The sequence below is a fragment of the Paraburkholderia sp. BL25I1N1 genome (genome assembly GCF_003002025.1).
Lineage (GTDB): Bacteria > Pseudomonadota > Gammaproteobacteria > Burkholderiales > Burkholderiaceae > Paraburkholderia.
Genome location: NZ_PVZB01000008.1, coordinates 171,169 through 228,281 on the forward strand (window position 1 = coordinate 171,169; position 57,113 = coordinate 228,281).

A 57,113-nucleotide genomic window follows, 5' to 3' on the forward strand; every position below is an offset into this window, starting at 1 on the left:
CACGCTGTAGAACCATCCACCGTCGCGCGTGTCCTGAAAGGTATGCGTCAACGCTTCGAACAGTACCTGCGCATGGGCTGGGTCGCCTGCTTGCGAGAACACGAACAACTGCCGCGCGCAGGCCATGGCCCGATAGCGCTCGGTGGGCAGCGGCTGATGACCTTCGGCGCTGACGGCTTCGTAGGGCAGCTTCAGTGCGGTATTGAAACCCGGGCCGCGCCAGATCGGCAGCACCACGCCTGTGAAGTGATCGCGCAGATTGGCGGCGATTGCGAGGGTGGAAGCGGCGGGTGGGTTCATGCTCTGCATAGTCAAAATGGGGCGAACAGGGTATTTCGAAGCGAAGCGACGGCGGCCATATTTGTTGCTTCCGTGGCCTGAGTTTCAGCGCGGCGCGGGTGCCGGCGAACCTGCCAACGAGCTTGGATGCTACCTGTTTTGCAACCCGGCAGCCGCAAAATCAGGATGGCGACCAGTCGTGCGACCCGCCCGCGCGACCCGCCTTGCGACGTGCGGCTTAGCATAAAGCAAACGGCTCGCACTGGCACTGCGTCACCGGTGCGGAGACTACTTCAGATAATTACCGCTGAGGAGGGAGAACAATGCTCGGGAATCTGGAACTCATCGCCCGTCTGATGGTGGCCGCCGCGTGCTTGCGGCAACTGCATGGCGTCAAGCAGTTCCGGCAGGACGACGCGGCTTCCTGAAATCTGAAAATCCTCGCCGAATGGCTTCGGCGGGCGCGGGCGGCCATGCGACAATGCGCTCTCGAAAAATTCCAACGGCATTGACGAGCGGTGCTCGGCGCCCGCTTTCCGGCGACGACCGCTTTTTTCTCTATGGCAGATTCCGTAGCATCCACGCAGTCCCGGCCTCAGCGCGTCGCTTCGAAGAAGCGCCGCCAGGCCACCGTCCCGACCGAAACTGAAAACAAGCTGGCGCGCGCCGCGCGCTCGGCACAACGCCTCGCGCAATTGAGCGACGCCTCCCGCGACGACAGCACGCTCGACCTGTTCCCCGATGATCCCACCCGCGCCACGCTGGAAGCGATGAATATCGATATCCGGCAAGGCACGCTGCATGGTTTCGAATTACCTGATGTGGTGTTGGCAGCGGTCGGTGCGATCGATGGCGGCGACAACGCGTTGGTGGACGCGCGGGCCGCGCGCCGTGCGCCACGCGCTGCCAAGCCCGACGACCAACCGGTGCCGGTCAACGCGCTGTTGAGCGGGCTCGAAATCGAGCCTTTAGTGGTGGCGGCTTCTCCCGTCGGCGAACTGGCTTTGGGCGATGCGAAGCCGGCAGCGGACACGGCCGCGTCTGCAGAGGACAACTCGACGACACCGGCGCGCGATGCATCGGCGCCGCTTACCCCGGCGATGGCGGCAGCGACCGTGGCGCGCAGCGTGACCGCGCTGCGCCACGCGGCCGAGCCGGATGCGATGGCTGGTGTGACGGCGGTGTCGACCACTGGCGGTATCAAGTCGACGCAACGGTTCGCGGCGACTTTTGGAAAGGCGGCTTCGGCTTCTGGTGCGGCATCGGTTTCGCAAGAACAGGCCGCGGTTGCGACCAACGTGACAGGCGCAACGGACGAACCTGGGTCGGCACAACCGGACGCTGCTGCTGAAGGGTCCAAGCCGGGCGCGGTGCCGAACCCGCATAGGGCGCCGACGGAAGCTGCAATCGCTGCGCCGAACAGCACGGCGTCGGAGACGTCGATGAATTCCTCAACGTCCGCACAGGCTAACGCGGCGTTCGCCACGCCTTGGCGGGAAGCACGGCGTGCCGAAGCGGCCGCCGCTGCGCTGCGCGCCGCGCCGGAACTCGATCGCGCGCGGGCAACCGCATTTGCCGATACCGTCGACGCACTTTATGGCGTGATCGCCGATCAGCGTCACGCCGCGACCGATCATTCGCGGCGCATGAAATGGATGCTGTCGATCGTGGTCGGTGCGTTGCTGGTGACGGTCGCGATCGGCATCACGCAAACCGTGCTGCTGATGCGCCTCACGCGTGAAACGAGCGCCCAGCAGCAGCGCATCGAGCAGATGATGCAGAACCAGCAGGCAGCCATGGCCAGTTTGCTCGACACGCACCTGGCGATGGCGACCGCTGCCGCCACCAATGCCGCTTCCGATGTGGCTGCGGCAACGCTCACGGCGCCCCAGCAAGCCGCCGCCACGCCGACACATGCGAGGCGCGCAACGCGGGCGCAGCATGGACACAAGCAGAAAGCGGTTAGCCCGCACTGACACTCCGTAAGCGCCGCGCCGGCGACAAGCCGGTTGCGGTGGTCCACCTTCCTATCCTTGGGCGCTGTCCGTGCCCGGAACCCGGTTTTCAGCAACGGTCGCCGCGTGAAGTCGCAAGACAATTTGGCGCGGACGCTGCGAGGGCTGATCGTGTCCGTAGAAGGCGCGCACGCTGACAAGTCCGGCCAGTCAGCGCCTAGGCGCCATTGACGCGGCCGTAATCACCCCACGCAAGGCCGCGGCGAGTCGAACGTTGGTGCCCAGTAAAAGAGCCGGCGTCGAATCCGCCGCAGCACTCAGCCCCTTTCGACCCTGGAAATCAAAAACAGGGACGTTGTCATGATGCAACGCAACATGTGAAAAATACGCTGCGACAACGCACCACACCGAAAAATTGCTGCATTGCACTAGCTTTTGCCTAGGGAAAACCCTATACTTCTTCTTAAGGGAAAACCCTAGCAAATGCAGTAACTAACCGGGAGTCGCCATGAGCTTCATTTTTGCATTGTTCCAAAAGGTCAGCGACCTCTTTGCGTCGCCCCATCTGCCGCTGGATTCGGACTACTCGTACGAAGCGCGTAGCCGCGAAGCACAGCGCGTCCGTAAAGCACAAGGTACGTTGTTCGGCGTCAAGCTGAGCGACTAAAAGCAAAGCGGTACCGGCCCTAGCGCGGAGTAACCGCGTACGGGCGCGCACTTCGGGTGCGCATTGCATCACTGTTGAAGCCACAGTTCGCGAAACGCGTACCGTGGCTTTTTGTTTTTAAGACTCGCTTTCGTCCTTCAAGGCTTCTCCCGAATATTTCCCGGCCGAAATGAATGTAACGGCGCCTGAAAAGATGGCCGCCGGGTCCGCGTGGCCCAGGCATAGCGCATGGCTTTGTACGCAGGGCGGGACGGGCAAAATGCGCGTTGGCCATCGGTCCCTTTCTATGAAATGAGCGCTTACAAGTGCTCACGCCTTCATGCGGTTGGCGCCGCTAAAGTTGGTCTCAAGCGTACGGCGTCTGGTGCGAACCTGAAAATGCAGATTCAGGTCGATCTCGAGCACGGACGCTGGCTTGATACAAAACTTTGATGGGAGGTCACTATGAAAACCTTGAACAAGACATCGCGTTCAATCATCGCAACCTTGCTGGCAGGCGGCGCATTGCTCGCGGCCGGCAGTGCATTCGCTCAGGAACGCGTGGTTGTCGAAAACGGCCCGGGTCCGGCGGTCTACGGTCAGCCGCACATGATGCCGGTGGGCGTGTCGATCAATATCGGCTGGCACGGCGATCGTTATTACGACGGCCATCGCTATTGGGCGCACGACGACTGGATGCGTCACCACCCGCACGAGTACGATCCGCATCACCGCGACGACCATCGTCCGCCCCCGCGCTACTAATTCGCGCGTGACGGCGCCGCACGATGCGGCGTCGGCCTGAAGTGCACAAAGCCGGTCTTTCCTCGCGGAAGACCGGCTTTGTCACGTTCGGACTTACGAATCGGCTTGCTGCGCTATGCTTGAACGCTTTATCGACGGCAGCAGGAGAGCGGCTTGGACAACGCAGTGATCGGCGTAGTGGGTACGGGGTTGATGGGCGTCGGCATTGCGACGCAAAGCGCGTTGCATGGCCACAGGACGGTCGTTCACGACGTCGATCCGACACGGCTCGCGAGCGTCGCGCCGAAGGCGGAGGCGGTGCTCGACGAGTTGATCGACGCCGGCCGCATCGACCCGGCGGCCAAACAGGCGGCGCTGGCGCGCATCGAAACGCATGCCGAACTCGACGTGATGGCATCGGCGCAATTCGTGATCGAAGCGATTCCCGAAGTCCTCGAACTGAAGCATCGCCTGTATGCGGCGCTGACCCAGTTGCTGGCCGGCGACGCGATTCTCGCGAGCAACACCAGCGGTTTTCATCCCGATCAACTCGCCGCTCCGTTGCAGGCGAAAGACCGCTTTGTGATCGCGCACTTCTGGAATCCGCCGCACATGATTCCGCTTGTCGAAGTCGTGCCGGGCACGGCGACCGCGCCCGAAGTGACGCAGCAGACGGCTGCGTTGATGAGTGCGATCGGCATGGAGCCCGTTGTGCTGGCGAAGGCGATTCCGGGTTTCGTCGGCAACCGGTTGCAGTTCGCGGTGCTGCGCGAGGCGTTGAATATCGTGCGCTCGGGCGCGGCGACGCCGGACGTGATCGATCGCGTGATGAAGGCGTCGCTGGGTCGCCGCTGGGGAATCGTCGGACCGCTCGAAGGCGCGGACATGGGCGGCCTCGACACCTTCCTCGACATCGCTTCCCATCTGATGCCGGAACTGGCCAAGGACGAAGACGTGCTCGACCTGTTGCGTGAGCACGTCAAAGCAGGCCGTGTCGGCGTGCGCAGCGGCGCAGGTTTCCATGACTGGGACGATGCGCATCTGGAGCAGGTGAAGCAAGGGCGCAAGCGTGTGATTAGTCGAGGTTGATTGACGCGAAAGGGCGAGGCTTAAAAACGCGGCGTGAAGAGAGGCCTCGCACTCAAGGCCCGCCCAGCAGCCTGCGCCGCTCTGCGGTATAACTGCCGTCTCGCCCCATCCGCAAGGCCCCATTCTCCATGCCCCACTACTTCTACGATCCCGCCACCGGCCATGGCCTCCCGCACGATCCGTTCAAAGCCATCGTCGCGCCGCGTCTGATCGGCTGGATTTCTTCGCGCGACACCGCGGGCACCTTGAACCTCGCGCCCTATAGTTTCTTCGGCGCGTTCGCCAGCTTTCCGGCGATCATCGGTTTCTCCAGCGAAGGCCATAAAGACAGCGTCGCCAACATCGAAGCCACCGGCGAATTCGTCTGGAATCTGGCCACCAAACCGCTCGCCGAGCAGATGAACCGCTCGTCGGCGCCCGTTGCGCCCCACGTCGACGAATTCGAACTCGCGGGCCTCACGCCCGCGCCGGGCCGCAACGTGGCCGTGCCGCACGTCGCGGAATCGCCGGCTGCGCTCGAATGCAAACTGCTGCAAGTGGTGCGGCTGCATACGCTCGACGGTAAGCCGATGGACAACTATCTGTCGCTCGGGCAAGTGGTCGGCGTGCATATCAACGAGGCGTATCTGAAAGACGGCTTGTTCGACACCCACGCCGCGCAGCCGATCATGCGTGCCGGCTACCGCGCCGACTACGCGGAAATCGGCGACATGTTCCAGATGTTCCGCCCGACGGCATAGACAGCGCAGCGCTCAAAACCACGTCGCGCCACGCCAGATGGCGCGACATTCATGGGCATCGCCTCCGAAAACGCGCAAAAGCAAAATGCAGCGCCCGCACACTGGCGCGCTTGATGCTTGCAACCGACGCTCCAACGCGTCGTTTTCAACTGCCGGCTCACTCGCGAGGAGCGCGATCATGTCCACCGAATTCGCCACGCAATTCAGTCATGTCCGTCCGCAAGACACGTCCTATGAGGATCAGGGCTTACGCGACTTTTTTCTCTACCGTGATTTAGGCATCGCGCAGGCGACCGGCGGCAAGGTGCTCGCGCAACTCGTCAAGGCGAACCACGCACCAGAGCAAGGCACCGGCTGGCACCGTCATGAGGCCGATTTCCACATTGTGATCATGCTGAAGGGCTGGGCGCGCTTCATGTATGGCGACAAGGAGACGCTCGTCGCCGCCGGCGATTGCGTGCATCAGGCGCCTGGCATCGTCCACTATCTGTTCGACTACTCGGAAGATATGGAGTACATCGAAATCGTCTCGCCGGCCGATTTCAAATCCATCGAAGTCGAAGGGCCGTGCGACGTGCCGACCGTGACGCCGTGGAAGAGCGTTGCGGCTTAGCGAACGTAGAAGGCGGCTGCACGCTTGAATAGCGGGTACTACGCAAGCAAGCAAGCGGACAGCCGCCGCGCGCGTCCGAACAGCAACTCATTGCGCCGCCGGCGGCCGTCTGCGTGGAGTTCGTGACGCTTGCGGCTTGATGGCCGCCGTCGGACTCGCACTTGACGTGGTGCTAGTTCCGTTCGCGGCGTTCGTCGTCGTCGCATCCACTTCCACATCGACCACCGCCGTTGCCGCCGGCGCTGCTGGAGTGACTTCTGCAGCCGTCGCGGCCGGCACCGGCTGGATCGTACCTGCGCGCGAACTCACCAGCACGGCGCGCGGTTCGTTGTCGTAGATCACGGCGCGCACGCGCGGGTAAATGTGCCGCTCCCAGCGGTGTCCATTGAACACGCCGTAGTGCCCGACGCCGGTCTGCACGTGATGCGTCTTCAAATACGGCCGCAACTTGTCGCACATGTCCTGCGCGGCGAGCGTCTGACCGACGGCGCAGATATCGTCCCTCTCGCCTTCGACGGTGAGCAACGCGGTGCGGCGAATCTTCGAGGGTTCGACGAGGCGCCCTTTCACTTCGAGCGCGTGCAACGGCAGTGCATGCCGCTGAAAAACCGTATCGACGGTTTCCAGATAAAAGTCGGCTGTGAGATCCATCGTCGCGAAGTATTCTTCATAGAACGTGCGGATCGTGTCGGCCTTTGCCGGATCGCCTTTGGCGCGCTCGTAATACATCGTCTCGAACGAGTCGAGATGCCGGTTGAGGTTCATCGCCATAAACGCGGTCAACTGCATGAAGCCCGGATACACGCGCCGGTGCGCGCCCGCAAAACCGAATGGCACCGCGCTGATCAGCTTCTGCTCAAACCACTCCAGCGGCTTGCTTTTGGCGAGTTCGTTGACGCGCGTCGGGTTGATACGCGTATCGAGCGGACCGGCCATCAGCGTCATGCTCGCCGGTTGCGCGGGATGATCGTCGGCGGCCATGAGCGCGACCGCGGCGAGCGCGGCGACCGTCGGCTGGCAAACGGCGAGCAGATGCGCGCCGGGTCCGATCGTTTCGGTGAAGTCGATCACGTGCTGCACGAATTCGTCGAAACCGAAGCGGCCCTGGCTTAGCGGCACGTCGCGCGGGTTGTGCCAGTCGGTGATGTAGACGTCGTGTTCGGCCAGCATCGTGCGCACGGTGCCGCGCAGCAACGTCGCGAAGTGGCCGGACATCGGCGCGATCACCAGCACGCGCGGTTGCGGCGCCGACGGCGGCGTTGCCTTGCGGAAATGCAGCAGCGAACAGAATGGCGTGTGCGCCGCGATTTCCTCGACGACCGCCACGGCTTTGCCTTCCGATATCACGCTGTCAATCTCGAACGGCGGCCGCACGGGCGTGAGTCCGGCCAGCGTCAACAACTCGCAGGCCGCGCGGATCGAACGTCCATGTGACGTCTCGCCGAACGCAGGCCATGCGTCGAGCGAATGATTCACCAGCGCCGCGCCGTGCCGCATTGGCAGCATCATGTCGGCGAAAGCCTGGTATGTGGGATATGCGAACAGGTTCATAACCTTCGCACGAATGCTGAAAAGGAAGGAGCCCAAATAAAGGCAAGTCATGTGCCATGCATGCATACGCACTCGCGCAGCCGTGCCGTCGCGTTGGCATAGCATTTGCGCCGGTCGGGAGAACGGGCCGAATTTGCCGCGCTTTGGTGCGCGTGCGCACGGCAACGTGCACGCATGGCGTCGGGCGCCGATCGAGCGCCTCATCTGGAGGAGAATCGTATGGCGAATACCACGCTCACCATCAGCAGCAAGAATTATTCGTCGTGGTCGCTGCGCGGCTGGCTGCTGACCAAGTTTAGCGGTTTGCCTTTTGAAGAGATCGTGATGCCGATCGACGACCCCGCGGCGCGCGCCGAACTCCTGCTGCTTTCGCCGTCGATCCTCGTGCCGTGCCTCGTTCATGACGGCATCAAGGTCTGGGACACGCTGGCGATCGCGGAATATCTGAATGAACTGAAACCGGGCGCGAAACTGCTGCCCGAAGATATTCGCGCCCGCGCGCATTGCCGCTCGATTTGCGGCGAAATGCACTCAGGGTTCGGCTCGCTGCGTTCGGCTCTGCCGATGAACCTCAAAGCGCACTTTCCAGGCTTCAAGGTGTGGGCGCGGGCTCAGTCGGATATCGACCGCATCGTGACGATCTGGGGCGATTGTCTGAAGCAGTACGGCGGCCCGTTTCTGTTCGGCGAGCGCACTGCGGCGGACGCGATGTACGCGCCTGTGGTGACGCGTTTCGTGACCTACGACGTCAAACTCGATCCGGAGATTGTCGAATACGGGCAGCGGATCATGGCACTGCCCGAGATGCAGGAGTGGATCGCCGACGCGCAACAGGAAGTGGAAGAGATCGACGAACTGGATGTGGAGTTCTGACGAAGCGAGGCATTTCCACTGTTGCAACGGCAGGCGGCGCGCGCTGCATCAGGCAGCACGGCGCCGTGACAACCCTGCCTCAATCGCGCCCGCTTTCCAGTTTGAACACGCTGACCACTTGCGCGAGACGCGCGGCCTGATCGCGCAACTCGGCTGCCGCGAGTTCAGCCTCGCCGACAATCGTCGCGTTCTGCTGCGTGGCTTCGCCGATTTGCGTGACGGCGAGATTCACCTGCTCGATGCCGCCCGATTGCTCGCGTGAGGCGACGCTGATTTCGCCCATGATCGCCCGCACCTGGCCGACCTGTTGAACGATGCCCTGCATTGTCGAGCTGGCTTCTTCGGCGATCTGGAAACCGCTTTGCACGGTTGCCGTGGACGTCGCGATCAGGCTCTCGATCTCCTTCACCGCAGCCGCGCTGCGTTGCGCCAGCGCGCGCACTTCCGAAGCCACCACCGCGAAGCCCTTGCCATGCTCGCCGGCACGCGCGGCTTCCACCGCTGCGTTCAGCGCGAGGATATTGGTCTGGAACGCGATGCCTTCGATCACAGTGGTGATCTCGGCGATCTTCTGCGACGAGCGGCTGATCTCGCCCATCGTCGACACCACGCGTTCGACCGCGCGGCCGCCTTCGAGCGCGGCATCGGCTGCGCGCGTGACGAGCGTGTTGGCTTGCGCGGCGTGATCGGCGTTCTGCTGCACGGTCGAGGTGATCTCTTCCATGCTGGCCGCCGTTTCTTCGAGGCTGCTCGCCTGCGTGGCGATCCGCGCAGCGATATTGCCGCTGCCGGTAGCGATCTTTTCGGTACCCTGCGACATATCCGTCGATGCATTGCGCACTTGCGAAACGATCCGCGCGAGACCTTCGCCGATGCCGTCGATCGACTGCATCAGGCGGCCGATTTCATCGGCGCGCGCGTTCGCGCCCTTCGCGACGCGCACGCTCAAATCGCCCGAGGCGAAACGTTCGGACGCCTTGGCGGCTTCGTCGAGCGGGCGGCTCACAAGGCGTCGCACGGCGAACAGGAACCCGGCCGCGAACACGCCGACCAGCACGAAGCCGAGCAGCAGGAATTCGTTGCGCGTGGTGATGACGTTGGCCATCACTTCGTCGCGCGGCGCGACGCCGCCCACGAGCCATTGCCATTCCGGCACGGTGACGAACGACACGAACTTGTCGTGCGAGCCGCGTTCGCCGAGGGTGGCATCGGCGGAGCTGTATTCGAGCTGGCCTTCCTTCATGTCGAGCATTTGCTGATACGGTGCGTTCGCGTTGTCGGCGCTCTGGCCGGCGGCGGCCGGATGCACGATGAGCTTGCCGCGATCCGCGCCGTTCGACGCGTTGACGACGAAGTAATAACCGCTATCGCCGATCTTCAGGTTGCGAATGCCGTCCTGCACCGACTGGATTTCCTTATCCACATTCACGCCGACGAACAGCGCGCCGATCACGCGGCCGCTTGCGTCCGTGATCGGCCGGTATTGCGTGATCAAACGTTTGCCAAAGAGCGCGGCAAGTCCCGTATAAGGCTTGTTGGCGAGCAGCAGCGCGTAGGCCGGCGCCTTGCGGTCGAGCAGCGTGCCGATCGCGCGCGAGCCGTCCTGCTTCTTCAGCGACGTGGTGACGCGCACGAAATCATCGCCGCTGCGCGCGAAGATCGTGGCCACCGCGCCGCTGCGTTCGAGAAACAGATCGGGGATCGAAAAATCCATGTTCAGGACTTTGTCGCCCGCCTTGATGGTCGGCGTGGCGACGCCGCCGATGTCGACCTTCTGGGTTTCGTCGAGCGTGTAGCCGGCGGGCAGGAAACTCGCGAACAGCGACATCGAGCGATCGACCTCGTTCGACAAGGCTTTGTCGAACAGCTTGATCATTGCGGCGATCGAGCGGTCCTTATCGGCGATGCGTTCGAGCACCTGATCGCTGATCTGCTGGCCGGCGGTGCGGGTGAGCGCCCACGTGAACGCGGCGAAAATCAACGCCACCAGCATGCACGAAAGAATGGCGAGCCGCGCGCCAACGCTGGCGCGGCGCAAAGAGAGAAATTCCATGGGCGTCTTTCGAGTAAAGGAGAACAGGCGCGCGCGAGCCATGCATAGGCATGCCCGGCATCGATGGCTTGTTTACGGCTGCGACGTCCGCTTTCTTTAGGGATTTGAAAGCACTTAGTAATTGGCCATGCTGTCGGCGGAGCGCTTCGATGCGCGGCTCACCGCAATAGCGCGTTGGTGGCGGCGCTGCAAATTGGCCCCGCCGTGTGCCGGGTATTTCTGTCTGCGTCCGCTCAGTGCGTCGAACGACTTGCGCGCTGCGTCAGGCGCACAGCCACAGAGCGCCGTGACAACGCCCGAAATCGGCGCGGCCGCCCGCATGGCATCGCTCTGCGCGTTCGCTCAGCTCGCCGAGAGATTCTGCGCGCCGCGCCAGGTGCGCAGCAGCAGAGCGTTGGTCACGACGCTCACGCTCGAAAACGCCATCGCCGCGCCGGCGAGCATCGGGTTCAACCAACCGAAAGCGGCCAGCGGAATTCCGATCAGGTTATAAACGAACGCCCAGAACAGGTTCTGCTGGATTTTGCGCCACGTCTTGCGCGAGATGTCGATGGCGTCGGCCACGAGCGCCGGATCGCCGCGCATCAGCGTAATGCCGGCCGCGTGCATGGCGACGTCGGTGCCCGTCGCCATCGCGATGCCGATGTCGGCGGCGGCGAGCGCGGGGGCGTCGTTGATGCCGTCGCCCGCCATCGCCACGATGCCGGCGCTGCGGATTTTCAGGTCGCGGATCACGCGGGCCTTGTCGTCGGGCAGAACCTCCGAGTGGAATTCGTCGATGCCGAGCGCCTTCGCCACGCTCGCCGCGCTGCCGCGATTGTCGCCGGTGAGCAGCACGCTCTGGATACCCATCTGCGCGAGCCTTTCGACGGCGGCGCGTGCGCTCGGTTTGACGGTGTCGCCGAAAGCAATCAGGGCGAGTGCCGCGGGCGCTTGCGGATCGCGCTGCATGAGCCAGGAAACCGTGTTGCCCGCGGCTTCGAGTTCGTGAGCACGAGCGGCGAGTTCCGGCGGCAGGTCGATGCCGAGTTCATTGAGCCAGCGCGTGCTGCCGAGCGCCAATGTGCGGCCGTCGACGTCCGCTTCGACGCCACGGCCTGCAACCGCGCGCGAGGCGCTCGCATGCTGCGACGGGATTTGTCCGGACGCCGCCGCGACGCCGGTGTCCGTTGCCAGCGCACCGCCGGCGCTCGCTGCCGCCGCACCGCGAGTTCTCCCTGCCACCACACCGCCGGCGTCAGCCGCCGTCGCATCGCCGTTGTTCGCCGCCGCGACTTCATGCGCCTTCAACACCGCGCGCGCCAACGGGTGATCGCTATGGCGCTGCACCGCCGCCGCAAGCGCCAGCGCCTTGTCGCGGCTGATGCCGCCGATCGGCTCGAACGCCGTCACCGACGGCTGGCCGAGCGTCAACGTGCCGGTTTTATCGAACGCGACGATCGTCACGCGATGCGCGGTTTCCAGCGCTTCGGCGTCCTTGATCAACACGCCGTGCCGCGCCGCGACGCCGGTGCCGGCCATGATCGCCGCCGGCGTGGCCAGGCCGAGCGCGCATGGGCACGCGATCACCAGCACGGCGACCGCGTTCAGAATCGCGGTTTCGCCGCCGGCGCCCGCGATCAACCAGCCCACCAGCGTGAGCGCGGCAATCGCCAGAATCGCCGGCACGAAGATCTCGCTGACGCGGTCGACGAGGCGCTGGATCGGCGCTTTCTCGGCCTGCGCGCTTTCCACAAGGCGGATGATCCGCGCGAGCGTGGTTTCCGCGCCGATCGCGGTGGTCGTCACGGCAATCGCGCCTTCGCCGTTGATCGAGCCGGCGGTGACCGCGTCGGCCACCTGCTTCGGCACCGGCAGGCTTTCGCCGGTGATCAGCGATTCGTCGATATGCGTGCGGCCTTCGAGCACCGCGCCGTCGACCGGCACGCGCTCCCCGGGGCGCACGAGCACCACCGTGCCGAGCCGCACTTGCGCGAGCGGCACGTCGCGTTCGTCGGCGCCGACGCGAATGCGCGCACGGTCCGGACGCAGCGCGTTGAGGGCGCGAATAGCGTCCGTGGTCTGGCGCTTGGCGCGAGCTTCGAGCCACTTGCCGAAACGCACCAGCGTGATCACGACCGCCGACGCCTCGAAATACAGATGATTCATGTCGCCCGGATGGGTCGCCAGTTCGTAGACACTGATGCCATACGCCGCCGACGTGCCGAGCGCCACCAGCAAGTCCATGTTGCCCGCGCCGGCCCGCACGGCGCGATAGGCCGCGCGATAGAAGCGCGCGCCGAATGCGAACTGCACAATCGAGGCGAGCGCGAGTTGCAGCCATGGCGAGAGCATCGCGTGCAGGCCGAACCATTCGCCGAGCATCGGCGCGACGAGCGGCAGCGTCAGAACCGCGGAGGCGAGCACCGCGGCCAGTTCGCGGCGGGTCTGGTCGCGCTTGCGGTCGGTGGGCGCAACGTGGTCGGCGTGGTCGGTCGCGGCCGATGCATCCGGCGGCACGATCAAGCTCGCTTCGTAGCCCGCTTTCTTGACGGCGGCGATCAGCGCGTCCGGCGCGGCGGCCGCGCCATCCAGACTGACGGTTGCGGTTTCGGTGGCCAGATTCACCGACGCGCCCAGCACGCCCGGCACTTTCGCCAGCGCTTTTTCGACGCGCATCGCGCACGAGGCGCAGGTCATGCCGCTTATCGCCAGTTGCGTGGATTGCTGCGCGTAGGCAACAGGCGGAGGCGTGTCCGTGGCGGCGGGCAGCGTGGCGTCGTAGCCCGCCTTGCGCACGGCGTTGGCGAGCGTCTCGGGATCGACGGCGGCGTCGCTTTCAATGCGCGCTCGCTCCGTGGCGAGATTCACCGATGCCCGCGCGACGCCCGGCACTTTGTTGAGCGCTTTCTCGACGCGCAGCGCGCACGAGGCGCAAGTCATTCCGCCAATGTCGAGTTCGGCGATCCGGGCGGAAGAGGCGGCAGCGTCCGCGGGGCGCTGCGAGTTGGCAAGTTCGGTCATGGTAGGCAAGGCTCGTGGCGGCATCGGCCGCATCATGAACCCAGTATTGACCTTCCCATGATGGGAAGGTCAAGGACGAATTGCGGGACGCGTTTCAAGGCGCGCGCACATCGCCGGAACGCTCGCTCAGAAGGCCGGCGGCGCGTCCAGCATGGCTTGGCCGACGGCCTTCTGTTCGTCGCTTACGCGCGCCAGCAGGGTTTCGGCCGCGCCGCGGCGGTCGTCCGCCGCCTTGTTCTGGCCGAGCTTCCACTTGCCGACCAGCCGTGTCACCTCGATCTCGATACCGACGATCGCGCCGAGCATCTGCGAGATGAAGTCAGCGGGCGCGTCACCCATTTTCCACGGCACCGGTTCGCCAGCTTCCATCTTGCGCGTCAGACGCGCCACCAGGCCGCGCACGAACGACTCGTCGTCGCGCACGGCGATGCGGCCGTGGGCATGCACCACCATATAGTTGTAAGTCGGCACCTGCCGATGCGCTTCGTGCTTGCTCGGATACCAGTTAGGCGAGATATAAGCGGCCGGACCCTGGAAGATCACGAGCGCTTCCGGATTCGCGGCGGCTTCCTGCCACACCGGGTTCGCGCGGGCGACGTGAGCGCGCAGGATGCCGTGCGTTTCACCGGCCGTGGACGGGACTTCGAACTCGAACGGCACATGGTTCGCATCGAGCCCGTTCGGCCCGTTGGTGATCAGCGCGCCGAATGGCTGCTCGGCGATCAGCCGATGGAGAACCTCCGGGCGGTTCTCTTCGAAATGGGCGGGCATGTACATGAAGCGCTCCGGATACGAGGGGGCGAAAGAGCAATGATGAAAAGCCGTCCGAGACGCAGGGTGCCGGGCGACGTGACAAAAAACGTCAACCGTACCGCAAAAAGGCGGCTTGCGCGCGAACCGGCGCTAATCCTGCCTTTGCGCTTGCCTGCCGGGCAAGGATACGATACAACCCGATGTTGTCGGCATCGCGAACCGCGGACTGTCTGCGTTGGGCTTTGGGAGGCCGCGCACACAGGGTTCGCTGCACGCCGGCGTCTCCCTTAGGACCACACGTTCCGCCACCTGAACGAATGATAAAAAATCGCCGAGCAACGTTTTCGATTCACTGGACCTGCGCATCGTTCGCGGGCCTCGCATTTCTGGCCGGTTGCGCGTCGACCCCCACCGCGACGCAAAAATCCACGGGCTGGATCAAGGACGAAGTGGCCGACTCGTACGTATTCGGCTATCCACTGGTGCTGATGGGCGTCGCGCGCGATGCGGCGGTCGGCACCAATCCAGGCCAGGCGCCCCTCAATACGCTGCGCCACGCCCAGGCATTGCCGCCGATCGGCGCGTCCAATCCAATGCAGCCGAGTCTCGATACGTTCGATTCGACCGGCTGGCTGGACGTCGGAAGCGAACCGGTGATCGTTTCGCTGCCCGATTCGCACGGCCGCTATGTCGACGCCCGCGTGCTCGACATGTGGACCAACGTGGTGTGGTCGACCAGTTCGCAGTTCGACACGCGCGCGGCCGGCATCAAGGCGCAGGCGATCGCCTTTGTCGGTCCGGGTTGGCAAGGGGATTTGCCCAAAGGTGTGAAGCGCGTCGACGTGCCGACTCGCAACGCGTGGGTGAGTGTGCGTATCCAGTCGAATGGCACGCGCGACCTGACGGCGGTCCGTAAGCTGCAGCGCGCCATTCGTGTCGCGCCGCTGAGTGTCTACGCGGGCGACAGCCGGTCCGCGTCGATCACGCCGCCGCGCAGCAATGCCGACGCCGCCGCCGCAGGCGCTGCCGGCACGCCGGCCGCGCAGGTCGCGGCGCTCGACGCGAGCGGCTTCTTCACGCGACTCGCGCAGGCCTTGCCCGACAATCCGCCGACTCCGGCGGATCCGCACGCGCTCAAGTTCCTCTCGGACCTCGGTGTGACGCCCGGCGAGCCGGTCAAGCTGCCGAAGGCGCCGGAAGCCATCGCGGCCGGCCTCGCCGACGGCCATGAACGCGTCGTCACGCCACCGTCCAATTTGCTGAGCGGCAACGGCTGGAACTGGTTCGGCGACGCCGTGGGCAACTACGGCCCCGACTACGCAATGCGCGCCTATGCCGCTTATGCGCAACCGGGCATCGGCACGAAAGACGACGAAGTTCGCGCGGTCGTTACGCAGGACAGCGACGGTCGTGCGCTCAACGGCGCAAACCGCTACGTGATCCACTTCGCGCCGAATCAGTTGCCGCCGGTGCGCGGCTTCTGGTCGATCACGGCCTACACGAAGGACGGCGCGCTCGGCGAAAGCGCGCCGGCGCGTCTCGCGGTCGGCGATCGCAATGGCGCACGCCGCAATCGCGACGGCTCGCTCGACGTGACGGTGTCGTCCACTCGGAGCCGGAGCGGCAACTGGCTGCCGGCGCCGCGTGCCGATCTGCAACTGGTGCTGCGTCTGTACGCACCCAAGCCGCAGGCCACCGACGGCAGTTGGCAACCGCCTGCCGTCGTGCGCCAATGATGCTTCCGTGTCCACGACGTGACAGCCGCGCTTCAGTAACGAGCGCTTGACGCATCGAACGTCGCAGGTCCGCCGCATCAGCTCGGCGGACCTGCGACGCTATTGCGCGGAGTATTGTGTAAGCCACGCCTTACATTTATATCCCACGAAAGATTCACGACTTATACTGCCGCTTGCGGGATTTTCGTTTTCGCGGCGGGCTTGCCGCCGCACTACCCAAGACCGAGCATGGCAAGCCTCAATAAAGCATCATTAGCCTCGTCCATGCAGACCATGCGCGATGTCGCGCAGTCACGCCGCACCCGGCGTGTCATCACCGGTCTGCTGATCTTCGTTGTACTGTTCGGTCTGCTGGGTTTCTTCGCGGCGCCGCCGCTGATCCGCCACATTGCCGAGCAACAGATCAGCAAACAACTCGACCGTCCCGCCACCATCGGGCGCATTGCGCTCAATCCGTACACGCTCAAGCTCGAAGCCGATCGTGTGCATATCGGCGAGCGCGGCGGCGAGGGCGACTTCGTGGATATCTCGCGGCTCATCGTGCAGCCGTCATGGAGTTCGCTGTTTCGCGCGGCGCCGATCATCGACGAAGTGCAGCTCGATTCGCCGCGCTTTCATATTGTTCGTTACGATGCGCAGCGCTTCAATTTCACCGACCTGATCGAGAAATTCTCGAAGCAGCCGGCCAAGCCGGATAGCAAACCCACGTTGTTCTCCGTGTCGAACATCAGGCTCGAAAATGGCCAGATCACGTTCGACGACAAACTACTTGGCGCGACGCATGTGATCGATCAATGGAAGCTCGGGATTCCGTTCATCGCCACGCTGCCGTCGAAAACCGATATCTTCGTCGAGCCTTTGCTGCGTGCGCGGATCGACGGCAGTCCGCTTGCCATCGATGGCAGGACCAAGCCGTTTGCCGCGTCGCGCGAGTCGGAAGTGTCGTTGCGTTTCGACGGGCTCGATGTGCCGCGTCTCATGTCGTACGTGCCGACCAAACTGCCGGTCATCGTGCAGTCCGGCAAACTGTCCACCGATCTCAAGCTCAACTTCGTGGTCTCCAACGACGCGCCTTCGCTGCGCGTGGCGGGCACCGTCGATATGAACGACGTGGACGTGCAGGATCAGAGCAAGGCGCCGTTCTTCGCGGCGCGCGCGCTGCATGTGGCGGCCGCCACGCTCGAGCCGTTGAAGAGCCTCTATCACTTCGACGAGATCCGTATCGACGCGCCGACCGCCAACCTTGCGCGCGATAAAGAAGGCGTGGTGAGCGTCGAGAAGATGTTCGCGTCTGCGTCTGCTCCCGCGTCTGAAGCCGCTACGGCGCGACCGGCGGCGAGTGCGCCGCTTGCCGCATCCGGTTCCAGTGCCGCGGAAAAGACAGCGCCGCCGCTGGATCTGTCGATCAAACGCTTCGTGCTCAATGACGGCACCGTGAACGTTCACGACAACGCCGCCTCGCGGCCCGTCGACGTCGGCCTGCAAAAACTGGCCGTGACGCTAACCGATTTTTCGACGCTCGCCACCGCGCCCGCGCACTACACGTTAAACACGGATTTCAAGGACGCCGGCGGCTCGCTCGGCGTGGCAGGCGCGTTCGGCCTCGTCGCGAAGACCGCGAGCGCGAAGATCGATGTGAAGTCGTTGAAGCTGCCGTTGCTGCAACCGTATATCGACACCGCAACCGTCGCGCAGATCACGGACGGCGCGCTGTCCGCCACCGCCAATGTCGGCGCGAACTGGTCGAAGTCGCCGATAGCCGTGATGGTCACTGATTCGCAACTGAATCTGCAGTCGCTGAAAGTCGCGGCGCGCGAAAGCAAGGACCCGCTGATCTCGCTCGCGCAAGGTAGCGTCAAGATCAGGCAGGTGGATGTGGCGGCGCGCAACGCCGAGATTGCCAGCGTCGACACGACCGGTCTCGCGGTCGATGCGCAGCGTCTGAAAGACGGCAAGATCAACCTCGCCGCGCTTGCCGGCCAGCACGAAGCCGCGCCGCAACGCACCGCGATTCACGCGGTCAAGAAGGCGCAGGCGGAAGGCCCCGCGTGGCACTACAAGATCGGCGAACTGACCTTGAAGGACGCCACTGCCAATTTCACCGACAACACCACGCCGCAGCCGGTGAAACTGAACATCACGCCGCTGCAACTGAAGGTGCAAAACGTCAGCGACGATCTGAGCCGTCCGTTGCCGATCGATCTGCAGGCCACGCTGAACAAGAAGGGCACGCTTGGCGTAAAGGGCGACGTTACGGCGACGCCGCTCAAGGTGGCCGTCAAGGTGAACGCCAACCGCCTCGACGCAGCGGCCTTCGAGCCGTACTTCGGCAGCAAGCTGAATGCGGTGATCGCGAGCGCGCTGCTCAATGCGAACGGCGACCTGACGCTGAATCAGGCAAAGTCGTTGAAAGCCAATTATCACGGCGACCTGGCGCTCGTCGAAGTCCGCATGCTCGACAAGGCGACCTCCGACCCGTTCGCGGGATGGGGCTCGCTGGCATTGTCCAACCTGAAAGCGGATTACGACGAGCATGGCACCGTGGTCGACGCGGGCCGCGTCACGTTCACCAAGTTCTATGGACGCGTGCTGCTCGATCCGCAGGGCAAGCTCAACCTGAAGGACGTCGTTGCGCATGAAAGCGGCGCGCCGCAATCGCTGACGCGCGACAAGAGCGGTGCGGACCCTGTGCCGTTGACGCCGCAACCAGCATCGGCGGTCGCGGCTGCGCCCGCGCCGGCTTCATCGGCGGCACCTGCCACGGTGACGGCGGCCACGCCGCCGTCAAGCCCGGTCAAACTGCACTTCGGTCAACTGGTCCTGCAACAGGGCCGCGTGACGTACACCGACAACTTCATCAAGCCGAATTTCACGGCGAACCTGGTCAACATTCAGGGCACGGTCGGCGCGTTCGGCACGCAATCCACCACGCCCGCGCCAGTCGACATCGCCGCGAAACTGGCGGCCAATGGCCCGCTGTCGATTCGCGGCACTGTCAATCCGCTGATTGCGAAGCCGGCGCTCGATCTGACGGCAGTCGCGCACGATATCGAACTGACCAATCTCACGCCGTATTCGGCGAAATATGCCGGTTATCCCATCACCAAGGGCAAGCTGAACGTCGATCTGCATTACAAGCTGGAGAACGATCAGCTGGACGCGAATAACCACATCTTCATCGACCAGCTCACGTTCGGCGATCACGTCGATAACGATACGGCAACCAAATTGCCGGTGCGTCTCGCGATCTCGCTGCTGAAGAACTCGCGCGGCGAAATCGACGTGAACCTGCCGGTGTCGGGCTCGCTGTCGAATCCCGAGTTCAGCATTGGCGGCCTGATCTGGCACGCCGTGCTTAATCTGCTACAGAAGGCGGTGACCGCGCCGTTCTCGTTGATCGCCAACGCGTTCGGCGGCAAGGGCGAGGAGTTGGGCTACGTCGAGTTCGAACCCGGCTCGGCGAAACTCACGGACGCCGACACCCAGAAACTCGACACGATCGTGAAGGCGCTGTCCGACAAACCGTCGATCCGTATGGACCTGATCGGCCGCGTCGACCCGGCTGTCGACGAACCCGCGTTGCGCACCGGCTATGTCGATCGCCTCGTCAAGCAGCAGAAGATCAAGGACGTGGTGGGCAACGGCGAGAGCGTCGATCTGTCGACCGTCACCGTCGACCCGAAGGACTACGACAAGTATCTGAGCAAGGCGTACAAGTCGGCGGACTTCAAGAAGCCGCGCAATTTTGTCGGCTTGACCAAGAGCCTGCCGGACGACGAGATGAAGAGCGCGCTCGCCGCCAACGCCCCGATCGACGACGCCAGCCTGCGCCGACTCGCGCAGCAAAGAGCGCAGAGCGTGCAGCAGTATCTGGACGGCAAGATCGACAGCAGCCGCGTGTTTATCGTCGCGCCGAAACTGAACGCCGAGGGCATCAACGACAAGGGTGCGACGACGCGGGTCGACTTCGGCTTGAAGTGAGCGCGCGCTCAGGCGGCGCGCGTCGGCGCCTTCAACGCGGTTTGCTCGATCACGCGCGCGAGCGTGTCGAACGCGGGGCCGATCTTGTCGTTCGGCACGCACGCATAGCCGAGCAGCAGCCCGCGACGCGCGGGCGTATCGCTGCTGTAGTAGCTCGCGAGCGGACGCACGATCACGCCGGCGTCGTAAGCGGCAGCGGTCACCGCGCGGTCGTTCGCGTGATCCGGCAAGCCGAGCACCAGATGCAGGCCGGCCTCGTCGCCCATCACCGGCAGCTCGCTGCCGAAGCGCGCGGTGATCGCGTCGATCAGAATCTGTCGCCGTTCACCGTATAGCGCGCGCATGCGCCGAACGTGCGACGTGAGATGCCCGTCCATGATGAAGTCGGTCATCACCGCCTGCTGCATCAACTGACCTTCGCGATACAACTCGGCCACGCCCGTGCGGAACGTGTCCACCAGATGCTCCGGCGCGATCATGTAGCCGATCCGCAAGCCCGGAAACAGCATCTTCCCCAGACTGCCGACGTAAATCACCTGGCCGGCTTCGTCGAGTCCTTGCAGCGACGCGAGCGGACGGCTGCCGTAGCGGAACTCGCTGTCGTAGTCATCCTCGATGATCCATACGTTGTGCTGGCGCGCGTATTCGAGCAACGTGCGGCGGCGCGCGAGGCTCATCACCATGCCGAGCGGATACTGGTGCGACGGCGTGACGAGCGCGAGCCGCGGCGGCTGTTGCAAGTCCTGTTCGCGCGGATTGAGGCCTTCGTCATCCACCGGCACCGGCACGAGGGTAATCCCCGATGACTGCAGCACGCTGCGTGCGCCCCAATAGCACGGTTCCTCAACCCACGCGCGGTCGCCGACATCGGTCAACAGGCGCACCGCCAGGTCGATCGACTGATGAATGCCCGTGGTGATGATGATCTGATCCGGCGTGCAATTCACCGAGCGCGCCACGCGCAGATAATCCGACAACGCTCGCCGCAACGGCCGGTAGCCGCCGCCGGGCGCGTAAGTCAGCAGATCGGGATTGGCTTCCTTCCACAAACGCGCCTGGAGGCGGCTCCATGTGCGCGCCGGAAATTCTGCGACGTCGGGCACGCCCGGCATGAACGCGCCCCACTGTTTGGCGGACACGCCGGCTTTGTCGATCAGGCGACGTCCGCGAGTCGACAGATCGCTGAGGTCGCGTTTCGGCGGCTTGGGAGTTTCCCTGGGTGTGCTGTCTTCCTTGTCGACGCTCGCCACTGCCGGCTTGCTGCGCATGTTCACGGCGGCCGTGTCCGGCCGCGTGTCGGCAACATAAGTGCCGCTGCCGGTGGTCGAGATCACATAGCCTTCGGCGGTCAGCTGGTCGTAGACGTGCAGCACCGTGTTGCGCGCAATGCCGAGGTCTTCGGCGAGCGTGCGCGAACTGGGCAGCTTGGTGCCAGGCGGCAACTGGCCGGTCAGGATCGCCTGCTGCATGAGCCGCAAGGTCTGCCGGTAGACCGGTTCGGCGGCCGCGCGGTCGAGCCGCGCGGCGAGCCAATCCGACAAGATCACGGTGTCCAAGTGGTTCTATCCGGAATAATGAAATGGTTCCATATTGTAGAACCGTAACGGTCTATAGTGAGCCACGCAATTGATGCAATCCCGCTGCTTTGCACGGGAGCCAGCCGGACCGCAGAGGAGACTTGGACGATGAAAACCGAAGACGTGATCGTCAGCTTTCGAGGTGTGCGCAAGACCTACGACGGCGAAACGCTGGTCGTCAAACAGCTCGATCTGGACATCTATCAGGGCGAATTTCTGACGCTGCTCGGACCGTCCGGTTCGGGCAAGACCACCTGTCTGATGATGCTGGCAGGCTTTGAATTTCCCACCGGCGGCGAAATCTGGCTGGATGGCACGCTGCTCAATACCGTGCCGCCGCATAAGCGCAACATCGGCATGGTGTTTCAGAACTACGCGCTGTTCCCGCATCTGACGGTGGAGCAGAACGTCGCGTATCCGCTGACTGTGCGCAAGATTTCGGCGGAAGAGCGCGCGCATCGCACCAACAACGCGCTGAAGATGGTGCGCATGGAGAGCTTCGCGAAGCGCTATCCGGCGCAGCTTTCTGGTGGCCAGCAGCAGCGTATCGCGCTTGCCCGCGCGCTGGTGTTCGAGCCGAAACTCGTGCTGATGGACGAGCCGCTCGGCGCGCTGGATAAACAGTTGCGCGAACACATGCAGTACGAACTTAAATCACTGCACGAGAAACTCGGCGTCACGTTCGTGTACGTCACGCACGATCAGGGCGAGGCGTTGACCATGTCCGATCGCGTTGCCGTGTTCGACAAAGGCATCGTGCAGCAGCTCGATACCGTGGATCGTCTGTATGAATCGCCATGCAATGAGTTCGTGGCGAACTTCATCGGCGACAGCAACAAGCTGCGCGGCACGATCGCGAACGTCGACGGCGAGTATTGCGAATTCCATCTGATCGACGGTACGCGCCTTACCGGTCGCAATATCGGCGGTGCGCGCGCGGGCACGCCGGCGGTCGCGTGCATCCGGCCCGAGCGCATGAAGCTCGCCAGCGGGGTTTCGCGGCAAGGCGCCAATGCGCTCGCCGGCGAAGCGCGCGGGCTGATCTATTTCGGCGACCACGTACGCATGCGTTGTGGTCTGCCGCAACAGGACGAGTGCTTCGTGAAGGTGCCGCTCGGCACCGGCGTGCTCGACACCTTCGCGCCCGGCGCACCGGTCGCACTCGAATTCGCACCCGAGCATTTACGGGTATTCGCAGGGGCGTGAACGCGTCGACTACGCAATGTGTTCGACGCAGGCTGAGCAGGTCAAGCAGCACATAACAAAGTCGCACTGAACGTATTGAAGCACACCACCAAAGGAGAGCAACACACCATGAGCAAGATCGGGAAATCGCGCTGCGCCATCGCTGTCGGTGCTGTGGCGCTCGCGCTGGGCGCCGCGCAAGTCAATGCAGCGGAATTGACGGTCGTCAATTTCGGCGGCGCGAATGGCGACGCGCAAAAGGTTGCATTCAACCAACCGTTCGAAAAAGAGACCGGCAATAAAGTCACCGCCGTCGAATACAACGGCGAGCAGGCCAAAGTGAAGGCGATGGTCGAAGCCAAGCATGTGAACTGGGATGTGGTGGAAGTCGAATCGGGCGATATCGGCCGTGGCTGTGATGAAGGGCTGTACGAGAAACTCGACTGGTCGAAGATCGGCAAGAAGACTGATCTGATTCCCGAAGCACCGCAAACGTGCGGCGTCGGCTTCTTCGTGTGGTCGACGGCGCTGGCGTACAACGCGGACAAACTGAAAACGGCGCCGGCCGGCTGGGCCGATTTCTGGGACGTCAAGAAATTCCCCGGCAAGCGGGCAATGCGCAAGGGCGCGCGCTACAACCTCGAATTCGCGTTGATGGCCGACGGCGTGCCGCCGAAGGACGTCTACAAGGTGCTCGCCACCAAGGAAGGTCAGGACCGCGCGTTCAAGAAGCTCGACGAACTGAAGCCGAACATCCAGTGGTGGGAAGCGGGCGCGCAGCCGCCGCAATTCCTCGTCGCAGGTGATGTGGTGATGTCCACCGCGTACAACGGCCGGATCGACGCCGCGCAGAAGGAAGGCAAGAACCTGAAGGTGGTCTGGAACGGCAGCATCTACGACCTCGACTATTGGGCGATTCCGAAGGGGACGCCGAACAAGGCGCTGGCCGAGAAGTACATCGCCTATTCGCTCGCGTCGAAGCCGCAGCAGGACTATGCGCACCATATCGCGTACGGTCCGGTGAATGTCGCGGCAATCAAGGCGCTCGATCCGAAGACGCTTGCGAATCTGCCGAACTCGCCGGCTAACGGGAAGAACGCAGTGCTGCAGAACCTGGCGTTCTGGACGGATCATGGCGACGAACTGGAACAGCGGTTTTCGTCGTGGGCGTCGAAGTAATTAGTCTTGCGTGAGAAGGCGCGGCTGGGTGAATGGTCGCGCCTTCGAGATGTGCAATGACGCGCGCGCATTTTTTATGGATGTGCGTGCGGTTCCAATGTAGAGCTGGAGAGACAGGTGTGACTACGATGACAATCGCTGCTGATTCCACGCCTGAATCGAGTGGCCGACTCAAACGCGAACTCAAAGCGGCGGAGGCCAGGAAGCGTGCGATGGCGCTGTTGTTGATCGCGCCGCTCGCGATTTTTCTACTGCTCATTTTTGTCGTGCCGATCGGCGCGCTGCTCACGCGCGCCGCGCAAAATCCCGAGGTCGTCAACGCGCTGCCGCATACACTGGCCTCACTGAGCGCATGGGATCGCAAGACACCGCCGCCCGACACCGCGTATGCCGCGCTGGCGGTCGATCTAGCCGCGATCGCCGACAGCGACGGCATGGGAGCGCTCGCGCGACGCCTGAACGTGGAGATTCCTGGTTACCGTTCGCTGGTCGCCAAGTCCGCACACGCCATGCCGTTCGTCGACGACAACAACAAGGCTTTGCAGCTGACGCCGGCCCAGATGCATGCGAAATTCGTCGAACTGGACGAGCGCTGGAACGACGTTGCGTACTGGCAAGCCATCGCAAAAAATTCCGGCGCGTATTCGCCGTTCTATCTGCTGGCATCGCTGGACCACAAGCAGGACGCGTTCGGCCACATCATTCCGACCGATCCTGATCAACAGATCTATCTCGCCGTGTTCAGCCGCACCTTTGTGATCGGCGCGGCGGTGACGCTCTTCGCGTTGTTGCTCGGCTATCCGCTCGCTTACTGGATTTCGATGCTGTCCGAGCGCCGCGCAAATCTGGTGATGATTCTCGTGCTGATTCCGTTCTGGACCTCGATCCTCGTGCGCGTCGCCGCATGGATCGTGATTCTGCAAAGCGAAGGGCTCGTGAACAAGGCGCTGATCGGCAGCGGGCTGCTGCATGACCCGCTGGCGTTACTGTTCAACCGCACCGGCGTCTACATTTCGATGACGCACATTCTGCTGCCGTTCATGATCCTGCCGCTCTATAGCGTGATGAAGTCGATCCCGCCCACCTATCAGCGCGCCGCGATCTCTCTCGGCAGTCATCCGTTCGCCGCGTTCTGGCGTGTCTATGTGCCGCAGACTTATCCGGGCATCGGCGCGGGCGCCTTGCTGGTGTTCATTCTGGCGATCGGCTACTACATCACGCCGGCCTTGCTCGGCGGACCGAACGATCAGATGGTCAGCTACTACGTCGCGTACTTCACGAACGTGACGATCAACTGGGGCATGGCGTGCGCCCTCGGCGGTCTGCTGCTCGCCGCGACGCTCGTGCTGTACGTCATTTACGGACGCTTCACGCGCTCGTCACTGAGCCTCGGCTGAACGGAGTCTATTGCGATGAAACTTGCCAAGCCTTTGTTCGCGCCGCATACGTCTTTGGTCGAACGCGTGTGGTATTTCGCGTTGCGTGCGCTGGCCGTGCTCACGCTGCTCTATCTCATCCTGCCGGTGCTGGCGATCGTGCCGCTGTCGTTTTCGTCGAGCACGTTTCTGGTGTATCCGATTCCGGGCTGGTCGTTGCGCTGGTATCAGAATCTGATCGCATCCGATGAATGGCGCATGGCCGCTAAGAACAGCTTTATCGTCGCGCCGTCGGCGACGGTGGTTGCAACCGTGCTCGGCACGTTGGCGGCAATCGGACTGACCAAGGCGAACTTCCGCGGCAAGGGTCTGCTCATGGCGATCCTGATTTCGCCGATGATCGTGCCGGTGGTGGTAGTGGGTGTCGGCATGTATCTGTTCTTCGCGCCGCTCGGGTTGGCCAACACCTACATCGGCCTGATTCTCGCGCATGCGTCGCTCGGCGTGCCCTTTGTCGTGACGACCGTGGCCGCGACGTTGCAGGGGTTCAACTACAACCTCGTGCGGGCAAGTCTGTCGCTAGGCGCGAATCCGGTGAAGACGTTCTTCCGCATCACCTTGCCGGTGATCGCGCCGGGCGTGATCTCAGGCGCGCTGTTCGCGTTCGCGACTTCATTCGACGAAGTCGTCGTCACCTTATTCCTGGCGGGCGCGGATCAGACAACGTTGCCCCGACAGATGTTTACCGGCATCCGTGAAAATATCAGCCCGACCATCGCCGCGCTGGCAACAATTCTGATTGTTTTTTCCACTAGCCTGTTACTGGCGCTCGAATGGCTGCGTGGGAGAAATGCAGCGCGAGCAGTCAAGGCTTGAGTATCGACGCGAGCGGGCGACCGCTTTTCATCCGAAACGCATAATAGCCAATCACCTTTTGACAATAATCTAAGACTGCTCCCATTCCCTACGCATCGGCGGCTCTGCATACTCGTAGCCCTCAATAAGAAGATGCGCTCGACGCGGGGAATTAATGAAACACCACCTCACGGTGCTTGTTTGCGCGCTGGTTTTGACGGCTTGCGCCAACCACGCCGCGCGAGACCGGCTGGGCATTGAAGACGCCACCTTGTTGCATAGCGGTTTCGACGTCACACAGGACGAAGCCGCGGGCGCAGCCAACTCACAATGGATCAGCACTTATGCGCCGGCGGTAAGCAGCAGCACGGCGCTCGCGCGCCTGCAGGCGCGGCTCGACCATTTGCCCGGCGATCAGAACGGCTACTTTCACGCCAAGGCACAATGCTGGATCAATGCCGCTCAACAGGCGCGGCAATCCAACGACCACTGGGGCTTCGTCGAAGAAGCGATCGGCCAGGCGGCCATGATTACCATGAGCCTGGAGAGCGGTGCGCCGTTATCCGCTATCAATCCGGCGCTGCGCACGGTGTCCACGGTGCGCCCCGATCTGTGGAAGATCGTCAATACCATTAAATCAGATCCTACTGTTGCCCAATGTCCGCAGGCTCAGCCGCCGCTCGCTTGTGCCGAAGTGGAACTGATGCAGGCCGGCCATGACGCGTGGCGACGCAGTTTCTCCGACGCCGAGCAGCGCTTGCCGGATGTGCAGAACAAGTTGCGTCAGTCGGCGGAAACCGCGCTTCAATGCAAGCAGAAGATGCAAATGCCGGTATCCGCGCCGGTGCCGGGCCGTGCGCCTGTGACCATCTCGGCTGCGAATTCGTCGCGAAAGATCATGCTCAAAGCCGATTCCCTTTTCCGCTTCAACGGCGGTGACGATGCCGCGATATTGCCCGCCGGCAAACGACAGTTGAACGACGTGGCAATTCGACTGAAGAAGATGCACTCGCTGCGTGAACTGCAGATCACCGGCTACGCTGACCGCCTTGGCGACAAGTCATACAACTTGCGTTTATCGACGCAGCGAGCGCGGACCGTCGAACGATATCTGCAGTCGCTAGGAGTGAGATTGCCGACGACCGCACAGGGCAGAGGCAGCGCGAATCCGCTGGTGACCTGCCGGCAAACGCAGCGAGATGTGTTGCTGCGATGCCTCGCGCCGAATCGACGCATCGAGATCGAACTTGTCGCGGCGGCCTCGTAGTGATTTTGGATCGAGAGCTAGCAACCGTACCGCGCACATCGATGCGTCTTCGAGTTTGAGACAGGCAGCGACCAACGTCGCAAAGCCTGTGTATTCAGAAGGATTAAGAAAAAATGTCAACTATTCTAATTATTGACGACCATCCTGCGTTCCGCATGATCATCAAAATGCAGCTCGTGCAATTGCTTGGCGTTGAAAATGTGCTTGAGGCCGATAATGGCCAGACCGCTGTCGAGATGGTTTTTTGACTTTGCCCGCTTCGGGGAGAAACGTTACGCTCGCAGGAGCACTTCGCGACATCGCCCGGAAGAGCAGTGTTGTCGTTTGGGTCGGGTGAGAAATTTTGTCGATTGGGGCAAGCCAGCGAAGCTGCCGCGTCAGCGTTCGAGTGTGTGCAACTCTGGAACCGCCCATCGGGCGGGCTGTCCACGCCCTTGTGGTGTGGGCAGTAGAGTTGCACACGCGGGGAAGTGGCATGGCCTTGTTAAACCAACAATGAGAGGAGCCTGGGGAGGGAAAAGTGGGCTAAGTTAGACGCAGAAACGTGCGTCTAAAAAAATCATCTATAGGTAGGATGACTCCAGCTCCCATTCCACCGGTCCAGTCCGACCTTGATGCCGATGAGCTGGCCGACATCCTCGGCCTCTCCCTGCGCACAATCATTCTGCGAGCAAAACGCCGCCCTTGGCTGCTGCCACCCCGCGTTGAGCTGTACGACCGCGAGTTGCTTCGTTGGCGGCAAGATGCCGTGCAAGAATGGTTTTCGTCTCAAATCTCTTCCTGCTCTGGAAGCGATACTCCATCTGGTCGCCTTAGGCCTCACGGTTGAATCGATTGACCGCGGTTCGAAGCGTTCTAGAAGGCCTTTATAGCGGGGCGTCTTTCAAGTAAAAGCGTCGCTGGCGGGCTTTTGCGCTCCGAGAGCAAGTCCGTCAACTCGACGGCGAGCGCGATGGCGATTGCGACCATAGTATCCAGCGTCGGGTCGGTAGCCTGTCGTTCGAGCTGGCTTACGTACGTCCGATGAAATCCCGCGCGCTCGCTGAGCGCTTCTTGCGAAAGGTCGTACTCGGCCCTGAACCCCTTGAGGTTTTCCGGTAGATGCTTCCCAGCAGCCTGCTGTGCTATGTTCGAACTTGTCCATGTCGGACGAAGCATCGCCGATTACAGCTCTACTTCCCAACGCAAAGAAGCCCCTTAACAGGGCTTTTTTTGGTCTGGGCTGGGCGTGCCGTTGCAGTGTCGATTTCGAATTTACTTATGCCCTTCTGCAAGCCAATGCAGTCGGCGCGCTGGTTCGAGTGTATTCAACTTTGGAACCGCCGTTAGGCGGCTGTCCACACCCTTGTGGTGTGGGCAACAGAGTTGTGCAGACGGGGGAATATCAATGGTTTTTGTGTTCCGACTCTGAGGTTGACAATGCTATGAGTCCGAAGGGGCGTAGTTTAAAAGCTCTCGGCCGCTCAATCTCAGATGCCGGTTGCTGATGGATACCTCGACCGAATTAGGGACTGCCACCCGAACAGTCGCGACCGCGCTGTTGGCTCTTCGTTGAAGGCGAACTGACGAGGTCTACTCCGGAAGAGAATGAGAACGGAACATGAAGCAATCTGCCGAGCGACGTCATGAATACCACATTTGATTCATGCTTCCTCGATGCCGCGCACTAGCCGATATGCTCGAGATATCAACTTCTGCTCTTCTCTCACGCGCCCATCAGCGCCTTGGGCTGCCACGATTCACTGGCGGCGTGATGTAGTCGAAAAATGGCTGATAGGCAGAGCGTAGCTTACGGAGCATCCGTCTTTTTCGGACGCCCGGTCTTGATAGGTTGGGGCGTTTCGGTTGGTTCGATGAGCAACTGCGATGGTTCCACTCCGAGCGCGTTAGCGAGCGAGACCAAGTTGTCCAGGGTGACGCCGTGCGTGCCTCGTTCAATGAGACCAACCTGATTCCGGTGCATCCCCGCCTTGGCGGCGAGGGTTTCTTGCGAGAAGCCCACCTTGCCGCGCAACAATCTTAGATTTGTGGCGAGCCTGAGCCGTGCAGCCATCTGCTGTGGTGTGGTGATGTCATCCATATGGACAGGAGCATTCCCTATCGGCAGCGATGAATCTACCCTATTTAAAGTGCCACTTTTTAAAGTGGCACTATTTACAGTTCATGTTTATCGTTTTAGACTGTCACGTATCCCCTGAGCCATCCAACGGTCGTCGTGACGGGGCAAGAGAATCCTAGTTCCGTCGACAGGCGGCTTTAGGCGTGGTGTGTTTTCACGTGGTCAGAAGTCCGTGATGAAAATGGTCAGTCGAACCGCGCCTCTTCCACGGCAACAAAGTTCGATGCGGATTTACTCCACGCGGACATTCAGATGCAACCGCGAATCGCCCAACCAGCGAAAGATGTAGAGGAGCAGCAGGAATGGCAGTCTATGTAGTCGAGCACGCCGAGTTCCGAGAACGCGAAGACCTAGCTATCGGCGTGTACTCTGGTCAGTTCGGCTACAGCCTGCGTTGTTGCCAGGAGCTGCTCGGTCCTTGCATTCAGCATGGCAGCTCGCGGGACATTTGGGCAGATGCGTACCACGCGCTGCATCGATACGAAAGCGCCGAGCTGGTATCTGAGAGGGGCGCAGTTGCCCCACCAGAGCCGGAAGCAACAACGAAAACAAAGCGAACTCGGGTTATGCACGTGACCTGTTTCGTTGAACGAGAGTGCGACCGTGTGCAAGACGCTGCCGGACGGTTCACAGTCTCTGTCGATGCGAAGGGACGGGTCCGCGGTGAAGCTGTGGCGACAAATCGGCCGACCATCAAGATTTCGGGCGTGCGCGTAGACCCTTGGCAGTCGGAGCCGGAAGTCGGTCTTGCAGTTTTGCTACATCTTGCGAGCATCGAGCACAACACCGCGGTAGACGACTTGATGGCCCGTATGCGGCGGGGCGACAAGCAATGATGTCAACGCTGCCCTCCGCCCACACCTGTTTGTGTCGGATTGAGTCCGCCATGGAGGAGCCTCGTTGTTGCTGAGCGCGCAGGCATCGGCGCGTGTCAGGTTGCAAGAAACATGAGACTCGAAGCACGTGTCATGCGGCCAATAGCGCAACGAGATGGCGTCGTAGTTCTGCGGTCTGAACTAAACCGCCTCGGAAGCCGCTTGCAGCTCACTCGCGTACTGGCGAATCGTGAACGTCGCGAACTGTTGATACGAGTCAGGGTTGGCACGAACGCGTCGGCAATGTCTCGCATTGACGTTGATTGCGAGGAAGACCTGGCGCACGCATGATTCGAAGTTGGGCGGAGATATGACCGGGACTGGGTGGAAGATAGCGATGCGCAGCATCGATGCGGAATTCGACATACCTCAATTTGTCGCTTCAGCGCTTGTGCGCACCATCGCATCCAACAACTTTCAACTGCCCGACTCAGCCCGCGAAAGGTTCGCAAAGCTGCCCAACAGCGTTATCGCCCGCATAGAACAAATCGTTCGCGAGGCTTGTCAGCCGTGACATATGAAGCATTGATTCGTGACGCGCTAGCCGAAGCTAATACAGACTCGACGCGAGTTCGTGCAGCGTTTGACGCGATTTTCGAATGCTGCAAGACAACGGGAGTGCCCGGTTCTCCTGAAGTGGCCGTCGACACCGCGCTGTGCACATTGCGCTTGTCTGCTGACGACAAAGACAAAGTGCGCCAGTTGTGCCGATGGGCGATACATGTAGCGCCCTTGGGACCGCTACCGCTGAGTCCGGACGCGGCCCTCGCCCTCGCTTTGCGTGCGCATCTGAGCGATGGCGATGACTGACTTTACCGAAGCGGAAGCTGCGGCGGTCTTGCACATTACCGAAGCCGATGTACTCCGCTTGCTTGCGGTCGGCGACCTCGCACTGGACCGCGACAGCGTTCTTGCATGCAGAGAGAAGCTGCTGCGTGGCCGGCCGCCTCGGCCGGGTGATACCGAGCATTCGTACAAAGTTGACGGACTGCTGGAGACGAATGTCACCGTCATCCTCGGCGACGGCACCGGCGACACAGTTCATATAGTGTGCGACGGCACGATGCTGTCATTCGGCGAGTCCAGGTGGCAGAGTGCGCGCAGCGCTCTAAATCGCCCGGACCCCAGAGGCCCGTTTCCCGTTGCCTCCGTGTTCACCGTCTTCGTGCATGAAGCCAGGATGGAAGGCCCGGTTGAATCGCAAGTACGCGCTTCGCTGCGCGTTGCGGTCCAGTGCAAAAACCGCTTGGCTTACGCGAGCATATATAGCACGCAGCACCGCATTGACCTGGCGCCAGTGCCTTTCGTTGTTGGGGACGATGTCGTCACGATTGCTCGAACAGTTTTTGAGACAGCAGCATGCGCGCAATAGCACTGAAAATCGAGATATACGACGGTGAGTACCGAGGCGATATGAGTGCGCTAACGCTCACCGCGACGCTCAGCGGAACAATTGAGGGTCTTGCACCCAATGATTTCCTTCGAGCAATCGTTGTGTTGCTCGAGATGAGCCAAAAGCGCTACGCGACGCCTAGTCCGGTGGGGCCTGCACTTACAGTTTTCGTTCGTCGCAAAGCGCCAGCGTTGCTTGCGCGAATCGACATCTCATTGCGGGGAGGAATCGCTAAAGCAAACCTGTCCTGCGACGGGATGCTTGGAATCAAAGCGGACGTCGCTGTAGCGGAGGGTGACGACGTAGTGAGCATCGCGCGTTCAGTGCTTGACGCGCTGTGCGACGAGTGCCAGCTATCAGCGCTGGCGGAGTCTCGTCTGAAGTCAGTAAGCCGCTCGGTACAAATCAACCTCGACGATTTGTGATGAATGTTCCCGACGACTTCCCGCGGGACGTCACCCCAGCGTCGCTGTCTGGCGCTCAGATGAAACTCGCCGGCCGTTTGATTGACGGCAAATTTGTTGTCGGTCAGACGCCCGAAGAGCGCTTCGAGCGGTGGGACCTGTGCGAGGACCTCGCGCAGCAGCTCGTACCCAAGGCACAGGCCGACGCCGCAAAATATCCGGGCAACACGCCTGACGTGACGCTGCAACGCGTGCGCAATGGACTGCAGAGAAAGGGATGGGTGTCGGTCGTCGAGATGGACTGGCTTATTGAGCGCCTGCGCACGCTTCTCGGCTGGTAGCAAGGAACAGAACATGGACTTAACCTTGACGGTCGCTGAAGCTGCCGTCTTGATGAATGTGTCGCCGGCTTATGTCGTAAAGCTAATCCGCGACGGCAAGTTACCTGCGAGCGCAAATGCAAACGGCACACACACGGTCGCCCGCCGGGATGCGGAGGCGTACCGCTTGAAAGCAAAACGACATGGGCGCAAGGCGCTGGAAGAACTCGCACGCCAATCGCAGGAAGTCGGACTCTATGACAAGCAAAGGTGACCGCAGACTAGGCCTTCATCGGAGTGGACCCGCGCATCTCGGGACACGGTTTCGCGCCTGTAACGGAGCACAGACATGACCATCGCGGAAGTCGCAGATTTCTTATTTGTCAGCCGCTCGCACGTTAGGCGACTCCTCGAAAGCGGAGACCTGCTCGGCGCACGTGGGGATGATGGCGAATACATTGTCGACGAGGAGTCGGTCCGGACGTACCGGCTAGAGATGGACGAAAGAGCAAGGCGATATCTCGACAGTCAGACAGAGGCCGACGAGCCGCCTGGGCTGTGACGACCGCGTGGAGTAGCTTGGCCTCAAGAAGCATCCGCGCGTTACGTTTGCCGGGGGGAAGCAGCGCGCACAAAGTCCCAGTGTTACACGGCATAAGAGAGAAAGTCGCAGTGGAGATTATGAGCACGGGTGATTGGCGCGGCCTGCTACAGCAAGATGCGCGAAATCCAGGCGCGCATAAACCCGCTCTTTCGTATAAGCGAGCCCGCGGTGCTGGGAGAACTTAAATCAAAACTGGAGCTGATATGCGATACGAGACTCTGATTGCCGACGCACGCGATGGCGAGCTGACAGAATCCACGCGCGTACGTGCCTCTTTTGATGCCATTTATTGCTGCTCTCCCGACTTGGAATCGATGGTGCAGTCGTTGACGGTGCTCGGGCTGAACGCAGACGACGCATCGTTTGTGACCCAATTGGCCCACTGGGTCTTGAACGTAGCGCCGCGTGGGCCGCTGCCCATGTCGCCAAGCGAGGCAGTGGCGCTCGCGGAGCGCGTTCACAAAGTCACTGGAGGCAAGTAATGCTGCACGTGACCGTCGGATTAAAGGCCTGCTTGACCACCAATGCATCCTTCTCGGGACAGTCGTCTACGCGCCAGACGAGTGGCAGCTACAGAGCGCTTCTGACAACGCCAGCTTTCGGCCGGCTGAACCGCATTTCAGCGTGAACGACCTCGACTCAATGTCGATGGCTCTTCGTGAAGGCGCTGGAATTGGTTTGATTGCCGGATTCACTGCGATGGACGACCTTCGCAGCGGTTCACTCGAGCGAGTGCTGCCGCAGTACCATACTCACGCGAGAAGTGTCTACGCGCTATACCCATCGCGTCGATGCGAAAACCAAGCAATTCATTGATGCACTGAAAACTCGTGTCGGCGACCGGCTCGCCGCCTATGCAAAAGAACTTCACTTGGAAGGTGCTACGGTCGGAACTTGCCCTCTAGACACGGTAGCTTTGGCAGCTGCATCCGACCGCATCGAGCCATCGGAGCTCCCGACGACTCGCTCTCTCAGCAGTCGCTTCAAACCTGATGAAGCGGTAATACTGCCAATTCCCGTCAATGTGATTGCTCGCGAAGAAGACGTTGTTTGCGGCACCTACACTACTTCGACGCGCTGTCTCCAGCAGCAAGCAGTCGTCGCCCGTCGCGAAATGATTGCAAATAGAGATTGGTGCCACCCAACGACTTCAGAGAGCGCATTCGCGCGAATGGGAAGCAAGTTGAGCGGCTGCACGCTGATGGCAGTCTGTTTAGTGCCGAAGTGGCCGGAGCCCACTTCACTCCGGCCGCGTCGGTAGACTCCGCGCGCAATCGACGAGGCTTGCAGACAATATGCAGATTCATTTCTCCGCTATCCAAGCGACTTTTGTTCGGCCGTGAAGCTGTCTGCGGACACTCATGACCGTCGGCTGACGTCGTTGGGCTATCCTGTTGCTCTAACACAACCTGGACAGTCCGCCGAACGCTATGGCTCTCTCTCCGTTACCACCACTCGCATGTCTGCAAGCATTCGAGGCTAGCGCCCGTTATTTGAGCTTCACTCGCGCGGGGCAGGAACTGCACTTGTCCACTAGTGCTGTGAGCCGCCAGATTTCTCAACTCGAAGATTTCCTGGGACGCCGGCTGTTCGTGCGGGAGCACAACGCCCTAAGGCTCACGCCGGCCGGGGAAACCTATGCGGTGGATGTGCGGCGCATGTTGGAGCTGTGCACCAGCGTTACCTCGAGTCTGATGGCTCGCGTTGTCAGGTCTCGACTCACGGTGTCCTGTTCGGCTGGCATTTCGGTATTCTGGCTCGCGCCGAGAATCGGCTCGTTTATCGACGGTAATCCCGATGTGGACTTGCGCATCATTGTGCGGGACCACTTTGGAGCCGTCTCGCCAGCGGAATACGATGTAGGCATTTTCTATCTGCGCAACGCCGAGGTGCCCGGGACGCACACACGGAAGCTTTTCGACGAAGAGGTCTTTCCGGTGTGTTCGCCTACCTATCTCGATGGGCGCAAACTGAAGCCGGTGGAACTGCTGACTTGTACGCTGCTTGTTCTTGAGGACGCAGAGCGGAGCTGGATGTCGTGGCACACCTGGTTCGAAAAGGCGGGCCTTGAACGACCAGCGCTCAATCAAACCATCATCGTCAACAGCTACCCACTCATTGTCCAGCTTGCGACGCATGGCAAGGGCGTCGCGCTCGGTTGGAACCGGGTTATCGACCCGCTCCTCGAGCACGGCGCGCTCGTCAGGGCATCAGGCTCTCACGCCACAATGGGCGGCTCCTACTTTGTCACCTGGCCATCAGAGCGCGCGGAAACACCGGCTGCCCGTCGGTTCCGCGAGTGGGTAATTAGCCAGACACCCGCTTTCTGACGTCCCCCGTTGCAAGCCTCTGGACGCGGTTGCGTTTTTTGCAAGCGCGTTTGCGAATTTAGCGTTATGCGACCGTCACGCCAAAAATTACATTGATTGCGTGACGAATCGCGGACGCTCACCTCGCAAAGCGACAACTCAGAGAGGTCTAAATGGCAACGAGTGCATCAAACGGCATACTGGTGGGCGAGCCGCCCGCAAGGACGGTAACGCGCCGGAAGGCGATTTTGGCCACCGTCATCGGCAGCGGTCTGGAATGGTTCGACTTTTCCGGGTACGCGTTCTTCGCCGCAACTATCGGTAAGCTATTTTTCCCCGCAGGCAACGAGACAACGTCGCTGCTGTTATCACTGGCAACCTTTGGCGTTGGTTTCGTGATGCGACCGCTCGGCGGCATCGCTTTCGGCATCTACGGCGACAAGGTGGGTCGCAAGCGAGCCCTGTCGCTCGCCATGCTCGTCATGGCGCTCGGCTCGGGCATCATTGCTTTCGCCCCTACGAATCAATCTATCGGCATCGCCGCGCCGTGTCTTATCGTCATCGCGCGATTGCTGCAGGGCCTGTCCGCTGGCGGTGAAATGGGCGGCGCTACTGCGTTCCTGACCGAACATGCTCCAGCTAAACGCCGTGCTTTCTATTCGAGCTGGATTCAGACTAGCATTGGTTTCGCCGTGGTCATCGGCAGCCTTAGGGGTACGCTCATCACGTCGAGCATGTCGGCTGATTCGCTGACCGCATGGGGATGGCGCATTCCGTTTTTCATCGGCATGCTGGTGGCCCCGGTTGGTTACTACATCCGGCTGAAAATCGAGGAAACGCCCGAGTTCGTATCGGAGAAGCACCACACCAACACGCCGCTGCGTGACGTCATTCGCGAGTATCCCCGCCAGGTGCTCTCCAGCCTGCTGATGGTCGTACTGTGGACCGTCTGCACGTACGTCATCCTCTTCTACATCCCGACTTATGTTGTGAAGTATCTGCACATGACTCAGCGTGAGGGCTTCACGTCGGGCGTCGTCAGCGGCGTCGTGCTGATGGTCATGGCGCCCGTGTTCGGGGCACTGTCGGATAAGGTCGGCAAGCGGCGGGTCCAGTCGGTTGCTGCGCTCGCCATTCTGGTGGCCAGCTATCCACTGTTCTCTCATCTAATCAAATCGCCTGACTTTGCCACGCTGTTGACCTTCCAGGCGATTTTCGGCGTGCTCATTGCTGCATACACCGGCCCGATTCTGGCTCTCTTCACGGAAATGTTCCCGAGCCGCGTCCGTGCGACCGGATTGTCTTTGGCCTACAACGGCGCCGTGACCATCTTCGGTGGCTTTGCCGCTTTCATCATCACCTGGCTTACCCAACACACGGGTGACGCCGAGTCTGCGTCTTATTACATCATCTTCGCCGCGGTGGTTAGCCTGCTCGGCATCTTGCTGACAAAGCCATACCAGACTTGAGGAAATTCACATGAACATGTTGATATTCGAAGGGGTGAATATATTCGACCCCGCAACGAAGAAACGCCAGACGAACACCAATGTCTGCATCGCCGGCGGGAAGATTGCGGCAATAGGGCAGATACCATCGTCGTTCGCCGATGCCCGCAGGATAAGTCTTCCCGGGCGTACCGTCTTGCCGGGCCTCATCGACCTGCACGTCCACGTCGTCGCGTCGCACGCGAATCTGGGCGCTAACGCGATGATGCCAAACTTCCTCGCTGCGTTCAGGACGTTGCCCATCCTGCGCGGCATGCTGAATCGCGGGTTCACCACCGTTCGTGATGCAGGTGGCGCGGACTTTGCAATGTGCGATGCTGTCAACAGCGGCGTGCTTTCGGGCCCGCGCATCCTGTCGTCGGGCAAGGCGTTATCGCAGACTGGTGGGCACGGCGACTTCCGTCAGCGCAATGACAAGCTTGACGATGCCTGCGGGTGCCTGGGACGTCAGGGAGCGATTGCCCGGGTGGTCGATGGTGTCGAGGCGATGCGCCTGGCAGTACGCGAAGAACTCCTCAAAGGTGCTTCCCAAATCAAGATAATGGCGTCGGGCGGTGTTGCTTCGCCCAACGACCCCATCACCAACACCCAGTATTCGGAAGATGAAATCCGTGCCGCGGTCCAGGAAGCGGAGGCTGCCGGGACTTACGTGATGGCACACGCCTACACCGCTCGTGCCGTCCGGCGGGCCGTCGAGTGCGGGGTGAAATGTATCGAGCACGGAAACCTCATCGACGAGGAGACTGCCCGTCTGTTGGCGGAACGTGGCGTAGCGGTTGTGCCCACAATCGCCACTCTCGACCGTCTCGTTGAACAAGGTCCTGCGCTCGGTTTCCCCGCTGAATCGCTCGCAAAGATTGAGGGAGCGCGCTCCGTGGGTCGGCAGGCGCTTGCACTGATGGCGCGCGAAGGCGTGAAGGTCGGATTCGGCTCAGACATGCTGGGAGAATTGCACTCCTTCCAGTCCGACGAGTTCGCGGTTCGGGCAGAAATCGTCGGCAACGTTGAAGCCATCCGGTCGGCAACCTGCGTTGCCGCCGAAATCACGGGTGAAGCAGGCGTGCGGGGAACGGTCGCCGTCGGAGCCGTGGCTGACCTCATCGTGGTCGACGGTGACCCGATTGAGGACATTTCCCTTCTGCTGGGGCAAGGCGAACACATTCCCGTGGTCATCAAGGCTGGAGTGTGTATGAAGGAGGCCGGCCGACTGCTCGAGCCAGTCGCAGAGTGAACTGCTGGCGCGCGGCATCGGTCGCGCCCACCCCTCCAAAGGCGAACCCGAACATGACTTCTCTCAGCACCCGAAATTTCGACGCCCATGCAACTGCTGCGCTGCTGGACTATCCCTCGCTGGTGCGCGTTCTTCGGGAAACCATCATCGAATACGGCGCGGGAGACATCGTGAGTCCCGAGCGCCTGGCCATTCCGATGCAGGAAAGCGGACTGATGCTGTCGATGCCTGCCAGTGCTAAAGACATCGCCATCCATAAGTTGGTGACCGTGTGTCCTTCGAATGGAAAACGCCAGCTTCCGACCATCCATGGTCAAGTCATCGCATGCGACGCGCACACCGGGGAAATGTTGTTCGTGCTCGACGGGCCGACGGTGACCGGGCGGCGGACGGCAGCGGTCACTGTGCTGGGCATCCAGACCCTGCATGGCAGGGCTCCGCGCGAAACTCTCATCATCGGCACAGGAAAACAGGCGGCTAACCACGCGGAAGCTCTCGCGGCTTCCTTCCCGGAGGCCAAACTGTTCGTCAAGGGCAACTCGCAGGCGGCCGCGGAGGCCTTCGTGGCTCGGAGCCGGTCGGTAGCACCGAACCTGTATGTCCTTGATGGCGACGTGATTCCCGACAGCATTGAAGTCGTCATCACCTTGACAACCAGCAAGTCTCCGGTCTACACCTTAACGGCGCGACCTGGCCGTCTCGTTGTCGGGGTCGGCGCTTTCACGGCAGACGCAGCGGAAATTGGCAAGGAAACCGTCGACGGAAGTTTCCTGGTTGTAGACGACCCTGTCGGCGCAATGCATGAAGCGGGCGACCTTATCCAGGCTAGGGTTGAGTGGGCCTCAGTTTCTTCGCTAGCCAAGGCACTAGCTGGCGAGCTGAAGCCGAGTGCGCCGATTCTGTTCAAGAGTGTTGGCTGCGCTGCGTGGGACTTGGCCGCGTGCCGCGTAGCGCGTTCGGCGCTCGACTCAAACGCCCGTCGAATCGGCGCTGATATGTAAGTAGCGTCGATTTAAATCGCTGCCGTCCCGTGCGGTGAGCAAAAGCAGGGCATCCACAGATTTCACCGAAGCAAACATGAAAATCACACGCACCATCTCGACTGTTGAAGTTCACACCGGCGGTGAAGCGTTCCGCATTGTCACCAGCGGTCTTCCGCGCCTGCCTGGCGACACTATCGTCAAGCGACGCGCGTGGCTGAAGGAGAACGCCGACGAAATCCGCACAGCCCTGATGTTCGAACCTCGCGGTCATGCGGACATGTACGGCGGTTACCTGACGGAGCCGGTTAGCCCGAACGCTGATTTCGGCATCATCTTCCTTCACAACGAAGGCTACAGTGACCATTGCGGGCACGGTGTCATCGCACTGTCGACGGCGGCGGTCGAGCTGGGGTGGGTGCAACGTCAGGTGCCCGAAACCCGCATCGGTATCGATGCGCCGTGCGGATTCATCGAGGCATTCGTGCAGTGGGACGGCGAGCACGCGGGCAGTGTCCGTTTCGTTAATGTGCCGTCCTTTATCTGGAAGCGAGATGTCACTGTCGAGACCGCGTCGTTTGGCGCGGTCAAGGGCGACATCGCCTTCGGTGGCGCATTTTACTTCTACACGGACGGCGCGCCGCACGGTCTTGAAGTGCGCGAGTCTTCTCTCGAAGAGCTCATCAAGTTCGGCGCCGAAGTGAAGGACGCTGCAAATCAGGCATTCCCGGTTCAGCATCCCGACATTCCGGAAATCAATCACATCTACGGGACCATTGTTGTCAACAAACCGCGGCATGAAGGTTCCACGCAAGCCAACTGCTGTGTGTTTGCCGACCGGGAGGTGGACCGTTCGCCGACTGGCTCTGGAACAGGCGGTCGCGTCGCTCAACTTTACCTACGCGGCGAATTGGGCAAAGACGAGACGCTTGTAAATGAGTCTATCATCGGGACTGTTTTCAAAGGCCGCGTTCTCAGCGAAACGACCGTCGGCAACTTCAAGGCAGTCATCCCGGAGGTGGAAGGCAACGCATACCTTTGCGGCTTTGCGAATTGGATTGTGGACGAGCGTGACCCCTTGACTTATGGGTTCCTGGTTCGATAGACCGCCTTTATTCGTACCATTTGTCGCGGAAGCTGCCAGCCAGAATTCGGCGCCTTTTTCGTCCTGAAATCATCCGGGGACTCCCGACAAGTGGGTCGTTGGAGGCGAGCGCAAGTTCATAGAAGCCTTCACTGTGGCCGAAGACGATGCCTGCGATTGCAAAGCGTTATTGATATTGCGAGACCTACCGCTTGAAAGCAAAACGGCGTGGTCGTAGGGCGCTGGAAGAACTCGCGCGCCTCTCGCGAGCTGCGGACTGGCACAACAAACAAAAATGAGCGCGGACCGCTCTTTAGTCACCCGCGTCTAACCAAGCCCAACCACGACCATCGCTGAGGTCACGAACTTTCTATTTGTGAGCCGGCCGCACGTCAGACGACTGCCGGGAAGCGGAAACCTGCGCGGCGCACTGGGATATGAGGGCGAGTACCTCGTCCATGAAGGGTCCGTCCGGACTCACCGGGAACAGTGAGACGAAAGGCAAGAGCGATATTTCGACACTCAAGCGGACGACGAACCGCCTGGGCGTTAACACCAGCTAAGCCTCAAAGAGCGTCCGCGCTTGGTCGAGAAGCGCAGATGCCGAGAGAAGCTCCTTGCGTCCCGCCATCGTAAGTGCCGAGGCCGCGGTTTGCGCAAAGAGCTCTCCGTTCGAAATTCGTGGAACGTCCTGCTCGGCGATGCGTGCGCGTCGAAGTCGGAAGAACGCCAGAATCCCGAGAGCATCCAGTCTCCGCTCTTCCGACGCACCCGACGCCACCCGCTCTACCGCTGCAACCAACCGATTGATTGCACCTTCATACTCGACTTGCTCCATGGATTTGCTCCGCACCCTCAGTCAACATAGCTCGCCACGAGGCGAACTGGTCCATTTAAATTGCCGGCCAGATGAAGCCGTTCTCAACCGTCAAGACCTCACTGGCTCCCAGCAGCGCGGCGCTTGCCGTTGCCGACCTAGTCGCCATCGAATCCACGTCGTGGCCATCTGGACAGCGACGCTGACCCGGTGCACCGTCCTGCTGGCTAGGCGCTCTTGCTGACACGCTCAATCGGAGCGCGAGATGAGCACTAACTGACTTCCAGTTCACCGCAGCGCAGCCTATCCATCCTCTGGTTGCAGGTGCTGCCGGAGCTGTCATTCTGGCCAGCGCTACGGGTATCGCGGCAATGACGGGCCTCTTTCGGCGTCCCGCGCTGTAACGGCGCCCTCCGCCCCAGACTATGTCGGCCGCGGCACAAATCGCCAGCGCGCCAGTTGGGTCACCGCAGCGAACGCCGAGCCACGGGCTGCCCACGAGGAAACGCCCTCCCAGCCACGTGCGCATCACCGCCCCAACGCGCCGGTTGAGCAGGGCGCGAGGTTTGCGAACAGCGACGCTTATCAATCCTCGGCGAGACCCACGCCGAGGGCAGTCGCTGTTGACCCGAAGCCTTCAGACACGTTCCAAGCATCGTGAGATGCCCGTCGGAGCCAGCGTCGCCCGTCAGCCGTTCGCCTCTGGGCGCTAACTTCGCCGCCCTGTCCGGTATCTCAAGGCTATCCCACAGTACCGGTTGTCCGGCGACCGCTGCCGTTGATGTCCGACCAGTCGCGCGGCTGCGCCGGTCAACGGGCAGCAGTACGTATACGGCGCAGAAGGGGCATGATTTCGCGCGGGACATGCTGCGCGGAGAAATCTGGCCGCGCGAAAGCGAGACCTAGGCGATGGAGGAAATCTCTACGGAATTTGAAGCGGTGCGAAACCAGCGAGCTACTGCAAGTGAACGTCGGACGGCTGGTTTGGGAATCAAGATGACGGGTTGCAAGTCTATGAAGAAACAAGGTATTCGCTAACGACAACAGTATTTGCTATCCGGTCATGCAGCGCCTGCCGTCGCGGATTGAACGGAACCCATAGAAATCCCGCTCCGTACGTTGCAAAGGTAAGCATATAGCCCGCTGTGCGCAAGAAAGCTTGCCCGACCGTCATTGGCTCACCTGTATCCGCATCCACGATTCGCAATCGCAAGACGCGCTTACCGGGAGACGTACCCCATACGGCCCAAAGAATGCCAGTCACGAGAATCGGAACGCACTGGCCTACCAGTAGCCATAAGACAAGGGTCGAAGCAAAGGCGGCAGGCGCCCGCGGCAGGTCTTGAGTCGACGGTCCGAGAGGCACAAAGAGCACGATGACGGTCCACCAAAGCGAATCAATGAACAAGGCACGGGCGCGCTGGGAATAGGTGGCGTAGCGCATGGTAATGTCGGATTCTCCAGGCGATTGCAGCATCAGTCAGCTGGCCTTCGTCCAGCGTTTCATCTTAGCCTGAGCAGGTGCCGCGAATGCAACGTCGCCGCCGCTGAAATAATTGGTGCGTAGGGTGTTTGTAATATTATGACGGGTCGTCAACACGAAAGCGTCTCCAGCACTTTGTTCAATGCCCCATTCTGTTGAAATTTCTGCCGCCGTTATCTTTGCCCTTGCTCTCATTCATACGTTCGCCGTCGCACGCATTGAGAAGCTCTCGCACCGTTTCCCACGGCATGCGGGTGTCTTCCACTTCCTCGCGGAGGTGGAGGTCGTCTTCGGATTCTGGGCGCTGATTCTGTGTCTCGTGATGTGGGCGCTCGTCGGGTCACACGTGACCATCGAGTACCTGGAGCATCGCGAGTTTACGGAGGCGCTGTTCGTCTTTGTCATTATGGTGGTCGCCGCGAGTCGACCTATTCTCGTGCTGGTGACGACCATTGTGATGCGGCTTGCGCGGTTTCTGCCTGTGCGCACGGAGGTTGCCGTTATCTGGTTCTCTCTGTGCGCCGTTCCCCTTTTGGGCTCCATCATCACTGAACCTGCGGCGATGACACTCGCCGCGCTATTGCTGCGCGACACCCTGTTCTCCGCGCGAAGTTCCGAGCGGGTGAAGTATTTCGGCCTGGCGTTGCTTTTCGTGAATGTGTCCATCGGTGGGGTCATGACGGCGTATGCAGCACCGCCGGTGTTGATGGTCGCGAGTGCCTGGGGTTGGAGCACCGGGTTTATGGCAGCCACCTTCGGATGGAAAGCAGCGCTCGCAGTTGTTTTCAATGCTACGGCTTTCGTCGCCCTGATTGCCAGGAGCGTGCCGACGTCCCAAGGGAGCGAGGGTGGTACAACCTCATCGTCCCAACGCGTTCCGGTTGGCGTCACGCTAGTCCATCTCGGGTTTCTCGCGCTTGTCGTCATCAACTCCCACCACGCTGTCGTGTTCATCGGGGCGTTCCTCTTTTTCCTGGGCTACACGCACGCTTACGAACGCCATCAGTCGCCTCTCATGCTGCGCGAAAGCCTTCTGGTTGCTTTCTTCCTTGGTGGCCTGGTTGTGCTCGGCGGACTACAGCAATGGTGGCTTCAGCCGATAGTGCGTTCCATGGATGCGTTGACACTGTATTTCGGCGCAACAGGTCTGACGGCAGTTATGGACAACGCTGCCATCACCTATCTCGGGTCGCTCATACCTGGCTTATCAGACAGCGCAAAGTACCTGCTCGTGGCGGGAGCGGTGACGGGCGGAGGATTGACGGTGATTGCGAATGCTCCGAACCCGGCCGGCCTCGCGATACTCGGAAACCGGTTTGAGGGAGGCGCAGTCAGTCCGATGAAACTGCTCGGCGCCGCGCTCATGCCAACCATAATCGCAGGCCTAGCCTTTCTGGTTTTATAGGCAGGTTCGGTGGTTGATTGGCGTTGCCGTGCCCTATTTAGACACTTTAGCCGAGGGAAAGCGCATTGTAGTCCTCACGCCCTGACCTACGGACGCTGGTCTTATTCGAGGAATGGAACGGCACCCAAGAAGAGTGGCTCAGCGAGCAGCTGTTGATTTGCGCCGCGAACTGACCCACTTTTTGCATCTAGAATTGACCCACCCCTGATTTCTAGCGGAAGTCGGTCAGTTCTATGCGCGTATCAACAGCAGGAGCAACTGTGGGTGCGCATTGACGCGTGTGAGGACCTTGCTAGCCAGCTATCCGCGTATGCATCGCGAAAGATTGCTAGCTCGGGCTTGCCGCTCGACGTGGCGTTGACCCGCGCCGAGAAAGGGGTGAGAGTGAAGGTCGACGCCGGGGAATGGGATTTCTCGCAGCGCGGGGTGGCTTGGGTCATGAAGCGCACGCGGCAACTGCTGGCTGCGACCAATGACTAGCGAGCCCGTCCGTTGGGAAAGCCGACGCAGCCGACGGAAACAGCAGGTTCTATTCCACGGCTACCTCGGTAACACTTATCCTGCGCCAAATCGCTCATTGCAGCTGGTGAATTCGGAACGAGTAGTCTCCTCTGCGTGCGAGCTGTGCCGTAGGGAGCTGATGGCGATAGATGTAACTGCGAGATAAACGTGGCGGGGCTCGAACTTAAGCCGACGCGCTGCACTGACGAGCAATCTCTGCGACAGAGTATCCGATGCGCGACTGTGGGTTGTTCATGAAGATGGCACAGTAGCGCAACGACGGCGCTGGGGGCCGGGTACGTACCATCTGCAGACGCCCCGTCGATACATAGTTGCTCACGATTGACTCTGGTAAGCAACTGATGCCAATTCCCGCTTCAATCAATCCCGCCATCGCCAACACGCTGCTGCCTCCAAACAAGCGTCTTGGTTCCACGCCCGCTTCACTAAACAGGCGCCTGCATAGCTGCGTGATGATGGACCGCTCGTCCTGTTCAATGACAGCAGACTCAGACAACTGTTGCAGTGTGACCGGTGTGTCTGCGGGGAATATACCAGGGGCACAGAACCACGCGAACGGAACCGAATTCAGTTCGACGCGGGTCAACGCCTTCGGCATCTCAGCATCAGGTATGAAAGCCATATCAAGCGAACCTTCAAGTACCTTCGCACGAAGTTCTACTGATAGGTGTACCAGCTCAGGTTGAACAAGGACGTTGGGATATATATCCTTCATTTTCCCGACGAAGCGAGGAAACCAGGTTGTTGCAACGAGCTCAGTCATTCCAATTTGAAGTATCCGAGCAACGCTGCGCGTCGAGGACTGGAGTTCTTCAAGGTGAGCGACACTCTCCAATAGGTCCTTGCACAACGCAAATAGCTCTTGGCCTTTCGCAGACAGTTTCGATTTGTTGCGTCGTGACTCGAAAACTGGTTCAACAACGATGGCGTCGAGTTCTTGGAGGCGCTTGGTCGCGGCCGACTGTGTTATGTGCAGTTTGTTTGCAGCGCGGTCAACAGTGCCGAGGCGAGCCACCCAGTAAAACGCTTCGAGTTGCTTTATTGTCAACATCATCGCATCTCGCTGTGTTTCCTGGCTTTCGCGAGCGCCTGCAACTGATACGACATCTCGAAGTCGCAGCATGATTGCGACAATCCGGTAATCCTTTGATGGAAAGCGGTCGCTGCATCAGCGCGCGTCAACGCAACATAAGGGATTTCGGGGAGCGGCGGATTTACTTTCACCTCACGCAACACACCCGTACCTATCAGAGGCGAGCAAACAGCGGTTGGAAGCAGCGCTATCCCGAGCCCCGATAGGGCCATGCCTGCAAGGGCCACCAGACTCGCAGTTCCGACGCTGCTTCGGCTGCGGCCTCCTGCTTTTGCGAGCCACGGTTCAATGACAGTTGCGATACCTGAGGGTGCCTGTTGCATCAGCAGAGGGTATGCAGCCAATGCGCTGGCCGGTATCTCTGTCAATGGTGCATTGAAGGTTGGGCTGCAGCACCAGTGATGACGAACGTTTGCCAAGGGCAATGAGGGCAAGGTAGCCGACTTGAATACATCGGGAACGAACGCCAAATCGATTTCGCCAGCAATCAGCCCCTCGTGCAGAGCGAGACTGTGGTCAACAACAAGTTCCATGGTCACCGAGGGAAAGGAGGCGCGCATAAGTCCCATGAGTCGCGGCAGCCATGTAAGCGCGCAGAGTTCTGTCACCCCGAGGCGCACCTTTCTGTGAATCACGTCACTTCTGGCAACGGCATCGATGATTGCGTCCCGCTGCCGAAGAATGGTGCGTGCGCGCGCCAGCACCTCTCCGCCTTCCAGCGTCAAACGCGCGGCACGTCTCGTTCGGTCCAGCAAGGGCCAGCCGAACAGCTCTTCAAATTCCTTGATATGGCGGGACACGGCCGACTGCGCGATGCCAATTCTTTCGGCGGCCCCCTCAAACGTGCCCGTCTCCGCAAGGGACACCAAGGCCTCTAACTGTCGAAAGGTGGTCATAGGGAAATCCCGCCCGTTTCATCTCAATTTCGCATGAAGAAATATCGAAAAATATCTCTTTCTCTAATTATATAGTTTTGGGATGATTTCTCAATGGCGGCGGATTCAATGTGGATTTCATCGCGGCCTTCCTATTACGGAGACGGAATTGAAAACGACCTTCAAATTGCTGTGCCTCGCATCAGTGCTCGCTACCAGCGCCTGGGCAAGCATCGCCCACGCCGACGAACTCGCCGACATCAAATCACGCGGTACCCTGGTGTGCGGCGTGCTGAGTACGTTGCCTCCATTTGGATTTCAGGACCCGAACACCCGCGAAGTTGTCGGGTACGACGTCGATTTCTGTAAGGGGGTTGCGAAGCAACTCGGCGTGAAACCCGAGCTGAAGGTCATGTCGCTCGACTCGCGCATTCCGGAACTGACTCAGGGCCGTGTCGACATCCTAGCTGCGGTTCTTGGCTATAACGCGCAGCGTGCTCAGCAGGTCGAATACTCGAAGGCCTATTTCGTCAGCCAGCAGGTTATGGCTGCGAAGGCGACCAGTCCCCTCAAGCATCGTGACGACCTCGCTGGAAAGCGGGTCAGCACCATCAAGGGCTCCAGCAACATCCCGGTGATTGAGCGTGTCCTTCCGACGGCACAACTCGTGAGCTATGACGATGGCCCGTCCGCATTCATGGCTCTGGTGCAGAACAAGGTTGACGGCTTCGTGCTCTCGGAAACGCTCATGCGACGCTTCATCGAGAAGCTCGGCCCCAATGCGAATCAGATTTCCGTCCTTACACCTGCAGTTGGCATTGAATACTGGGGACTCGGCTTGAAGAAGGGTGAGCCCAAGCTGCTCGAAGCCGTGAACACTGCCCTCGACAACATGGAAAAGAGCGGCGAGTCCCAGCAGATTTTTGAGAAATGGCTTGGGGAAAAATCCAGTTTGAAGATGGCCCGCACCTTCAAGACCGCGCAGATTCCGACGAACTGAGCAAGCTCGAAAGCAGCAAGGCGTCGTATTAAAGGAGTTCCTGATGTCTCTACACCTCGACTTCAGTGCAGTCTTCGCCGCGCCCTACGGACCGGAGCTGATTAAGGGCGCCAAGCTCACGCTCGCGCTGACAGCTGAAAGCTGGATTTTGGCCGTCGGCCTTGGAACCGCTCTCGCGGTTGTACGAGCCACCGGGAACAAGATAGCCGAACGTGTCGTTGCGGGCTTCGTCGCCTACCACCAGAACGTGCCAATGCTGGTGCAAATCATCCTGTGGTACTTCGGCGTTCCCACGTTGCTGCCAGACAGCTGGCAAAGCTGGGTCAACGCGCACAACGGCGAGATGTTCTTCTCGGGCATCGCAATCGGGCTTTGTATGTCGGCTTACTTCTCTGAAGACATCCGAAGCGGATTGCGGTCGGTTCCTTGGGGGCAGCATGAAGCGGCACGCTCTCTCGGCCTGAGTTATGTGCGTTCGATGCGATATGTGATTTTGCCGCAAGCGTTTCGCGTTTCGATGCCGCCATTTATCAACCACACCGTTCTACTGTTCAAAAACACCAGCTTGGCCATGGTCGTGGGCGCTGCAGAAATGACCTACGCAGTTCGTGAGGTAGAGAACCAGACGTTCCGAACCTTCGAGTCCTATGCCATCGCTACCGGCTTCTATCTTGCTGTTTCACTTGGCCTGATGGCGCTCGGAGCGATTGTGTCACGGCGTAGCAGCGTTCCGACGAGGTAGTCATGATTGACATCATCAGAGACAACTGGCTGGTTTTTCTGATTGGGCAATATCCGAGTGGTCCGTTGGGCGGCCTCGCGCTGACACTGATTCTGTCGGTTCTCGGTCTGGGCCTTTCTTTCCCGATTAGCGTTGGCCTCGCGTTGTGCCGGACGGGGTCAATCAAATGGCTCGCATCTGCGGCGACAGTGTTTGTCTACATCATCCGCGGCATTCCGCTGGTGATGCTGGTCTTCTGGACATATTTCCTGGTGCCGGTTCTGCTCGGTCATAACGTTTCAGGTGTGACCGCGCTGCTTTGTACGCTCGTCATCTACGAAGCTGCGTATCTGTCGGAAGTTATTCGGGCCGGTCTCGTCTCGTTGCCGAAGGGGCAGACTGAAGCAGCACGGGCGCTTGGTTTGGGCTACTGGCGGACGACGTGTTTTGTGCTCCTGCCGCAGGCACTCTACAACATGGTTCCGAGCATCGTCAGTCAGTTTGTGTCGACCATCAAAGAGACCTCGATTGGCTACGTCATCAGCGTCCAGGAGCTCACGTTTGCTGCCAACGCTGTGAACAACAATCTGCTGACCCGTCCGTTCGCTGTCTTCATGATTCTGGCGCTGACTTACTTCGCGGCATGCTTTGCCCTGACTCAAGTGGCCCACCATCTCGAACGCAGCGTAACCCGCCGGCGCTGCCGCACGGACGTTGTAACCAGGAGTTTGGAAAATGATACGGTTCTCGAAGGTTAACAAGTTTTACGGCACACACCACGTCCTCACTGATGCAACCGCAGAGGTAAAGAAGGGCGAGGTCGTGGTGGTATGCGGGCCGTCGGGTTCCGGAAAGTCCACGCTCATTCGTACCATCAATCGGCTGGAAGAGATTCAGTCTGGAACGATTGAACTGAACGGTCGCGACGTCCATGCGAAGTCGACGAACGTGAATGAGTTCAGAACGGGTGTCGGCTTCGTGTTCCAGTCTTTCAACCTTTTCCCGCACCTATCCGTCACAGACAACATTTGCCTGGCACCCGTCAAACTGGGCAAGAAAAAGCCTGCGGATGCGAAGAAGCAAGCTATGACGCTTCTCGAGCGGGTTGGTCTCGCGCACAAGGCAGATGCTTACCCTCAGCAGCTTTCCGGCGGTCAGCAGCAGCGTGTTGCAATTGCGCGGGCACTTGCCATGGAGCCTCCGGTCATGCTGTTCGATGAACCCACGTCAGCACTTGACCCTGAGATGGTCGGCGAAGTCCTCAACGTGATGAAGTCGCTCGCAAAGGATGGAATGACGATGGTGTGTGTCACGCATGAGATGAATTTCGCACGAGAGGTATCGGACACCGTCTGGTTCATGGACAACGGTGTAATTCTTGAGCGCTCGGCACCGAACGAGTTCTTCACTGCGCCGAAGCATGCACGAGCCAAGGCATTCTTGTCCGACATCCGGTCGCATTAAATCATGACGCATCCGAAAAATAACGGCGCAGCATCGCGTGGCGTGACAGTCCTTGGAGCGGGAATCGTCGGACTGTCCATCGCACTCAAGCTCCATCTCGATGGCTTCAAGGTTACGGTGGTCGAAAAGGGCGAGCCAATGCATGGCACATCGTACGGAAACGCCGGATACCTGTCGGAAGCCAACATCTTTCCGCCGGCGTCGCCGCACATGCTGCGCCAACTGCCAAAATTCATGCTGTCGAAAGAAGGCCCCCTGGTTATCAAGCCCGACTATGCGACCAAGATGATTCCTTGGGCTATCAAGGCAGTAGCGGCGCTCAAGCCGGCTTCTTATCAGGATATTTTGACTGGGCTGGCAAGCTTGACCACGCTCGCATACGAGAGCTTTGATGAGCTTCTGACCGCCGCCAACGCGCAGCAGCTCCTCACGCGCGAAGGCGGATTGGTCGCGTTCCGGACGCTCGCGGGCCTTCAAGCAAAATGTCGCTCTTTGCCAATCTGGAATTCGTTTGGCTTGGCGGCTGAAAGAATTTCAGCAGAACTAATTACAGAAATGGAGCCGGAGCTTAGTAAGGACATGGTTGGCGGCATCTTCTTCAAGAACTCTGGCCGTTGCAGCAATCCCAGGGGGCTGGGTGAACTCTACGTCAAGCGGCTCAGGAAGGCGGGCGTCGAATTCAATACCGATGAAGTCCGCGGCATTGAAAACGTAGATAGCGGCGTTCGGATTCATACCGCAAGTGGGTCCTTCGTCACTGACCGCGTGGTCCTGACTATGGGATTTCAGACCGGAGCGCTTCTGCAGCGTCTTGACATTAAGGTGCCGCTTGTATCGGAGCGTGGTTATCACCTCATGCTGCCGTCTTCAGATGTACGCCTCAAGCGTCCAATTGTCTTTGGCGAGCCGCACTTTGCCGCAACGCCGATGGACGAAGGCTTGCGTCTCGCGGGCACTGCTGAATTCGCGCGAGCCGATTCGCAGCCCAACATGGACCGTGCATGGATGCTTCTCAAACTTGCGAAGCGCTACCTGCCTAACGTAAATGAGGCGGATGCGACGCCGTGGATGGGCGTGCGCCCTTCGTTGCCCGATGGGCTTCCCGCAATAGGTTTGATGCGAAACGCACCGCGAATCGCCTATGCATTCGGCCACGCTCACAACGGACTAACTCTATCTGCAATCACAGCTCGCTGTGTGTCTGCGCTCATGCAAGGCAAAGAAGCACCCGTCGACCTGGAGCCGTATCGTCTTGAGCGGTTCCTTCACCACGAGCACGCGACCGTTTAGTAACCCAACGCCGTTGCTGGGCGCCGACCCTCGATGGCTCAAATGAAGTCTTTGGAAATCATGAGCAAAAACCAACTTACCCGTTACCCGAGCCCTCTCACCGCGCCGTTGTCGAAAGCGGTCAGAGCAGGTGACTTCCTGTTTCTCTCAGGCCAGACGCCAAAGGACGAGAAACTGCAGCCGCTACGCGGAGACATCGAAGTGCAAACCCGAAATGTCCTGGAAACCATCGCGGCGTCCCTCGCTGAACTCGATTCCAACATGACCCAAGTGGTGCGCGCTACGGTATGGCTCTCCGACATCAAGCTGATGTCTCGTTTCAACGCCGTGTATGCGGAGTTCTTCAAGAACGCGTTACCGGTGCGGAGCACTGTCGAAGCACAACTTTCACAAGGGGTCGATGTGGAAATCGAGGTGACCGCGTTCGCGCCTGCTCATTAGGCCAGGTTGCAAATGGTTCGTCCTCGACGTGACGTCGACCCCGAGGTGAGGATTGGTTTTCTATCCTCTCCCGGCCCCTGTTGTTCAACCCATGATGCTCTAGTGTTTGGCATCCTCGAACGGAGTTTTTCATGAGTCTTCCCGGTTTTCGGATTAACCCGGCGCCGAATGTTGCGCCCGAAGGTGTTATCGACCGTCTGAAGAACGTTGTGACGCCACACCTTAGCGACAACATGGGTCGCTTGGTCGGAGCAGTCGGACTCACACGTTTTAACAAGACTGGCAAGTTGGTCGGGACGGCATTCACGGTGAAGACGCGCCCGGGCGACAATCTCATCATCTACAAAGCGCTGATGATGATGCAATCCGGCCATGTTCTGGTCGTTGACGGGGGTGGGGAGCAACACAACGCATTAGTCGGCGAACTGGTAAAGCTACATGCTGAACAACACGGTTGCGTTGGATTTGTCATTGATGGCTCTATCCGTGACGTTGCAGCATTTGAGGCTTTTCCATGCTATGCCCGTAGCATTAGCCACCGCGGGCCATACAAGGACGGTCCGGGCGAACTCAATGTCCCGGTTTCCATCGGCGGACAGGTTGTGAACGCGGGTGACCTGGTTGTTGGCGACGAAGATGGTGTCGTGTTCTTCCCGCAGGATAGCGCGGAGGAGTTGTTGGCTCTTGCGAGCAAACATGCTGAAAAAGAGCGAGGGATTCAGGACGAGATTGCCACTGGCCGACGTGAACAGCAATGGATTGAAAAACTGCTGCATGACAAGATAGTCACGTAAGCGAGTCCACGGGGCCGGCGTAAAGCAGGTCAATCGCTTTCTCGGAGTGCCTAGGCAACATCGCGATGTGCTCAAGCGAAGTGGCGGGACCCTGATTGACTGGCGTCGCGCAGCGCAGCGGGACAAGTCAAATTCGTTAACAAATGCATTACGGGAGTATGTCGGATGAGCAGCCGCGGAGAGTTCTTCTCGGAACCTTTGATGGAAGAAATCAAGGGCCGATTCCACCATGTCGACGCCGACGCCGACGGACAAAGACGGCTGTTCTTCGACAATGCGGGTGGCTCGTTCCGCCTAAAGGCAGCTGTTGATTCGTTAAGCGCTTTGGATACGGTGCCTGACAATCCCGAACGAATACACGGCCGCGCTCTTCGGTTGCAGGAGGTCATGGCGCGCGGAGAAAGTGACATCCAGACTATTCTCAACGCACGGGATGGAAGCATCTTCACAGCGCTGACGGCGTCTGAGGCGATGTTTGACATGGTGCGAGCCATCATGGAGAACGTCCCGGGAGGCAATGCCGTTACGACTATCCTCGAGCATCCGTCATCGTTTGACTCGATGAAGATGTATTGCGAGCGTACAGAGAGGGAGTTGCGGGTCGCACCAAGTAACCCTGAAACGGGGGGTGTTGACGTCGACGATATTGTAAAGCTGGTAGATGGCGATACCGTTCTACTCAGCGTCATGTACGCGTCCAACATCTCGGGAGCTAAGTTTGACCTCGCGGACATCGTCGAGAAAGCGAGAGCGAAGAATCAGGACCTTTACATCGTCGTGGACGCGGTCCAGCATGCGCCCCATGGCGTGATAGACCTCCAGAAGACACCTGTCGACGGTATCAACTTCGCACCGTACAAGTTTTTTGGCTGCCGCGGCTCGGGTATTGCATGGCTTTCTCCGCGAGTTGCTAAGTTTCCTCATCATCGACTTCTCGCAAAGCCACAAGATGCATGGCAATTAGGCACCCCGACTCCGGGCCAGTTCGCGATGGTGACCAAAATCGTCGACTATGTCGCTTGGCTAGGCGCGCGCTTTAACGACTCGGAGGACCGTCGTGCACTGTTTCTCGAAGGCATGCGTCGCATCGAACTGCAAGAACGAGCTCTCCTCTTGGCATTACTTGACGGGCAAGGCGCGCAGCGAGGCTTAAGGCATATGCCTGGTGTCGAGGTGTATTGGGACCATGACGACTTCACTCGTCGCGACCTTATAGTAGGCATTGGCTTCTCAAACCTCGAAGCAACTGAGGCGGTGCGCGAATATGAGAGGCGAGGCGTTATCGTCTACGAACGGGTTGAGACCAGCGTGTACTCAGGACGGATGCTTAAGTCGTTTGGCTTGAAAAGTGCCGTACGGCTCTCACCGCTTCACTGTCATTCACGCGCCGACATCGAGCGTTTCCTCGTTATCACGGAAGAACTCCTGACGCTGTAACCGGCTCCTGCAGATTGGTGCTTCTCGGCAGGAGAAAACCGTCCTTTGCGATGGCTTGCGAGTACGGGCCGATGCTTCTCGGCCGAGTTGCAGCATTCTCTCTCGTGTACATCTCTTGTTTTTGTGAATGCCCCTCGGAGCCAGCGTCGCCCGTCAGCCGTTGGCCTCAGGGCGCTAACTTTACCACCCTGTCCGGTATCTCAAGGCTAGCCTCGACGCTCGCTCTTGGGCGGCCGGGAAGACACCGGCCCGTAGCCAAGCACGAGGCCAGCGTGCCGACGGCGGGCGCCCACCGAGAGCTCGGCCGTTAGTGCTGAGGCTTTACGACAAAGTTGGTGAATCCGCCGTTGCGGCCACCGATTGTGGACAGCGCATCATTGACACGGTCGAGCGGAAAAGCGGTCGTTTCAAAAACCGACAGGTCGAGCAGCCCGCATGCCGCCATATCCGCCATGTCCTGTCCTTGCGCTGCGCTGAACCAGTTCGAACCGTTCCATTGAATCTGCGCCGCCATTAGCTTGAACAGGTTCATCGGAACCAGCTCAGAAACACCACCGACGTTCACCGCTTTCGCACCACGACGTAAGCAATCGAGCGCATCGGTGACAGCCTTCGACGGCGTTCCGGGACCGAGTGTGTCTACGACCGCATCGACGCCTTTGCCTCCAGTACATGCCGCAGCCCAGTCGGCCAGTGACTGACCTGAGGTAGTCGAGAAAATCTCAACTCGTCTGGGCGATAGTTCTTCGACCCGCTGCAGCAGCCTCATGTCACGAGCCACTGCGAGGATTTTGGTCGTCCCGCGAGCCAGTGCAAGCAGAACGGCTCCTAGCCCGAGGGTGCCGGTGGCCCCATTGATGATGACCGTCTGCCCCGGGCCTGCATTTACCCGCGCAAGTGCGGCGTAGGCAGTCCCCAGGTAACCGAAGCGAGCGGCCTGGTCGAAGGTCACTGAGTCAGGCAGACGAACCAGACTCTGTTGCGGAGCCGTCATATATTCGGCGAAGCCGCCGTATGGATAATGGCGTAGCAATTCGTTAGCCTGCGCCGAGAACCCAAAGTAGCCCGAAAAAGCAAAGCGCTCGCAACTCAACGCGTCGTTGGCACGGCAGCTACGACATGCTCCGCATGCGCGCCCCGGATTGACGTAGACCCGGTCGCCTTCCTTGAAATCAAAGACACGCTTACCAACGGCAACAACGACGCCAGCTGGGTCTAGCCCGAAGATGGCCGGAAGTGCTGGCAGCGGGAGGTCTGGGAACCAAATCGGGTAGTTCTTGATTACGTTGCCAAGATTGGGAACAACACCGCATGCTTCGACGCGGACCAGAACCTGGTCTACTTCGGGAGTAGGTACAGGAATCTCGTCAATCTCCATGGGGTTACCAATCTGATGAAGTCGTGCTGCGCGCATCTTTTCCATGTCCTTCGTCTCCTTTCCTCTAAGTGGGACCATTCCGGCGTCGTTACCTGCCGAATGGCATCTGCATACCTCGGGAACAACAAAACAATCATTTCGAGCGAGGATGGGGGGCGCCTCAGGCCGCCAGCCTGTTGAGCACAAGCGTGCAGAAGTTCGCAATGTGTTCTTGCGTCAGTTGGGACGCGCGTTGTCCTGAGCCGGAATCAATCGCGTCAATCATCTCCAAATGTTCGGCGACGGCGCCTTCCAGGTGGTCGGCGAAGGCGTCGGCTTGAGCCAGGAAAAAGTCAGCCATCTCCCATTGCTGAACAATGAAGCGATGGACCCCTGGCGCGGCAGCGGCCGAATGAATCGTGGAATGAAAATCCCGGTTCAGCACTCGGAATGCTTCTCCGCTGGCCGCTGGCGATTCTTGCAGCATCGCGATTTGCCGGTTGGTCAGGTGCAGGCGGTTGATGTGTTCCGGTGTTTTGCGAGTTGCAGCCAGCTCCGCCATCAATGACTCCATTCTTCCGAACATCAGGAAGAAGTCGGTTATCTCGCTGCTGGTGGGGGTAATGACTTCGCAACCGACCTGAGGTCGGATTTTCACAAAGCCTGCGAGACTCAGCTTCAGCATTGCCGTCATCACGGGCTGTCGGCTCACGCCCGTCTCAGCGCTCAAATCCTTGACAGAGATTCGTTCGCCAAAGCTGTATTGACCCGAGACGAATCTCCTGAGCAGCTCCTGGTAGACCCATTCGGCCCGGCGCTCTGGCTGGGCTGAGAGGTCTGTTTCCCCGTATATGCGCCGCAGGCGGCTGTCGTCGGAGGCTATGGCCATGTCAACCTTCATAAGAGTGGCGCGTACACGTGACGGTTTCGAACATTGAGCGGCTAGATGACCCGAATGAGAAGTCAGGTAGGCGACGCGTCGTACAAGCCGTCGATAACGTGGACGGGAGCGCGTGCACCGTTTCTCGCCGCGGCGAAGCGGATTTGCCTTGCCTCTTCCTGCTTCTCGGGCGGCAACCAGTCGCGGTCGTGTCCCCACAGGCTAGGGCCATGCACCACCTCGTAGGGCTTCCAGGTGTCGACATCGACGCTGAGGCCGCCCCAGCCACACTCCACCAGAAAACCGGAGGGGCTTCTCGCATAGAAGGAGACAACCTGGTCGTTGGTGTGCCGACCGATGGTCGTAGCAATTCGCCCTTCGTCTACCAGAGCCAGGTCGTAAGCCTGTCCAACGTCGTCAAGGCTCAACGTCTCGAACATGAGGTGGTGAATGCCGGGCGTCCCCATCTGGAGAATCGCGAGGCTGTGATGGCGTTGATTCAGGTGCAAGAAAAAAGCCTTGAATGGCCGCTCGAAGTAATCACTCAGCCGGAAACCGAGGACTTCACGGTAGAAGGCAAGCACCGCAGTTGCGTCGGGCACCATCAACACCGCATGTCCAATGCCCATGTCGCCGGTCCGGAACCCTGACATCGTGCGACCCGGGATGAATGGTTCGGAAGCGACACCAAGACCGTAAAAAGCTTCCAGCCGATTCCCTACCGGGTCAGAGAACACAATTAGGTCCGTCACCCGACGCTGTTCACATAGTTCATTCGAGCCATGCCGAACACTCACTCCCGCGCGCTCAAGCCGCGCCGCGAGGGCATCAAGCGCAACCGCGCCATCCACCTCCCAACCCATATGCGAAAGTCCGTTATGGCTGGCTTCGGCGACCGTCAATCGCTGCTGTGCGCCATCCATCCTGAAGCTCAGGGCCTGACCATCGCTCTTGGCAGCCTGCATGCCGAGAAACGAAGTTCCGTATTTTCTCCAACCTTCAACATCGGTTGTATTAACGCCTAGGTATCCTAATGATTTAAGCATCGTTTCACTCCTGATATTCCGATATTCGACTCGGCGCCGCCGCATGCGGAGCGGCGCGCTCGCCGAAATTACCTCGCGATGGCTTCTCGAACAGTCAGACCTTTGGCGAGAATGCTGTCGGCAAAAGCAGTTTGCTTTCCTGCTTGACAATCATGTGCATTGTCGACTTCGACGGATTCAGCCACTCCGGGTCGGACCACAATGCC

53 protein-coding genes and 1 pseudogene (2 of these 54 only partly in view) are annotated in these 57,113 nt (G+C 60.4%); 38 read left to right on the forward strand and 16 right to left on the reverse strand.

Annotated elements, in window-relative coordinates:
• Positions 1-309, reverse strand: partial view of an AGE family epimerase/isomerase gene (locus B0G73_RS14150; RefSeq protein WP_106281686.1) — the 5' portion only. 801 nt of this gene lie to the left of the window's left edge; 309 of the gene's 1,110 nt are visible here — the first part of the coding sequence; it begins with the start codon at positions 307-309; its stop codon lies beyond the left edge, outside the window.
• Between the two features lie 530 nt (positions 310-839).
• On the opposite strand from B0G73_RS14150, the gene B0G73_RS14155 reads away from it, so the two are divergent.
• From B0G73_RS14155 to B0G73_RS14175, 6 genes are all read left to right on the forward strand, one after another.
• Positions 840-2,255 carry a hypothetical protein gene (locus B0G73_RS14155; RefSeq protein WP_106281884.1) on the forward strand — a complete coding sequence of 472 codons (1,416 nt, stop codon included), beginning with the start codon at positions 840-842 and terminating at the stop codon, positions 2,253-2,255.
• A 487-nt stretch (positions 2,256-2,742) separates the two neighbouring features.
• Positions 2,743-2,901, forward strand: coding sequence for a hypothetical protein (locus B0G73_RS40475; protein WP_166678917.1), 159 nt, complete (start codon positions 2,743-2,745; stop codon positions 2,899-2,901).
• Between the two features lie 444 nt (positions 2,902-3,345).
• Entirely contained in the window at positions 3,346-3,645 is a 300-nt protein-coding gene (locus tag B0G73_RS14160) for a hypothetical protein (RefSeq protein WP_106281688.1), read from the forward strand.
• Between the two features lie 153 nt (positions 3,646-3,798).
• Complete coding sequence (locus B0G73_RS14165; protein WP_106281690.1) at positions 3,799-4,713, forward strand: 3-hydroxyacyl-CoA dehydrogenase family protein; 915 nt, start codon at positions 3,799-3,801, stop codon at positions 4,711-4,713.
• A 128-nt stretch (positions 4,714-4,841) separates the two neighbouring features.
• Complete coding sequence (locus tag B0G73_RS14170; RefSeq protein WP_106281692.1) at positions 4,842-5,453, forward strand: flavin reductase family protein; 612 nt, start codon at positions 4,842-4,844, stop codon at positions 5,451-5,453.
• Between the two features lie 178 nt (positions 5,454-5,631).
• Positions 5,632-6,066, forward strand: a complete 435-nt coding sequence (locus B0G73_RS14175) for a cupin domain-containing protein (protein WP_106281694.1) — start codon at positions 5,632-5,634, stop codon at positions 6,064-6,066.
• 87 nt (positions 6,067-6,153) lie between these two features.
• Here B0G73_RS14175 and B0G73_RS14180 read toward each other — a convergent pair whose 3' ends face one another.
• Positions 6,154-7,617, reverse strand: a complete 1,464-nt coding sequence (locus B0G73_RS14180; protein ID WP_106281886.1) for a polyhydroxyalkanoate depolymerase — start codon at positions 7,615-7,617, stop codon at positions 6,154-6,156.
• 219 nt (positions 7,618-7,836) lie between these two features.
• On the opposite strand from B0G73_RS14180, the gene B0G73_RS14185 reads away from it, so the two are divergent.
• A complete protein-coding gene (locus B0G73_RS14185; RefSeq protein WP_106281696.1) occupies positions 7,837-8,490 on the forward strand; it encodes a glutathione S-transferase family protein in 654 nt (217 codons plus the stop codon).
• Between the two features lie 79 nt (positions 8,491-8,569).
• On the opposite strand, the gene B0G73_RS14190 is transcribed toward B0G73_RS14185, so the two are convergent.
• The 3 genes from B0G73_RS14190 to B0G73_RS14205 form a co-directional block, all read right to left on the reverse strand.
• Positions 8,570-10,543: a methyl-accepting chemotaxis protein gene (locus B0G73_RS14190; protein ID WP_106281698.1), complete on the reverse strand. Its 1,974-nt coding sequence runs from the start codon at positions 10,541-10,543 to the stop codon at positions 8,570-8,572.
• A 342-nt stretch (positions 10,544-10,885) separates the two neighbouring features.
• Positions 10,886-13,546 carry a heavy metal translocating P-type ATPase gene (locus tag B0G73_RS14200; protein WP_106281702.1) on the reverse strand — a complete coding sequence of 887 codons (2,661 nt, stop codon included), beginning with the start codon at positions 13,544-13,546 and terminating at the stop codon, positions 10,886-10,888.
• 126 nt (positions 13,547-13,672) lie between these two features.
• Complete coding sequence (locus tag B0G73_RS14205; protein ID WP_106281704.1) at positions 13,673-14,323, reverse strand: FMN-binding negative transcriptional regulator; 651 nt, start codon at positions 14,321-14,323, stop codon at positions 13,673-13,675.
• Between the two features lie 293 nt (positions 14,324-14,616).
• Between B0G73_RS14205 and B0G73_RS14210 the strand changes: the two genes are divergently transcribed.
• Together B0G73_RS14210 and B0G73_RS14215 are read left to right on the forward strand one after the other, a co-directional pair.
• On the forward strand, positions 14,617-16,035 hold the full coding sequence (locus B0G73_RS14210; protein WP_106281706.1) for a DUF1254 domain-containing protein: 1,419 nt from the start codon (positions 14,617-14,619) through the stop codon (positions 16,033-16,035).
• A 228-nt stretch (positions 16,036-16,263) separates the two neighbouring features.
• Positions 16,264-20,016: a DUF748 domain-containing protein gene (locus tag B0G73_RS14215; RefSeq protein ID WP_106281708.1), complete on the forward strand. Its 3,753-nt coding sequence runs from the start codon at positions 16,264-16,266 to the stop codon at positions 20,014-20,016.
• 8 nt (positions 20,017-20,024) lie between these two features.
• Here the strand turns inward: B0G73_RS14215 and B0G73_RS14220 are convergent, their stop codons facing one another.
• Positions 20,025-21,572: a PLP-dependent aminotransferase family protein gene (locus B0G73_RS14220; RefSeq protein ID WP_106281710.1), complete on the reverse strand. Its 1,548-nt coding sequence runs from the start codon at positions 21,570-21,572 to the stop codon at positions 20,025-20,027.
• Positions 21,573-21,701: 129 nt separating this feature from the next.
• Here B0G73_RS14220 and B0G73_RS14225 point away from each other — a divergent pair, with 129 nt between their 5' ends.
• From B0G73_RS14225 to B0G73_RS14250, 6 genes and pseudogenes are all read left to right on the forward strand, one after another.
• Positions 21,702-22,799, forward strand: a complete 1,098-nt coding sequence (locus tag B0G73_RS14225; RefSeq protein WP_106281712.1) for an ABC transporter ATP-binding protein — start codon at positions 21,702-21,704, stop codon at positions 22,797-22,799.
• A 108-nt stretch (positions 22,800-22,907) separates the two neighbouring features.
• The gene (locus B0G73_RS14230) at positions 22,908-23,957 is read left to right on the forward strand and encodes an ABC transporter substrate-binding protein (RefSeq protein ID WP_106281714.1); all 1,050 of its coding nucleotides are present in this window, start codon (positions 22,908-22,910) and stop codon (positions 23,955-23,957) included.
• 128 nt (positions 23,958-24,085) lie between these two features.
• Positions 24,086-25,354: an ABC transporter permease gene (locus tag B0G73_RS14235; protein WP_181196554.1), complete on the forward strand. Its 1,269-nt coding sequence runs from the start codon at positions 24,086-24,088 to the stop codon at positions 25,352-25,354.
• 15 nt (positions 25,355-25,369) lie between these two features.
• On the forward strand, positions 25,370-26,209 hold the full coding sequence (locus tag B0G73_RS14240; RefSeq protein ID WP_106281718.1) for an ABC transporter permease: 840 nt from the start codon (positions 25,370-25,372) through the stop codon (positions 26,207-26,209).
• 154 nt (positions 26,210-26,363) lie between these two features.
• Entirely contained in the window at positions 26,364-27,455 is a 1,092-nt protein-coding gene (locus B0G73_RS14245; protein ID WP_106281720.1) for an OmpA family protein, read from the forward strand.
• Positions 27,456-27,568: 113 nt separating this feature from the next.
• A pseudogene (locus tag B0G73_RS14250) lies at positions 27,569-27,694 on the forward strand (response regulator transcription factor); the annotation flags it as partial.
• 616 nt (positions 27,695-28,310) lie between these two features.
• On the opposite strand, the gene B0G73_RS14260 reads toward B0G73_RS14250, so the two are convergent.
• Positions 28,311-28,613: a helix-turn-helix domain-containing protein gene (locus B0G73_RS14260; RefSeq protein WP_106281724.1), complete on the reverse strand. Its 303-nt coding sequence runs from the start codon at positions 28,611-28,613 to the stop codon at positions 28,311-28,313.
• A gap of 631 nt (positions 28,614-29,244) precedes the next feature.
• Positions 29,245-29,535: a helix-turn-helix domain-containing protein gene (locus B0G73_RS14265; RefSeq protein ID WP_106281726.1), complete on the reverse strand. Its 291-nt coding sequence runs from the start codon at positions 29,533-29,535 to the stop codon at positions 29,245-29,247.
• 341 nt (positions 29,536-29,876) lie between these two features.
• Between B0G73_RS14265 and B0G73_RS14270 the strand changes: the two genes are divergently transcribed.
• The 14 genes from B0G73_RS14270 (at position 29,877) to lhpH (ending at position 40,303) form a co-directional block, all read left to right on the forward strand.
• Positions 29,877-30,410 (forward strand): hypothetical protein, encoded by a 534-nt coding sequence (locus tag B0G73_RS14270; protein ID WP_106281728.1) that lies wholly within the window; start codon positions 29,877-29,879, stop codon positions 30,408-30,410.
• 376 nt (positions 30,411-30,786) lie between these two features.
• The gene (locus tag B0G73_RS14275) at positions 30,787-30,963 is read left to right on the forward strand and encodes a hypothetical protein (RefSeq protein WP_181196546.1); all 177 of its coding nucleotides are present in this window, start codon (positions 30,787-30,789) and stop codon (positions 30,961-30,963) included.
• A gap of 288 nt (positions 30,964-31,251) precedes the next feature.
• Entirely contained in the window at positions 31,252-31,821 is a 570-nt protein-coding gene (locus B0G73_RS14285; RefSeq protein WP_106281731.1) for a hypothetical protein, read from the forward strand.
• The gene (locus B0G73_RS14290) at positions 31,809-32,267 is read left to right on the forward strand and encodes a hypothetical protein (protein WP_106281733.1); all 459 of its coding nucleotides are present in this window, start codon (positions 31,809-31,811) and stop codon (positions 32,265-32,267) included. Before B0G73_RS14285 ends, B0G73_RS14290 begins: the two co-directional genes overlap by 13 nt.
• Positions 32,267-32,587: a hypothetical protein gene (locus B0G73_RS14295; RefSeq protein WP_181196547.1), complete on the forward strand. Its 321-nt coding sequence runs from the start codon at positions 32,267-32,269 to the stop codon at positions 32,585-32,587. Before B0G73_RS14290 ends, B0G73_RS14295 begins: the two co-directional genes overlap by 1 nt.
• A gap of 13 nt (positions 32,588-32,600) precedes the next feature.
• The gene (locus B0G73_RS14300) at positions 32,601-32,840 is read left to right on the forward strand and encodes an excisionase family DNA-binding protein (protein WP_181196548.1); all 240 of its coding nucleotides are present in this window, start codon (positions 32,601-32,603) and stop codon (positions 32,838-32,840) included.
• A 75-nt stretch (positions 32,841-32,915) separates the two neighbouring features.
• Positions 32,916-33,128, forward strand: coding sequence for a helix-turn-helix domain-containing protein (locus B0G73_RS14305; protein ID WP_106281739.1), 213 nt, complete (start codon positions 32,916-32,918; stop codon positions 33,126-33,128).
• A 245-nt stretch (positions 33,129-33,373) separates the two neighbouring features.
• The gene (locus B0G73_RS14310) at positions 33,374-33,652 is read left to right on the forward strand and encodes a hypothetical protein (RefSeq protein WP_106281741.1); all 279 of its coding nucleotides are present in this window, start codon (positions 33,374-33,376) and stop codon (positions 33,650-33,652) included.
• On the forward strand, positions 33,576-33,986 hold the full coding sequence (locus B0G73_RS41215; protein WP_258193310.1) for a LysR substrate-binding domain-containing protein: 411 nt from the start codon (positions 33,576-33,578) through the stop codon (positions 33,984-33,986). The genes B0G73_RS14310 and B0G73_RS41215 overlap by 77 nt, the downstream gene beginning before the upstream one ends.
• A gap of 614 nt (positions 33,987-34,600) precedes the next feature.
• Positions 34,601-35,500, forward strand: coding sequence for a LysR substrate-binding domain-containing protein (locus B0G73_RS14320; RefSeq protein ID WP_106281743.1), 900 nt, complete (start codon positions 34,601-34,603; stop codon positions 35,498-35,500).
• A gap of 152 nt (positions 35,501-35,652) precedes the next feature.
• Positions 35,653-36,948 carry an MFS transporter gene (locus tag B0G73_RS14325; RefSeq protein WP_106281744.1) on the forward strand — a complete coding sequence of 432 codons (1,296 nt, stop codon included), beginning with the start codon at positions 35,653-35,655 and terminating at the stop codon, positions 36,946-36,948.
• A 10-nt stretch (positions 36,949-36,958) separates the two neighbouring features.
• Positions 36,959-38,218 carry an amidohydrolase family protein gene (locus B0G73_RS14330; RefSeq protein WP_106281746.1) on the forward strand — a complete coding sequence of 420 codons (1,260 nt, stop codon included), beginning with the start codon at positions 36,959-36,961 and terminating at the stop codon, positions 38,216-38,218.
• A gap of 53 nt (positions 38,219-38,271) precedes the next feature.
• The gene (gene lhpI, locus B0G73_RS14335; RefSeq protein WP_106281748.1) at positions 38,272-39,219 is read left to right on the forward strand and encodes a bifunctional Delta(1)-pyrroline-2-carboxylate/Delta(1)-piperideine-2-carboxylate reductase; all 948 of its coding nucleotides are present in this window, start codon (positions 38,272-38,274) and stop codon (positions 39,217-39,219) included.
• A gap of 76 nt (positions 39,220-39,295) precedes the next feature.
• Positions 39,296-40,303: a trans-3-hydroxy-L-proline dehydratase gene (lhpH, locus tag B0G73_RS14340; RefSeq protein ID WP_106281749.1), complete on the forward strand. Its 1,008-nt coding sequence runs from the start codon at positions 39,296-39,298 to the stop codon at positions 40,301-40,303.
• 538 nt (positions 40,304-40,841) lie between these two features.
• On the opposite strand, the gene B0G73_RS14345 is transcribed toward lhpH, so the two are convergent.
• Both B0G73_RS14345 and B0G73_RS14350 read right to left on the reverse strand, forming a co-directional pair.
• Entirely contained in the window at positions 40,842-41,120 is a 279-nt protein-coding gene (locus B0G73_RS14345; protein WP_106281751.1) for a hypothetical protein, read from the reverse strand.
• Between the two features lie 991 nt (positions 41,121-42,111).
• Positions 42,112-42,543 (reverse strand): RDD family protein, encoded by a 432-nt coding sequence (locus B0G73_RS14350; protein ID WP_106281888.1) that lies wholly within the window; start codon positions 42,541-42,543, stop codon positions 42,112-42,114.
• A gap of 181 nt (positions 42,544-42,724) precedes the next feature.
• Between B0G73_RS14350 and B0G73_RS14355 the strand changes: the two genes are divergently transcribed.
• Positions 42,725-43,987 (forward strand): putative Na+/H+ antiporter, encoded by a 1,263-nt coding sequence (locus B0G73_RS14355; protein WP_106281753.1) that lies wholly within the window; start codon positions 42,725-42,727, stop codon positions 43,985-43,987.
• Between the two features lie 685 nt (positions 43,988-44,672).
• Here B0G73_RS14355 and B0G73_RS14365 read toward each other — a convergent pair.
• Together B0G73_RS14365 and B0G73_RS14370 are read right to left on the reverse strand one after the other, a co-directional pair.
• Entirely contained in the window at positions 44,673-45,563 is an 891-nt protein-coding gene (locus B0G73_RS14365; RefSeq protein WP_258193312.1) for a LysR family transcriptional regulator, read from the reverse strand.
• Positions 45,560-46,498 carry a LysR family transcriptional regulator gene (locus B0G73_RS14370; protein WP_106281755.1) on the reverse strand — a complete coding sequence of 313 codons (939 nt, stop codon included), beginning with the start codon at positions 46,496-46,498 and terminating at the stop codon, positions 45,560-45,562. The genes B0G73_RS14365 and B0G73_RS14370 overlap by 4 nt, the downstream gene beginning before the upstream one ends.
• A 148-nt stretch (positions 46,499-46,646) precedes the next feature.
• Between B0G73_RS14370 and B0G73_RS14375 the strand changes: the two genes are divergently transcribed.
• From B0G73_RS14375 to B0G73_RS14410, 8 genes are all read left to right on the forward strand, one after another.
• Positions 46,647-47,477, forward strand: a complete 831-nt coding sequence (locus B0G73_RS14375) for an ABC transporter substrate-binding protein (RefSeq protein ID WP_258193313.1) — start codon at positions 46,647-46,649, stop codon at positions 47,475-47,477.
• Between the two features lie 43 nt (positions 47,478-47,520).
• The gene (locus tag B0G73_RS14380) at positions 47,521-48,219 is read left to right on the forward strand and encodes an amino acid ABC transporter permease (protein ID WP_106281758.1); all 699 of its coding nucleotides are present in this window, start codon (positions 47,521-47,523) and stop codon (positions 48,217-48,219) included.
• A gap of 2 nt (positions 48,220-48,221) precedes the next feature.
• Entirely contained in the window at positions 48,222-48,956 is a 735-nt protein-coding gene (locus B0G73_RS14385; RefSeq protein ID WP_106281760.1) for an amino acid ABC transporter permease, read from the forward strand.
• Positions 48,934-49,662 carry an amino acid ABC transporter ATP-binding protein gene (locus tag B0G73_RS14390; RefSeq protein ID WP_106281762.1) on the forward strand — a complete coding sequence of 243 codons (729 nt, stop codon included), beginning with the start codon at positions 48,934-48,936 and terminating at the stop codon, positions 49,660-49,662. Before B0G73_RS14385 ends, B0G73_RS14390 begins: the two co-directional genes overlap by 23 nt.
• Before the next feature lie 3 nt (positions 49,663-49,665).
• Positions 49,666-50,952 carry an FAD-binding oxidoreductase gene (locus tag B0G73_RS14395; RefSeq protein ID WP_106281763.1) on the forward strand — a complete coding sequence of 429 codons (1,287 nt, stop codon included), beginning with the start codon at positions 49,666-49,668 and terminating at the stop codon, positions 50,950-50,952.
• Between the two features lie 42 nt (positions 50,953-50,994).
• Positions 50,995-51,393 carry a RidA family protein gene (locus B0G73_RS14400; protein WP_258193314.1) on the forward strand — a complete coding sequence of 133 codons (399 nt, stop codon included), beginning with the start codon at positions 50,995-50,997 and terminating at the stop codon, positions 51,391-51,393.
• Between the two features lie 131 nt (positions 51,394-51,524).
• Complete coding sequence (locus B0G73_RS14405; protein WP_106281765.1) at positions 51,525-52,187, forward strand: RraA family protein; 663 nt, start codon at positions 51,525-51,527, stop codon at positions 52,185-52,187.
• Positions 52,188-52,388: 201 nt separating this feature from the next.
• On the forward strand, positions 52,389-53,624 hold the full coding sequence (locus tag B0G73_RS14410) for an aminotransferase class V-fold PLP-dependent enzyme (protein ID WP_374957008.1): 1,236 nt from the start codon (positions 52,389-52,391) through the stop codon (positions 53,622-53,624).
• Between the two features lie 307 nt (positions 53,625-53,931).
• Here the strand turns inward: B0G73_RS14410 and B0G73_RS14415 are convergent, their stop codons facing one another.
• From B0G73_RS14415 to B0G73_RS14430, 4 genes are all read right to left on the reverse strand, one after another.
• Positions 53,932-55,047: an alcohol dehydrogenase catalytic domain-containing protein gene (locus B0G73_RS14415; RefSeq protein WP_106281769.1), complete on the reverse strand. Its 1,116-nt coding sequence runs from the start codon at positions 55,045-55,047 to the stop codon at positions 53,932-53,934.
• A gap of 115 nt (positions 55,048-55,162) precedes the next feature.
• A complete protein-coding gene (locus B0G73_RS14420) occupies positions 55,163-55,870 on the reverse strand; it encodes a GntR family transcriptional regulator (RefSeq protein ID WP_181196549.1) in 708 nt (235 codons plus the stop codon).
• A 74-nt stretch (positions 55,871-55,944) separates the two neighbouring features.
• A complete protein-coding gene (locus tag B0G73_RS14425; RefSeq protein WP_106281774.1) occupies positions 55,945-56,907 on the reverse strand; it encodes a VOC family protein in 963 nt (320 codons plus the stop codon).
• Positions 56,908-57,001: 94 nt separating this feature from the next.
• On the reverse strand, positions 57,002-57,113 hold the 3' end of the coding sequence (locus tag B0G73_RS14430) for an NIPSNAP family protein (protein WP_106281776.1). The gene runs 203 nt beyond the window's last position; only the last 112 of its 315 coding nucleotides appear in the window; its start codon lies off the right edge, out of view; the stop codon is at positions 57,002-57,004.

Excerpts from the sequence above, each read along its gene's own strand:
- B0G73_RS14155 (WP_106281884.1), top strand. The coding sequence starts at position 840 with ATGGCAGATTCCGTAGCATCCACGCAGTCCCGGCCTCAGCGCGTCGCT.
- B0G73_RS40475 (WP_166678917.1), top strand. The coding sequence starts at position 2,743 with ATGAGCTTCATTTTTGCATTGTTCCAAAAGGTCAGCGACCTCTTTGCG.
- B0G73_RS14160 (WP_106281688.1), top strand. The coding sequence starts at position 3,346 with ATGAAAACCTTGAACAAGACATCGCGTTCAATCATCGCAACCTTGCTG.
- B0G73_RS14170 (WP_106281692.1), top strand. The coding sequence starts at position 4,842 with ATGCCCCACTACTTCTACGATCCCGCCACCGGCCATGGCCTCCCGCAC.
- B0G73_RS14175 (WP_106281694.1), top strand. The coding sequence starts at position 5,632 with ATGTCCACCGAATTCGCCACGCAATTCAGTCATGTCCGTCCGCAAGAC.
- B0G73_RS14180 (WP_106281886.1), bottom strand. The coding sequence starts at position 7,617 with ATGAACCTGTTCGCATATCCCACATACCAGGCTTTCGCCGACATGATG.
- B0G73_RS14185 (WP_106281696.1), top strand. The coding sequence starts at position 7,837 with ATGGCGAATACCACGCTCACCATCAGCAGCAAGAATTATTCGTCGTGG.
- B0G73_RS14190 (WP_106281698.1), bottom strand. The coding sequence starts at position 10,543 with ATGGAATTTCTCTCTTTGCGCCGCGCCAGCGTTGGCGCGCGGCTCGCC.
- B0G73_RS14200 (WP_106281702.1), bottom strand. The coding sequence starts at position 13,546 with ATGACCGAACTTGCCAACTCGCAGCGCCCCGCGGACGCTGCCGCCTCT.
- B0G73_RS14205 (WP_106281704.1), bottom strand. The coding sequence starts at position 14,323 with ATGTACATGCCCGCCCATTTCGAAGAGAACCGCCCGGAGGTTCTCCAT.
- B0G73_RS14210 (WP_106281706.1), top strand. The coding sequence starts at position 14,617 with ATGATAAAAAATCGCCGAGCAACGTTTTCGATTCACTGGACCTGCGCA.
- B0G73_RS14215 (WP_106281708.1), top strand. The coding sequence starts at position 16,264 with ATGGCAAGCCTCAATAAAGCATCATTAGCCTCGTCCATGCAGACCATG.
- B0G73_RS14225 (WP_106281712.1), top strand. The coding sequence starts at position 21,702 with ATGAAAACCGAAGACGTGATCGTCAGCTTTCGAGGTGTGCGCAAGACC.
- B0G73_RS14230 (WP_106281714.1), top strand. The coding sequence starts at position 22,908 with ATGAGCAAGATCGGGAAATCGCGCTGCGCCATCGCTGTCGGTGCTGTG.
- B0G73_RS14235 (WP_181196554.1), top strand. The coding sequence starts at position 24,086 with ATGACAATCGCTGCTGATTCCACGCCTGAATCGAGTGGCCGACTCAAA.
- B0G73_RS14240 (WP_106281718.1), top strand. The coding sequence starts at position 25,370 with ATGAAACTTGCCAAGCCTTTGTTCGCGCCGCATACGTCTTTGGTCGAA.
- B0G73_RS14245 (WP_106281720.1), top strand. The coding sequence starts at position 26,364 with ATGAAACACCACCTCACGGTGCTTGTTTGCGCGCTGGTTTTGACGGCT.
- B0G73_RS14260 (WP_106281724.1), bottom strand. The coding sequence starts at position 28,613 with ATGCTTCGTCCGACATGGACAAGTTCGAACATAGCACAGCAGGCTGCT.
- B0G73_RS14265 (WP_106281726.1), bottom strand. The coding sequence starts at position 29,535 with ATGGATGACATCACCACACCACAGCAGATGGCTGCACGGCTCAGGCTC.
- B0G73_RS14270 (WP_106281728.1), top strand. The coding sequence starts at position 29,877 with ATGGCAGTCTATGTAGTCGAGCACGCCGAGTTCCGAGAACGCGAAGAC.
- B0G73_RS14275 (WP_181196546.1), top strand. The coding sequence starts at position 30,787 with ATGCGCAGCATCGATGCGGAATTCGACATACCTCAATTTGTCGCTTCA.
- B0G73_RS14285 (WP_106281731.1), top strand. The coding sequence starts at position 31,252 with ATGACTGACTTTACCGAAGCGGAAGCTGCGGCGGTCTTGCACATTACC.
- B0G73_RS14290 (WP_106281733.1), top strand. The coding sequence starts at position 31,809 with ATGCGCGCAATAGCACTGAAAATCGAGATATACGACGGTGAGTACCGA.
- B0G73_RS14295 (WP_181196547.1), top strand. The coding sequence starts at position 32,267 with ATGAATGTTCCCGACGACTTCCCGCGGGACGTCACCCCAGCGTCGCTG.
- B0G73_RS14300 (WP_181196548.1), top strand. The coding sequence starts at position 32,601 with ATGGACTTAACCTTGACGGTCGCTGAAGCTGCCGTCTTGATGAATGTG.
- B0G73_RS14305 (WP_106281739.1), top strand. The coding sequence starts at position 32,916 with ATGACCATCGCGGAAGTCGCAGATTTCTTATTTGTCAGCCGCTCGCAC.
- B0G73_RS14310 (WP_106281741.1), top strand. The coding sequence starts at position 33,374 with ATGCGATACGAGACTCTGATTGCCGACGCACGCGATGGCGAGCTGACA.
- B0G73_RS14320 (WP_106281743.1), top strand. The coding sequence starts at position 34,601 with ATGGCTCTCTCTCCGTTACCACCACTCGCATGTCTGCAAGCATTCGAG.
- B0G73_RS14325 (WP_106281744.1), top strand. The coding sequence starts at position 35,653 with ATGGCAACGAGTGCATCAAACGGCATACTGGTGGGCGAGCCGCCCGCA.
- B0G73_RS14330 (WP_106281746.1), top strand. The coding sequence starts at position 36,959 with ATGAACATGTTGATATTCGAAGGGGTGAATATATTCGACCCCGCAACG.
- lhpI (WP_106281748.1), top strand. The coding sequence starts at position 38,272 with ATGACTTCTCTCAGCACCCGAAATTTCGACGCCCATGCAACTGCTGCG.
- lhpH (WP_106281749.1), top strand. The coding sequence starts at position 39,296 with ATGAAAATCACACGCACCATCTCGACTGTTGAAGTTCACACCGGCGGT.
- B0G73_RS14345 (WP_106281751.1), bottom strand. The coding sequence starts at position 41,120 with ATGGAGCAAGTCGAGTATGAAGGTGCAATCAATCGGTTGGTTGCAGCG.
- B0G73_RS14350 (WP_106281888.1), bottom strand. The coding sequence starts at position 42,543 with ATGCGCTACGCCACCTATTCCCAGCGCGCCCGTGCCTTGTTCATTGAT.
- B0G73_RS14355 (WP_106281753.1), top strand. The coding sequence starts at position 42,725 with ATGCCCCATTCTGTTGAAATTTCTGCCGCCGTTATCTTTGCCCTTGCT.
- B0G73_RS14365 (WP_258193312.1), bottom strand. The coding sequence starts at position 45,563 with ATGATGTTGACAATAAAGCAACTCGAAGCGTTTTACTGGGTGGCTCGC.
- B0G73_RS14370 (WP_106281755.1), bottom strand. The coding sequence starts at position 46,498 with ATGACCACCTTTCGACAGTTAGAGGCCTTGGTGTCCCTTGCGGAGACG.
- B0G73_RS14380 (WP_106281758.1), top strand. The coding sequence starts at position 47,521 with ATGTCTCTACACCTCGACTTCAGTGCAGTCTTCGCCGCGCCCTACGGA.
- B0G73_RS14385 (WP_106281760.1), top strand. The coding sequence starts at position 48,222 with ATGATTGACATCATCAGAGACAACTGGCTGGTTTTTCTGATTGGGCAA.
- B0G73_RS14390 (WP_106281762.1), top strand. The coding sequence starts at position 48,934 with ATGATACGGTTCTCGAAGGTTAACAAGTTTTACGGCACACACCACGTC.
- B0G73_RS14395 (WP_106281763.1), top strand. The coding sequence starts at position 49,666 with ATGACGCATCCGAAAAATAACGGCGCAGCATCGCGTGGCGTGACAGTC.
- B0G73_RS14400 (WP_258193314.1), top strand. The coding sequence starts at position 50,995 with ATGAAGTCTTTGGAAATCATGAGCAAAAACCAACTTACCCGTTACCCG.
- B0G73_RS14405 (WP_106281765.1), top strand. The coding sequence starts at position 51,525 with ATGAGTCTTCCCGGTTTTCGGATTAACCCGGCGCCGAATGTTGCGCCC.
- B0G73_RS14410 (WP_374957008.1), top strand. The coding sequence starts at position 52,389 with ATGGAAGAAATCAAGGGCCGATTCCACCATGTCGACGCCGACGCCGAC.
- B0G73_RS14415 (WP_106281769.1), bottom strand. The coding sequence starts at position 55,047 with ATGGAAAAGATGCGCGCAGCACGACTTCATCAGATTGGTAACCCCATG.
- B0G73_RS14420 (WP_181196549.1), bottom strand. The coding sequence starts at position 55,870 with ATGGCCATAGCCTCCGACGACAGCCGCCTGCGGCGCATATACGGGGAA.
- B0G73_RS14425 (WP_106281774.1), bottom strand. The coding sequence starts at position 56,907 with ATGCTTAAATCATTAGGATACCTAGGCGTTAATACAACCGATGTTGAA.